This is a genomic window from Streptomyces sp. NPDC052107 (assembly GCF_040680215.1).
Taxonomy (GTDB): Bacteria; Actinomycetota; Actinomycetes; order Streptomycetales; family Streptomycetaceae; genus Streptomyces.
In genome coordinates this window covers 56336-113573 of sequence record NZ_JBFAWG010000002.1, presented here as the reverse complement: position 1 = coordinate 113573, position 57238 = coordinate 56336, and the positions used below count along the sequence as shown (strand labels likewise).

At 71.5% G+C, this 57238-nt stretch carries 52 protein-coding genes and 1 pseudogene (2 of these 53 cut by a window edge); 28 read left to right on the top strand and 25 right to left on the bottom strand.

Annotated elements, in window-relative coordinates; all coding sequences use genetic code 11:
• The 5 genes from AB0M27_RS02400 to AB0M27_RS02380 form a co-directional block, all read right to left on the bottom strand.
• On the bottom strand, positions 1-551 hold the beginning of the coding sequence (locus tag AB0M27_RS02400; RefSeq protein WP_365717067.1) for a citrate:proton symporter. 835 nt of this gene lie to the left of the window's left edge; only the first 551 of its 1386 coding nucleotides appear in the window; it begins with the start codon at positions 549-551; the stop codon falls past the left edge of the window.
• Positions 552-677: 126 nt separating this feature from the next.
• Positions 678-2909 (bottom strand): molybdopterin oxidoreductase family protein, encoded by a 2232-nt coding sequence (locus AB0M27_RS02395; RefSeq protein WP_365717065.1) that lies wholly within the window; start codon positions 2907-2909, stop codon positions 678-680.
• A 116-nt stretch (positions 2910-3025) separates the two neighbouring features.
• Entirely contained in the window at positions 3026-3679 is a 654-nt protein-coding gene (locus AB0M27_RS02390) for a TetR/AcrR family transcriptional regulator (protein WP_365717063.1), read from the bottom strand.
• A 64-nt stretch (positions 3680-3743) separates the two neighbouring features.
• The gene (locus AB0M27_RS02385) at positions 3744-4301 is read right to left on the bottom strand and encodes a hypothetical protein (protein WP_365717061.1); all 558 of its coding nucleotides are present in this window, start codon (positions 4299-4301) and stop codon (positions 3744-3746) included.
• 133 nt (positions 4302-4434) lie between these two features.
• On the bottom strand, positions 4435-5637 hold the full coding sequence (locus AB0M27_RS02380) for a PP2C family protein-serine/threonine phosphatase (protein WP_365717059.1): 1203 nt from the start codon (positions 5635-5637) through the stop codon (positions 4435-4437).
• 208 nt (positions 5638-5845) lie between these two features.
• Between AB0M27_RS02380 and hmgA the strand changes: the two genes are divergently transcribed.
• The 3 genes from hmgA to AB0M27_RS02365 are packed head-to-tail and all read left to right on the top strand — an operon-like array spanning position 5846 to position 9167.
• A complete protein-coding gene (gene hmgA / locus AB0M27_RS02375; RefSeq protein WP_365717057.1) occupies positions 5846-7192 on the top strand; it encodes a homogentisate 1,2-dioxygenase in 1347 nt (448 codons plus the stop codon).
• A 45-nt stretch (positions 7193-7237) separates the two neighbouring features.
• Positions 7238-7987 carry a GntR family transcriptional regulator gene (locus AB0M27_RS02370; RefSeq protein ID WP_365717055.1) on the top strand — a complete coding sequence of 250 codons (750 nt, stop codon included), beginning with the start codon at positions 7238-7240 and terminating at the stop codon, positions 7985-7987.
• A gap of 25 nt (positions 7988-8012) precedes the next feature.
• Positions 8013-9167, top strand: a complete 1155-nt coding sequence (locus AB0M27_RS02365) for a type ISP restriction/modification enzyme (protein ID WP_365717053.1) — start codon at positions 8013-8015, stop codon at positions 9165-9167.
• Here AB0M27_RS02365 and AB0M27_RS02360 read toward each other — a convergent pair.
• Positions 9164-9691, bottom strand: coding sequence for an aminoglycoside adenylyltransferase (locus AB0M27_RS02360; protein WP_365717051.1), 528 nt, complete (start codon positions 9689-9691; stop codon positions 9164-9166). The genes AB0M27_RS02365 and AB0M27_RS02360 overlap by 4 nt on opposite strands.
• Entirely contained in the window at positions 9688-10410 is a 723-nt protein-coding gene (locus tag AB0M27_RS02355) for a TetR/AcrR family transcriptional regulator (protein ID WP_365717049.1), read from the bottom strand. The genes AB0M27_RS02360 and AB0M27_RS02355 overlap by 4 nt, the downstream gene beginning before the upstream one ends.
• Before the next feature lie 63 nt (positions 10411-10473).
• Here AB0M27_RS02355 and AB0M27_RS02350 point away from each other — a divergent pair, with 63 nt between their 5' ends.
• From AB0M27_RS02350 to AB0M27_RS02340, 3 genes are read left to right on the top strand one after another with little or no spacing between them, the layout of a single operon-like run.
• On the top strand, positions 10474-11430 hold the full coding sequence (locus AB0M27_RS02350; RefSeq protein WP_365717047.1) for an ATP-binding cassette domain-containing protein: 957 nt from the start codon (positions 10474-10476) through the stop codon (positions 11428-11430).
• Entirely contained in the window at positions 11427-12215 is a 789-nt protein-coding gene (locus AB0M27_RS02345; RefSeq protein WP_365717045.1) for an ABC transporter permease, read from the top strand. The genes AB0M27_RS02350 and AB0M27_RS02345 overlap by 4 nt, the downstream gene beginning before the upstream one ends.
• A gap of 54 nt (positions 12216-12269) precedes the next feature.
• A complete protein-coding gene (locus AB0M27_RS02340; RefSeq protein WP_365717043.1) occupies positions 12270-13478 on the top strand; it encodes a CaiB/BaiF CoA-transferase family protein in 1209 nt (402 codons plus the stop codon).
• A 13-nt stretch (positions 13479-13491) separates the two neighbouring features.
• Here AB0M27_RS02340 and AB0M27_RS02335 read toward each other — a convergent pair whose 3' ends face one another.
• From AB0M27_RS02335 to AB0M27_RS02325, 3 genes are all read right to left on the bottom strand, one after another.
• Entirely contained in the window at positions 13492-13767 is a 276-nt protein-coding gene (locus AB0M27_RS02335) for a hypothetical protein (RefSeq protein ID WP_351804031.1), read from the bottom strand.
• 126 nt (positions 13768-13893) lie between these two features.
• On the bottom strand, positions 13894-14706 hold the full coding sequence (locus AB0M27_RS02330; protein WP_365717041.1) for an anti-sigma factor: 813 nt from the start codon (positions 14704-14706) through the stop codon (positions 13894-13896).
• Entirely contained in the window at positions 14703-15245 is a 543-nt protein-coding gene (locus AB0M27_RS02325; protein ID WP_365717039.1) for a sigma-70 family RNA polymerase sigma factor, read from the bottom strand. Before AB0M27_RS02325 ends, AB0M27_RS02330 begins: the two co-directional genes overlap by 4 nt.
• 210 nt (positions 15246-15455) lie before the next feature.
• Between AB0M27_RS02325 and AB0M27_RS02320 the strand changes: the two genes are divergently transcribed.
• From AB0M27_RS02320 to AB0M27_RS02305, 4 genes are all read left to right on the top strand, one after another.
• Positions 15456-17015 carry a DUF4331 domain-containing protein gene (locus AB0M27_RS02320; protein WP_365717037.1) on the top strand — a complete coding sequence of 520 codons (1560 nt, stop codon included), beginning with the start codon at positions 15456-15458 and terminating at the stop codon, positions 17013-17015.
• Between the two features lie 91 nt (positions 17016-17106).
• On the top strand, positions 17107-18930 hold the full coding sequence (locus AB0M27_RS02315) for a hypothetical protein (RefSeq protein WP_365717035.1): 1824 nt from the start codon (positions 17107-17109) through the stop codon (positions 18928-18930).
• Positions 18927-20441, top strand: coding sequence for a nickel transporter (locus tag AB0M27_RS02310; protein WP_365717033.1), 1515 nt, complete (start codon positions 18927-18929; stop codon positions 20439-20441). Before AB0M27_RS02315 ends, AB0M27_RS02310 begins: the two co-directional genes overlap by 4 nt.
• A gap of 61 nt (positions 20442-20502) precedes the next feature.
• On the top strand, positions 20503-22137 hold the full coding sequence (locus AB0M27_RS02305) for a serine/threonine-protein kinase (protein WP_365717031.1): 1635 nt from the start codon (positions 20503-20505) through the stop codon (positions 22135-22137).
• 18 nt (positions 22138-22155) lie between these two features.
• On the opposite strand, the gene AB0M27_RS02300 is transcribed toward AB0M27_RS02305, so the two are convergent.
• Entirely contained in the window at positions 22156-22950 is a 795-nt protein-coding gene (locus AB0M27_RS02300; protein WP_365717029.1) for an SGNH/GDSL hydrolase family protein, read from the bottom strand.
• A 277-nt stretch (positions 22951-23227) separates the two neighbouring features.
• Here AB0M27_RS02300 and AB0M27_RS02295 point away from each other — a divergent pair, with 277 nt between their 5' ends.
• From AB0M27_RS02295 to AB0M27_RS02275, 5 genes are all read left to right on the top strand, one after another.
• A complete protein-coding gene (locus AB0M27_RS02295) occupies positions 23228-23626 on the top strand; it encodes a hypothetical protein (RefSeq protein WP_365717027.1) in 399 nt (132 codons plus the stop codon).
• Positions 23627-23994: 368 nt separating this feature from the next.
• Positions 23995-24816, top strand: coding sequence for a glycosyltransferase family 2 protein (locus AB0M27_RS02290; RefSeq protein ID WP_365717025.1), 822 nt, complete (start codon positions 23995-23997; stop codon positions 24814-24816).
• Positions 24813-25802: a glycosyltransferase family 2 protein gene (locus AB0M27_RS02285; RefSeq protein ID WP_365717023.1), complete on the top strand. Its 990-nt coding sequence runs from the start codon at positions 24813-24815 to the stop codon at positions 25800-25802. The genes AB0M27_RS02290 and AB0M27_RS02285 overlap by 4 nt, the downstream gene beginning before the upstream one ends.
• Entirely contained in the window at positions 25795-26595 is an 801-nt protein-coding gene (locus AB0M27_RS02280) for a polysaccharide deacetylase family protein (RefSeq protein WP_365717021.1), read from the top strand. Before AB0M27_RS02285 ends, AB0M27_RS02280 begins: the two co-directional genes overlap by 8 nt.
• Positions 26588-30439 carry a polysaccharide biosynthesis C-terminal domain-containing protein gene (locus AB0M27_RS02275; protein WP_365717019.1) on the top strand — a complete coding sequence of 1284 codons (3852 nt, stop codon included), beginning with the start codon at positions 26588-26590 and terminating at the stop codon, positions 30437-30439. Before AB0M27_RS02280 ends, AB0M27_RS02275 begins: the two co-directional genes overlap by 8 nt.
• A gap of 25 nt (positions 30440-30464) precedes the next feature.
• Here the strand turns inward: AB0M27_RS02275 and AB0M27_RS02270 are convergent, their stop codons facing one another.
• Positions 30465-31883, bottom strand: coding sequence for a xylan 1,4-beta-xylosidase (locus tag AB0M27_RS02270; protein ID WP_365717017.1), 1419 nt, complete (start codon positions 31881-31883; stop codon positions 30465-30467).
• Positions 31884-32013: 130 nt separating this feature from the next.
• On the opposite strand from AB0M27_RS02270, the gene AB0M27_RS02265 reads away from it, so the two are divergent.
• Together AB0M27_RS02265 and AB0M27_RS02260 are read left to right on the top strand one after the other, a co-directional pair.
• The gene (locus tag AB0M27_RS02265) at positions 32014-33123 is read left to right on the top strand and encodes a DUF5925 domain-containing protein (RefSeq protein ID WP_365717015.1); all 1110 of its coding nucleotides are present in this window, start codon (positions 32014-32016) and stop codon (positions 33121-33123) included.
• Between the two features lie 15 nt (positions 33124-33138).
• On the top strand, positions 33139-33909 hold the full coding sequence (locus AB0M27_RS02260) for a DUF72 domain-containing protein (RefSeq protein WP_365717013.1): 771 nt from the start codon (positions 33139-33141) through the stop codon (positions 33907-33909).
• A 31-nt stretch (positions 33910-33940) separates the two neighbouring features.
• On the opposite strand, the gene AB0M27_RS02255 is transcribed toward AB0M27_RS02260, so the two are convergent.
• On the bottom strand, positions 33941-34312 hold the full coding sequence (locus tag AB0M27_RS02255) for a GntR family transcriptional regulator (protein WP_365717011.1): 372 nt from the start codon (positions 34310-34312) through the stop codon (positions 33941-33943).
• Between the two features lie 71 nt (positions 34313-34383).
• Between AB0M27_RS02255 and AB0M27_RS02250 the strand changes: the two genes are divergently transcribed.
• Positions 34384-35313: a GNAT family N-acetyltransferase gene (locus tag AB0M27_RS02250; RefSeq protein ID WP_365717009.1), complete on the top strand. Its 930-nt coding sequence runs from the start codon at positions 34384-34386 to the stop codon at positions 35311-35313.
• Entirely contained in the window at positions 35294-35794 is a 501-nt protein-coding gene (locus AB0M27_RS02245) for a DUF402 domain-containing protein (RefSeq protein WP_365717006.1), read from the top strand. Before AB0M27_RS02250 ends, AB0M27_RS02245 begins: the two co-directional genes overlap by 20 nt.
• 29 nt (positions 35795-35823) lie before the next feature.
• Here the strand turns inward: AB0M27_RS02245 and AB0M27_RS02240 are convergent, their stop codons facing one another.
• The gene (locus AB0M27_RS02240; RefSeq protein WP_365717004.1) at positions 35824-36447 is read right to left on the bottom strand and encodes a class I SAM-dependent methyltransferase; all 624 of its coding nucleotides are present in this window, start codon (positions 36445-36447) and stop codon (positions 35824-35826) included.
• A gap of 112 nt (positions 36448-36559) precedes the next feature.
• Between AB0M27_RS02240 and AB0M27_RS02235 the strand changes: the two genes are divergently transcribed.
• Complete coding sequence (locus AB0M27_RS02235) at positions 36560-36694, top strand: hypothetical protein (protein ID WP_365717002.1); 135 nt, start codon at positions 36560-36562, stop codon at positions 36692-36694.
• A 16-nt stretch (positions 36695-36710) separates the two neighbouring features.
• On the opposite strand, the gene AB0M27_RS02230 is transcribed toward AB0M27_RS02235, so the two are convergent.
• Both AB0M27_RS02230 and AB0M27_RS02225 read right to left on the bottom strand, forming a co-directional pair.
• The gene (locus AB0M27_RS02230; RefSeq protein WP_365717000.1) at positions 36711-37169 is read right to left on the bottom strand and encodes a GNAT family N-acetyltransferase; all 459 of its coding nucleotides are present in this window, start codon (positions 37167-37169) and stop codon (positions 36711-36713) included.
• Positions 37170-37234: 65 nt separating this feature from the next.
• On the bottom strand, positions 37235-37699 hold the full coding sequence (locus AB0M27_RS02225; protein ID WP_365716998.1) for an SRPBCC family protein: 465 nt from the start codon (positions 37697-37699) through the stop codon (positions 37235-37237).
• Positions 37700-37745: 46 nt separating this feature from the next.
• Between AB0M27_RS02225 and AB0M27_RS02220 the strand changes: the two genes are divergently transcribed.
• The 3 genes and pseudogenes from AB0M27_RS02220 (at position 37746) to AB0M27_RS02210 (ending at position 39438) form a co-directional block, all read left to right on the top strand.
• Positions 37746-38384, top strand: a complete 639-nt coding sequence (locus AB0M27_RS02220; RefSeq protein ID WP_365716996.1) for a TetR/AcrR family transcriptional regulator — start codon at positions 37746-37748, stop codon at positions 38382-38384.
• Positions 38385-38542: 158 nt separating this feature from the next.
• Positions 38543-38710, top strand: a pseudogene (locus AB0M27_RS02215) (LysR family transcriptional regulator); the annotation flags it as partial.
• Between the two features lie 11 nt (positions 38711-38721).
• The gene (locus tag AB0M27_RS02210; RefSeq protein ID WP_365716994.1) at positions 38722-39438 is read left to right on the top strand and encodes a LysR family substrate-binding domain-containing protein; all 717 of its coding nucleotides are present in this window, start codon (positions 38722-38724) and stop codon (positions 39436-39438) included.
• 112 nt (positions 39439-39550) lie between these two features.
• Here the strand turns inward: AB0M27_RS02210 and AB0M27_RS02205 are convergent, their stop codons facing one another.
• The gene (locus AB0M27_RS02205) at positions 39551-41005 is read right to left on the bottom strand and encodes a carboxylesterase family protein (protein WP_365716992.1); all 1455 of its coding nucleotides are present in this window, start codon (positions 41003-41005) and stop codon (positions 39551-39553) included.
• A gap of 116 nt (positions 41006-41121) precedes the next feature.
• Here AB0M27_RS02205 and AB0M27_RS02200 point away from each other — a divergent pair, with 116 nt between their 5' ends.
• The 4 genes from AB0M27_RS02200 to AB0M27_RS02185 all read left to right on the top strand — a co-directional run bounded on the left by AB0M27_RS02200 (position 41122) and on the right by AB0M27_RS02185 (position 46174).
• Positions 41122-42099: an Lrp/AsnC family transcriptional regulator gene (locus AB0M27_RS02200; RefSeq protein WP_365716990.1), complete on the top strand. Its 978-nt coding sequence runs from the start codon at positions 41122-41124 to the stop codon at positions 42097-42099.
• Between the two features lie 414 nt (positions 42100-42513).
• The gene (locus AB0M27_RS02195; protein ID WP_365716988.1) at positions 42514-42945 is read left to right on the top strand and encodes a hypothetical protein; all 432 of its coding nucleotides are present in this window, start codon (positions 42514-42516) and stop codon (positions 42943-42945) included.
• Positions 42946-43135: 190 nt separating this feature from the next.
• Positions 43136-44728 (top strand): FAD-binding oxidoreductase, encoded by a 1593-nt coding sequence (locus tag AB0M27_RS02190; RefSeq protein ID WP_365716986.1) that lies wholly within the window; start codon positions 43136-43138, stop codon positions 44726-44728.
• Positions 44729-45187: 459 nt separating this feature from the next.
• Positions 45188-46174, top strand: a complete 987-nt coding sequence (locus tag AB0M27_RS02185; RefSeq protein ID WP_365716984.1) for a lytic polysaccharide monooxygenase — start codon at positions 45188-45190, stop codon at positions 46172-46174.
• A 50-nt stretch (positions 46175-46224) separates the two neighbouring features.
• On the opposite strand, the gene AB0M27_RS02180 is transcribed toward AB0M27_RS02185, so the two are convergent.
• Positions 46225-47124, bottom strand: a complete 900-nt coding sequence (locus tag AB0M27_RS02180) for an alpha/beta fold hydrolase (protein ID WP_365716982.1) — start codon at positions 47122-47124, stop codon at positions 46225-46227.
• Between the two features lie 167 nt (positions 47125-47291).
• On the bottom strand, positions 47292-47738 hold the full coding sequence (locus tag AB0M27_RS02175) for a MarR family winged helix-turn-helix transcriptional regulator (protein ID WP_365716980.1): 447 nt from the start codon (positions 47736-47738) through the stop codon (positions 47292-47294).
• An 87-nt stretch (positions 47739-47825) separates the two neighbouring features.
• On the opposite strand from AB0M27_RS02175, the gene AB0M27_RS02170 reads away from it, so the two are divergent.
• Positions 47826-48200 carry a cupin domain-containing protein gene (locus tag AB0M27_RS02170; RefSeq protein ID WP_365716979.1) on the top strand — a complete coding sequence of 125 codons (375 nt, stop codon included), beginning with the start codon at positions 47826-47828 and terminating at the stop codon, positions 48198-48200.
• Here the strand turns inward: AB0M27_RS02170 and AB0M27_RS02165 are convergent.
• The 6 genes from AB0M27_RS02165 to AB0M27_RS02140 all read right to left on the bottom strand — a co-directional run.
• Positions 48178-49191 (bottom strand): hypothetical protein, encoded by a 1014-nt coding sequence (locus AB0M27_RS02165; protein WP_365716977.1) that lies wholly within the window; start codon positions 49189-49191, stop codon positions 48178-48180. The two genes, AB0M27_RS02170 and AB0M27_RS02165, sit on opposite strands and share 23 nt — an antisense overlap.
• Positions 49188-52628: a DNA polymerase III subunit alpha gene (locus tag AB0M27_RS02160; RefSeq protein ID WP_365716975.1), complete on the bottom strand. Its 3441-nt coding sequence runs from the start codon at positions 52626-52628 to the stop codon at positions 49188-49190. The genes AB0M27_RS02165 and AB0M27_RS02160 overlap by 4 nt, the downstream gene beginning before the upstream one ends.
• A gap of 294 nt (positions 52629-52922) precedes the next feature.
• On the bottom strand, positions 52923-54005 hold the full coding sequence (locus AB0M27_RS02155; RefSeq protein ID WP_365716973.1) for a S1 family peptidase: 1083 nt from the start codon (positions 54003-54005) through the stop codon (positions 52923-52925).
• A gap of 328 nt (positions 54006-54333) precedes the next feature.
• Positions 54334-55233 (bottom strand): S1 family peptidase, encoded by a 900-nt coding sequence (locus tag AB0M27_RS02150; protein WP_365716971.1) that lies wholly within the window; start codon positions 55231-55233, stop codon positions 54334-54336.
• 223 nt (positions 55234-55456) lie between these two features.
• A complete protein-coding gene (locus AB0M27_RS02145; protein WP_365716969.1) occupies positions 55457-56239 on the bottom strand; it encodes a DUF1684 domain-containing protein in 783 nt (260 codons plus the stop codon).
• A protein-coding gene (locus tag AB0M27_RS02140) for an NtaA/DmoA family FMN-dependent monooxygenase (RefSeq protein ID WP_365716967.1) crosses the window boundary here: on the bottom strand, positions 56236-57238 show its 3' portion. It continues 278 nt past the right edge of the window; only the last 1003 of its 1281 coding nucleotides appear in the window; its start codon lies beyond the right edge, outside the window; its stop codon occupies positions 56236-56238. The genes AB0M27_RS02145 and AB0M27_RS02140 overlap by 4 nt, the downstream gene beginning before the upstream one ends.

Sequence of the window (57238 nt, the reverse complement as noted above, 5' to 3'; positions counted from 1 at the left end):
CCGACGCCCAGGGCCGGGATCATCGGCACGAAGATGTCGCTCGCGTCGACCTTCAGCGCGGTCGCGGCACGGGCGGTCGGGCCGCCCCACGGCAGCGTGTTCATCACGCCGTTGGCCATCGCGGCCACGCCGGTCATCACGACCAGGGACATCTTCAGGCGTTTGTAGAGCGGGTACATCGCCGAGACGGTGATCATGAAGGTGGTGGAGCCGTCGCCGTCCAGGGAGACGATCGCGGCGAGGACCGCCGTTCCGACGACGATACGCAGCGGGTCGGCCTTGCAGAACCTGAGGATGCCCCGCACGATCGGGTCGAAGAGGCCGACGTCGATCATCACACCGAAGTAGACGATCGCGAACATGAGCATCGCCGCGGTGGGGGCGAGGCCGGTGACGCCGTCGATGACGTAGTCGCCGAGCTTGGCGCCCTTGCCCACGAACACGCAGAACAGCGCGGGTATGAGCACGAGCGCCGCGATCGGCGACATCTTCTTCAGCATGATCAGGACCAGGAAGGTCGCGATCATGGCGAAGCCGAGGATGGTCAGCATATGAGTGGATACCTAACGTTCGCCCTTGAACATCCCACCTGGGGGTCGGCGGTGCGATGACGTTAGGTCGTGTCGACTGGCGTTAACAAGATGTTGACGCGTGAGCAATAAGCGCGAAAGTCCAGGTCACAGGCTCGCGGCGAGCTGGACGGGCACGCCGTTGAGGACCGCGTTGCCGGAGAGCGGGTCGAGCAGGGTGCCGTCGAGGAGCTGGTTGACGTTGACTCCGGGTGCGGTCGCGGCGTGGCCGAGGCGGGTGCCGGGGCGGTCGTGGCCCCAGCCGTGCGGCAGGCTCACCACCCCGGGCCGTACGGCGTCGGTGACCTCGGCCGGCGCCACCACCTCTCCCCCGGCGCCCTTCACCCGGACGTCCGCCCCGTCCCGGACGCCGAGCCGGGCCGCGTCCTCGGGGTGGATGTGCAGGGTGCAGCGGTTGGAGCCGCCGGTGAGGGCGGGCACGTTGTGCATCCAGCTGTTGTTGGAACGAAGGTGGCGGCGGCCGACGAGGACGAGGCCTTCGGGGCGCTCACGCAGGGCCTGGTGGAGCCGGGGCAGGTCGGCGGCGATCGGCGCGGGCAACAGCTCCACCTTGCCGCTGCGGGTCTTCAGCGGCTGCGGCAGCCGCGGGCGCAGCGGACCGAGGTCGATGCCGTGCGGGTGGGCGAGCAGCCTGGCCAGGGTCAGCCCGTCGGGCCGTACGCCGAAGCCATCGCCGTACGGGCCGAGGCGGAGCATCATGTCCAGCCGCCGCTCGGGGCCGGTCTCGCCGTTGAGGCCGGCGGCGAGTTCGCGCGGGTCACGGCCGTACACCGGCGAGTGCTTCTCCTGGACGGCCTTGCCGAGGGTCTGGTCGACGACCATCACGTCGACGGCGGCCGGGTCGGCGCCGTGCATGCCGGTGGCCGCGAGGATCAGCCGGGCGAGGATCTCGCTCTCGGCCATGCGGCCGGGCTCCAGCGGGACGGCGGGGCGGGTGTAGCGGACCTGGTTGCGCACGGCGAGGGTGTTGAAGGCGAAGTCGTGGTGCGGGCTCTGCGAGGGCGGGGGCGGGGGCAGTACGACATCGGCGTGGCGGGAGGTCTCGTTCAGGTACGGGTCGACGCTGACCATGAAGTCCAGCGAGTCCAGGGCCTTGTCCAGGCGGTCGCCGTCGGGTGCGGACAGCACCGGGTTGGCGGCCACGACGATCAGGGCGCGGATCGGCTCGCCTTCGTCCGTCGCGGAGTCGATCTCCTCGGCGAGCGCGGAGAGCGGCAACTCGCCCTTGGCCTCGGGGAGTTGCCGTACCCGGGAGTGCCAGCGGCCGAGCGTGAAGCCGCGGCCGGGGCCGGCCGGGCGGGGCGTCCTGTCGGTGGCGGCCTGCGGGAAGAGGGCGCCGCCGGGCCGGTCCAGGTTGCCGGTGAGGATGTTGAGGACGTCCACCAGCCAGCTGGCCAGGGTACCGTGCGGGACGGTGCAGCTGCCGATGCGGGCGTAGACGGCGGCGGTGGGCGCGGCGGCGAGTTCGCGGGCGAGGATGCGGATGGTCCGCGCGTCGACGTCACAGGCCTCGGCCACGGCTTCCGGGGTGAAGTCACCCATCGCTTCCCGGAGTTCGCCGAGGCCCTGGACGTGCGGGGCGAGGTGGGCGAGGTCGACCAGGTCCTCCGCGAAGAGGGTGTGCGCCATCGCCGCGAGCAGCAGGGCGTCGGTGCCGGGGAGGATCGCCAGGTGCCGGTCGGCGAGCTTGGCGGTGCGGGTGCGGCGCGGGTCCACCACGGTGAGGTGTCCGCCGCGGACCTTGAGCGCCTTGAGCTTGCCGGGGAAGTCGGGGGCCGTGCACAGACTGCCGTTGGACTCCAGCGGGTTGGCGCCGATGAGGAGCAGGTGGTCGGTGTGGTCCAGGTCCGGCACGGGGATGGCGTTCGCGTCGCCGAAGAGCAGCCCGCTGGAGACGTGCTTGGGCATCTGGTCGACCGTGGAGGCGGTGAACAGGCTGCGGGTGCGCAGGCCGGCGAGGAGGACCGGCGGGTAGAGGGCGCCGGCCACGGTGTGCACGTTGGGGTTGCCGAGGACCACGCCGACGGAGTCCGGGCCGTGGCCGTCCACGACGGGGCGCAGACCGGCGGCGACCGCGTCGAAGGCCTCCTCCCAGGTGGCCTCGCGCAGTTCGCCGTCCCGGCGGACGAGCGGGGTGCGCAGCCGGTCGGGGGCGGAGTCGACGGCCCCGAAAGAGGCGCCCTTGGGGCAGATGAAGCCCCTGCTGAAGACGTCCTCGCGGTCACCGCGGGCGCCGGTGACACGAGTGCCCTCGATGGTGAGGGTCAGCCCGCAGGTGGCCTCGCACAGGGGGCAGATTCGCAGGGCGGTGCGGGACACGGGTCCTCCCGGGGGTCGGCGGCGGTGCCGGGCGAGCACGGAACGGCTCGGGGCGAGCATACCGACCGGTATGCATGGAGGGGAGGGCTCTTCGCGTGAACGATGAGCCGTGAACGTCAGTCGAGCACGCGCCCCAGATACGCCCGCAGCAGCTCCCGGGTCTCGGTGATGATCGCCTCGTCGCCGTCCGGGTCGGTCCGGAAGGCCAGCTGGACGAGGGTGTCCGCGCTCTCCACGGCGACCAGGAAGACCCGGCGCAGGTCCGCGTCGGGAATGCGGCCGAGGTAGCCGGAGAGCAGGTCGGTGAGGCGGTCGGCGACGCGGGTGTTGGGCTCGGTGTGGCGGGCGCCGACCGGTATCTGGTTGCCGAAGTCGACCAGGGAGAAGCCGGGTGCGGTGCGCTTCATGGCCAGGTACTCGTCGAGGACCGCGTCCATCGCGGCCCGCCAGTCTCCCCGACGCCCGGCTGCTCCCGCGCGGGAGGTACCCCCACCGCCCGCCTTCCTCAGCCGCTCGGTGACCCGCTCGGTGTACTGCTCCAGGTTGCGCTGGGCGAGGGCGTCGGCCATCTGCCGCTTGTTGCCGAAGAACCGGTAGACGGAGCCGATGGGCACACCGGCGCGCAGGGCGACCGCGCGGGTGCTCAGGGCGTCGTAGCCGACCTCGTCGAGGAGTTCGGCGCAGGCGTCGAGGATCCTGGTCAGCCGTTCGGCACTGCGCCGCTGGACCGGCGCGCGGCGGAGCGATGTCGCGTGGGGCACGGACTTCATGATGCCTCTCCGCCGGGGCCGGGTGAACCTCGCCCTCCAGTACGGAGAAGAGTGGCCGGTGCACTCACTTCCCGGCGACCGGGGTCGCCGTGCCGGTCGAGGGCTGGGCCGGCGCCGACTCCGCCTCCGACGCCGTTATGTCGGCGGTGCTCTGCACCGGCTTGCCGTGCACGGCCCACGCGGTGCCGTCGTCGGCGTACAGGCGGGCGGTGACGTGGTGCGTGCCGTGCCGGACGAGACCGTCGGGCAGGTGGTACGCGGGGGAGCGCAGCCGGGTGATCCGGTCGCCGTCGACGAAGAGGTACACGAGCCCGCGCCCGGGGACCGCCGTGGAGCCGGCGCCGGGTGCGGAGCAGCGGAAGTGGTGGAACGTCAGCCGGACGTCCCAGCCGCCGCCGGAGTCGGGGGTGACCTCGACCCCGACCGCCGGCGCGTTCTTCCTGTCGACCTCGCGCAGATGCCGGCCGGTGGAGTCGGTGTCGTCCAGGACCTTGCCGACCGGCGACGGCGAGACCGTGCCGCCGTGGGTGTGCCCGGTCGTGCAGGCCGCCGTGCCGAGCGGCAGCAGGACGGCCGCCGCGAGCGCGGCGAGCGTCCTGCGGGTCCACGACGTCCTCGGCATGCCCCGGAGAGTAGAACAGGCCTCCGGTCTCCCGAATCCGCCTCAAGTCTGGTTCTGTCCGCTCCGCGAGGTCCCCCTGGGGGACTACGCGCGGCCGTGTCCGGACGCACTCGCAGTCAGCGTCGGGGCGGAGTCACCGCGGGTGCCATTCGAAGAGCAGGATGCTCGCGTCGTCCCGCAGCTGGTGGCGCTGGTGGTCGAGGAGGGCGTGGATGAGCAACCGCAGCACCTCGGCGGGGCGTTGCCCGGCGGCGGAGGAGCGGATGATGAAGTCGGTGAACCGGTCGAGGCCGAACTCCACTCCGGCCGCGTCGCGTGCCTCCACGACCCCGTCGGTGTAGAGCGGGACGTGGTCGCCCGGTTCCAGTGTCGTCTCGTGGACCTGCCGGGCTGCCGGAGCGAGTTCGCCGGCCAGGCCGGTCGGCGGCTGCGGGGGGCTGTCCAGCGCGCCGTGGACCACCCGCTCGGAACGGATCAGCAGCGGCGCGGGATGACCGCGGTTGACCCAGCGCAGCACCCCGGTGACCGCGTCGAGCCGGCACAGCACCCCGGTGCAGAAATGGTCGGACAGCCACCGGGCGAGCGCCCGGTCGACGGAACCGACCACGTCGGCCAGGTCGCCACCGCCGCGGCGGGTGTTCCGTGCCGCCGCCATGGCGACCGACGTGGTCAGCCCGGAGGCCAGATCGTGGCCCATGGAGTCGAGGATCATGGTGTGCAGCACGTTCTTGACCACCGAGTGGTCGAAGGCGTCGCCGGCGATGTCGTAGGCCGGTTCCAGGACCGCGGTCGAGACACACCTCCTGCTGCCGATGGTGTGGGGTGGCAGGAAAGCCCGCAGCATCTCGGCGGGCAACCCCATGGTCGCGGTGCGGGTGCGGGCGGCGAGCCAGTCGCTGTAGGCGCGCTTGGAAGTGATCAGCATGGCGAGCAGATGGGCCAGCATCCTGCTGCGGCGCATCCGCACCCCGTCCAGCGAGGCGGTCCGCACCGCCAGCACACCCAGCCGCTCCGCGCCGTCGACCAGAGGCATCCAGACGATCACGCCGTCGTCGGCGTCGACCACCCGCGGGGAGATCGTGCGGTACGCCCAGCCGGCCGACGAGCCGGCCACCGACAGCGGCTCCGAGGTCTCGTCGAGTGCGATGAGCTGCCGTTGTTGCAGGTCGACGAGGTAGATCAGCGCACTGTCCAGGCCGAGAGCCGAAGCGCACCGGTCCGCCAGGGCGGCCAGTTCGAAGGGCAGGGCCGTCTGCGCCTCGATGATCAGCTCTTCCAGCCGACTCTCGTCGACGGCGGCGTCGGAGCCGGCGGGTGCCTGCGGTGGGTCCGACACGGGTTCACCCCTTCCGCGCCCAGTCTCACACCGATACCGCCCCCTCTCACGTCAGGCACGGTCGTGCCGAACAGGGGTCTTTGCGCGTGCGCCCGCTCGCCGGTGGAGTACGGCGGCCCTCTTGCGCCCGCCTCCACCTATTCCTACGGTGATGCATAGGAATCAGGAGCGCGATCAACAGCGCTATCAGGAGCGCAAGGGAGCGATCATGAGCGATGGGGGTACCTCCCGCGCGAGCGTGTTCGAGCGTGGGGGAGCGCGGAAGACCGCCGCGGGACTGTCGTATCTGACCGGATTCGGCAACGAACACGCCTCGGAGGCGGTGCCGGGCGCGCTGCCGGAGGGCCGCAACTCACCGCAGCGGGCGCCGCTCGGGCTGTACGCGGAGCAGCTGAGCGGTACGGCGTTCACCGAACCGCGGGCGCACAACCGCCGCTCCTGGCTCTACCGCATCCGCCCCTCGGCCGCGCACCCGGCGTTCACCCGCACCGACAACGGCGCGATCCGCACGGCCCCCTTCACCGAGAGCGTGCCCGACCCCAACCGGCTGCGCTGGAACCCGCTGCCCGAGCCGCCGATCGGCACCGACTTCCTCGCCGGCCTGTGGACCCTCGGCGGCAACGGCGACGCCACCCAGCGCACCGGCATGGCCGTGCACCTGTACCACGCCAACACCTCGATGGACCGCGTCTTCTCCGACGCCGACGGCGAGCTGCTGATCGTCCCGGAGCGCGGCGGACTGCTCCTGCACACCGAGTTCGGCCGGCTCGCCGTGGAACCGGCACATGTGGCGCTGATTCCCCGTGGGGTGCGCTTCCGTGTGGAACTGATGGACGATTCCGCCCGGGGTTATGTGTGCGAGAACTACGGCGCGCCGTTCCAGCTGCCCGAGCTCGGCCCGATCGGCGCCAACGGCCTCGCGCACGCCCGGGACTTCCGGGCGCCGGTCGCGGCGTACGAGGACCTGAGCGGCCCGGTGGAGGTGGTGAACAAGTTCTGCGGCAACCTCTGGACGGCCACCTACGACCACTCCCCGCTCGACGTGGTCGCCTGGCACGGCACCCATGTGCCGTACGTCTATGACCTGCGCCGTTTCAATGTGATCGGCACGATCTCCTACGACCACCCGGACCCGTCCATCTTCACGGTCCTGACCTCCCCGTCGGACACCCCGGGCCTGGCCGGCGTCGACTTCGTCGTCTTCGCCCCGCGCTGGCTGGTGGGCGAGGACACCTTCCGGCCGCCGTACTTCCACCGGAACGTGATGAGCGAGTACATGGGCCTGATCGAGGGCGCGTACGACGCCAAGGCGGAGGGCTTCGTGCCCGGCGGCGGCTCGCTGCACAACATGATGTCGGCGCACGGCCCGGACCGGGAGACCTTCGACAAGGCCAGCGCGGCCGAGCTGAGGCCGCAGAAGATCGACGACGGCCTGGCGTTCATGTTCGAGACCCGCTGGCCGGTGACCCTCACCCCGCACGCGGCCTGCGCGGACCACCGCCAGCAGCACTACGACGACGTGTGGCAAGGGCTCCAGCGCCATTTCCGGGCCTGACGCCTCTGTTGCGCCTGACGTTCATCGACGGGTACGGATAGCCGAGTGACCTCCTTCGCCCCGGATTCGATCGTCCTGAACCGCAAGCTGCCGCTGTGGTACCAGGTGTCGCAGTCGCTGCGCGCCTCGATACTCGGCCGCTCCCCCGAGGACCCGCTGCGGCTGCCCACGGAGGAGCAGCTGGCGGAGCACTACGGCGTGAGCGTGCTGACCATGCGGCAGGCGCTGAAGGAACTGGAGGACGAGGGACTGATCAGCCGCCACCGGCGGCGCGGCACGTTCATCGAGCCCGACGTCCGGCGGGGCGCACCGGTCCGGCTGCTGGGCTCGGTGGACGCGATCGTGGCCCAGCAGTCCGGGATGACCACCGAGCTGCTGGACCACGGCAGCACACCGGTGCCGGCCGGTCTCACCGAGTACTTCCCGGACCTCGCGGAGGTGGCGACGTACCACCGCCTCCGCAGCGACGAGAAGACCGGCGAGCCCACCAACCACGCCGTCAACCACGTCCGCCCCGAACTCGCCGCGCGCATCGGCCTGGACGACCTGGTCCGCTGGCCGATGACGAAGGTGCTGCGGGATGTGGTCGGGGCGGACATCAGCCGTATCACGGACACGGTGGCGGCGCGGCTCGCGGACCCGGAGACCGCCCGGCTGCTCCAGGTGCCGCTGCTGAGTCCGATCCTGCACTACACGGGGGTCACGTACGACAGCGGCGGGCGGGTGCTGGATGTGGCGGTGATCCAATATCGGGGGGACCGGTTCTCGTTCACGGTCACCTTGGACGCGACCTGATACCGGGTCGGGGACAGGCCGTACCATGCCCTGCGTGACGCACGACGACGCTCCGCTGCTGGCGGACCTCATGCCGTGGTCCGTCGCACCGCTGCGGCCCGGCCGCGCCTGGCCGACGGCACCCGATCCCGGCTCTTTGAAGGCCCGCTGGGAAGCCCTGCTCAAGGCCGAGGGACCGGACCGTGAGGTCCTCTTCGAGCCGACCCGCGCCCGCACGCCGAACTCCGCGGTGGGCCAACTCCCCGGCCAGTCCACCGGTACCGAGCGGCTGGCCCGCGCCGAGGGCCCCTGCGCCGAGCCGGTCCGCGTCCTGGCGGCGCCCTTCGACGAGCAGTGGCTGATCCCGGACCACCGGCTGATCGACACCGCGCGCCCGGAGTTGTGGCGGGTGGCGGACGCCCATCAGGTCTTCACGGTGGAGACGGGGGACGAAGGCGACCCGCTCCTGGCGACCTCGCTGCTGCCGACCCTCCGCACGGGCCGCGTCCGCCCCCTGTACCGCCGCCCCGGCGGCGAGGAACCGAACCTCGCGCCGGGCCTCACGGCCCACCTTGCCGACCGCCTGGGCGAGCCCCCCACTCCGGTCGACGTCCTCTCCTGGATCCTGGCGGCCACCACTTCCGACCTCACCGTCCCGCTCGCCGACGACACCGGCCTCTGGTCGACCGGCGTCGAAATCGGCCGCCGCATGCTGTGGCTCATGCGCCGCGACGGCGAACGCCCCAAACTGCCGGGCGGCCGCCGCCCCTACGTCCGCGCACCCCTGCCGGCCCGGCCCCTCACCCTCCACTACGACCAGGCCGAGGAGACCCTCCACGTCGACGAGGGCCGCATCTCCCCCGTCCCGCCCGAGGCCTGGGACTACGAAATGACTGGGGCCCGCGTCCTGGAGTCCTGGTTCACCACCCGCACGACACCGGCCGAACCAGGCACCCTGGCCGCGATCCGCCCGGCCACTTGGCCGCAGGCCTGGACGTCGGAACTGCTGGAACTGATCACGGTTCTGGCCCTGCTGGCTGAACTGCGGCCGCAGCGAGCCGAGTTGAAGCTGACGACCTCGATCACGGCGACGGACCTCCGGGAGGCCGGCGTCCTTCCGGCACCGGAGGCGTCCCGTCGCCCCGCCTCGGTCCTGGACCATCACGAGGAGGGCCCGGAGGGCCAGTTCGTCCTGATCTAGCGGCGCCTCACGGCGGCCTCCAGCCGTGCGATGTCCTCCACGTCCTTGGCACGACGAGGCCGGGAGGGGTCCCAGACGGGCATCATGCGCTTGATCTCGATCTGGGCGAGGGGACCGACGATCGGCGCCTCGACGGCACCGATGCGACCCGGCTCGGCCGCCAACAGGCCCTCCGGCCAAGGAGTTCCGGTCCAGGGCCCGCCCGCGACGACCACCCGTCCCGCCGTGTCCCGGTCCACCAGGGTGAAGCTGCTGTCCAGCCCGTCCTCGACGAAGTCGAGCCGGAGGCCGGGCGGCGGCCCGGGGACCGGCGTGTGGCCGACTCGGCTCAGCAGGGCGGCGAGGGCCACCGAGTCCTTGGACCAGGCGAACCAGTCGATGTCCCCGTGATCGCGGGTGACCTCACCCAGGAAGAAGTCCATGGCCCAGCCGCAGCGCAGCCGGAGCGGGATGCCGCGGTAGCCCGCAGCCGCCAAGGTCTGCCGCACGAGCGCGAGTTGACGCTCGGCGCGTTCGCGGTTCACCGGTTGCCGCGGCCCGGGTCGAAGCCGTCGAGCACCCTCTCCAACGCCCGCTCGAACACGGCCTCCAGATCGATCGGCCCCGCATCCTCCGCGAACGCCGCCGCCATCCTCGGGTACGCACCGGAGGCGACCTGTCTGCCGAGATAGGCGATCCGCACCGCGTTCTCCTCGTCCTCCGACCACGGCAGCGCCCGCACCCGTTCCGCCGTGTCGAGTTCGTTGCGGACGTACGTCGTCACGACGCCGTTCAGCATCGCGATCAGCTCCAGCTTCGTGCCGTAGGACGCCTCCAGCGGATCCAGGCAGGCCAGGCAGTGCTCCAGATACCGCAGGGCGTGCGGGCTGAAGCCGTAGACCGGGGACATCAGCCGCGCAATCCAGGGATGCCGGTGCATCAGCGACCGTGTCTCGCGGGCCACCCGGAGCACGTCGGCCCGCCAGTCCCCGCTCGGCTCCCGCAGGACGTGTTCCGCGCTGACCGCGTCCATCATCAGCTCGTACAGGTCCTCCTTGCGGGGGACGTAGTTGTACAGCGACATCGTGCCGCAGCCCAGCTCGGCCGCGACCTGGCGCATCGACACCGCGTCGAGCCCCCGCGCGTCGGCGATCCGGACGGCGGCCGCCGCGATGTCGTCGCGGGTGTACGCCGGCTTCGGGCCCCGGCCGGTGCGCTCGGGGCGCGCCCAGATCACTTCGGGGACGGCCCCTCGGACTGACATCGGTCATCACCTCGGCCACCATCCTAGTTACGTACGGCGTACGTAGTGCGGTATGGTCGAGGCATGGCTACTACGTACGCTGTACTTAGTGAAGGTCTGGAGAAGCGCTTCGGCGCTGTGCACGCCCTGCGCGGGCTGGATCTGGCCGTGGCCGACGGCGCGGTCTGCGGGCTGCTCGGGCCGAACGGGGCCGGCAAGACGACGGCCGTACGGCTGCTGACCACGCTGCTGCGGCCGGACGCCGGCTCGGCGCGGGTCGCCGGGCACGACCTCGTCCGGGAGGCGGACGCCGTGCGCCGCCGCATCGCCGTGACCGGGCAGTACGCCTCGGTCGACGGCGACCTCACCGGCCGGGAGAACCTCCGGCTGTTCGCCCGGCTGCACCGGGTGCGCGGGCCGGCCGCACGGGCGGACGAGCTGCTGGAGCGGTTCGGGCTGACCGAGGCCGCCGGCCGCAGGGCCTCGACCTACTCCGGCGGGATGCGGCGCCGGCTGGACCTCGCGGCGAGTCTCGTCCGCCGCCCCGGCCTGCTCTTCCTCGACGAGCCGACCACCGGACTCGACCCGGCCAGCCGCGCCCGTGTGTGGCAGGCGGTGCGCGATCTGAAAGCGGACGGTACGACCGTACTGCTGACCACCCAGTACCTGGAGGAGGCGGACCAACTCGCCGACGACATCGCCCTGGTGGACCGGGGCCGGGTCGCGCACACCGGCTCGCCCGCCGAACTCAAGGCGCTCATCGGATCCTACGCGGAGGCCGTGGTCGCGGACGGCGACGCCCTGCCGAAGGCCGCGGCCGTGCTGGATCGACTCACGGGCCGCGAGCCGGCGTTCGACCGTGAGCGCAGCGCCGTCGGCGCCGTCACCACCGACTCCACCCTGACACTCCCCCGCCTGGTGCGCGAACTCGACGCGGCGGGCGTGCCGTTGCTCGACGTGAGCCTGCGCCCGCCCACCCTCGACGACGTCTTCCTCCGGCTCACCGGAGAGTCGACGGAGACCAAGGAGCTTGCCGCATGAACGCACCCGCGTTGGCGCACGACGGACTGGCGATGACCGGCCGGCAGCTGCGCCGGGTCCGCAACAACCCGGGCCTGGCGATCCTCACCCAGATGATGCCGATCAACATGCTGCTGTTCTTCGGCTATGTGTTTGGCAGCGCGCTGGCCATGCCCGGCCGTGAGTACCGGTCCTTCCTGGTGCCGGGGCTGATGGTCGCGACCGCGGCGGGCGGGCTGATGACCGGCATGTTCCAGGCCGCCACGGACACCCACCGGGGCGTGACGGACCGGTTCCGCACGATGCCGGTGAGCCGGGCCGCCGTACCGCTCGGGCAGGCGGTCGCGGACCTCGTCGTGACCAGTATCGGGACCGTGCCGCTGCTGCTGGTCGGGCTCGCGGTGGGGTGGCGGGTCGAGGGGTCCGCGCTCGATGCGGCCGGTGCGGTGGGGCTGCTGCTGCTCTTCCGGTTCGCCTGCACCTGCGCGGGGATCTTCCTCGGGCTGCTCACCCGCAGCGAGGACGCGGCCGGGCAGCTCGGGGCCTCCTCCTTCGTGCTGCCGCTGCTGTCCAACGCCTACATCCCCACGGACAATCTGCCCGGCTGGCTGCGCGCCCTCGCCGAGTGGAACCCGATCAGCGCGGTGACGACCGCCCTGCGGGACCTGTTCGGCAACGCGACGGTCCCGCCGGACTCCGCCTGGCCGGTGGCCCACCCGGTAGCCGGGTCGCTGGCCTGGATCCTGGTCCTGACCGCGGTGTTCCTGCCCCTCGCCGTACGCCGGTACGCGCACGGGGAGCGCTGACGGGCCGCTGCCGCGCTACTGACAAAACCGCCGGTCACGGGCCATGATCCGGTCATGGAACAGCCCACGGATCAGCAGCCCCTGCCCCTGGCGGGCATCACCGTCGTCGCCGTCGAACAAGCCGTGTCCGCGCCCTTCGCGACCCGGCAGCTCGCCGACCTGGGGGCCCGGGTCATCAAGGTGGAGCGGGTCGACGGCGGCGACTTCGCGCGCGGGTACGACACGGCGGCCCGCGGTCTCGCCTCGCACTTCGTGTGGTGCAACCGCGGCAAGGAGTCCCTCGCGCTGGACCTGAAGGACCCGCGCGGCCTGGAGGCCGTCCGGCGGCTGATCGCGGACGCGGACGTGTTCGTGCAGAACCTCGCCCACGGGGCGGCGGCCCGGCTCGGCCTCGACGCGGCCACCCTGTGTGCGGCGCATCCGCGGCTGATCGCCGTGGACATCTCCGGATACGGCTCCTGCGGTCCGTACGCGGACAAGCGGGCGTACGACATGCTCGTGCAGTGCGAGGCGGGGCTCGTGTCGGTGACCGGGACGCCGGAGCAGCCGGTGAAGGCGGGCGTCCCGGCGGCGGACATCGCGGCGGCCATGTACGCGTTCTCGGGCGTCCTGGCGGCTCTCGTCCGGCGCGGCACGACCGGGCGGGGCGGGCCGGTGGAGGTGTCGATGCTGGAGGCGCTCGCCGAGTGGCTGGGGCATCCGCTGCACCATGCGATGCACGGGGGTGAGCCCCCGGCGCGCACCGGCCTGGCGCACGCCGTCATCGCGCCGTACGACGCCTATTCGACGGCGGACGGCGGGCGCGTGCTGTTGTCGGTGCAGAACGACCGGGAGTGGCGGCGGCTGGCCGAACAGGTCATAGGGCGCCCGGAATTGGGGACAGATCCGACATACGCGACGAACGCCTCACGGGTCGCGAACCGGGAGAAGACGGACGAGCTGGTGGCGCGGGCGCTTGGCGCGCTGGACGCCGAGGAGGCGATGGCCCGGCTGGAGAAGGCCGGCATCGCCTGCGCCCGGCTGCGTGATCTGCATGAACTGGCCGGGCATCCGCAGCTGGCGGCCCGGGAGCGGTGGCGTGAGGTGGGGTCGCCGGTCGGGCCGCTGAAGGCGCTGCTGCCTCCGATCACACTGCCGGGCGGGGACGAGGCGCGGATGGGTGATGTGCCCGCGCTCGGGCAGCACACCGGGGCGCTGCTGCGTGCCGTGGGGATGACGGACGACGAGATCGCAGCGATGCGCCGGGACGGTGTGGCGGCCTGAGCGCGCGACACCCTCAGTGCCGGTGGCCGCCGAAGAGCGAACGGCGCAGTCGGCGCAGCGGGGCGAAGAGCGAGACCCGCCTCACCCGGGCACCCCGGCCCGTACGCTCGTGCGTGGTGTCACGCGACGTCAGCTCGCGCATCAGGGAGGTCGCCTCGACCGTCTCCCGCTGCGGTATGGCGGGACCCGCCAGCACCGACAGATGGCGGTCGAGGCGCGAACTGGTCGCGCTGCTCCCGCAGGTGATCGCAGGGACCCTGGCCCTGCTGCGCACTGTTATCTGCTCCATGTCACTCCCCACCCGTACGAGTCCACCCGGCCCGGGCAGAGTAACCCTATCGCCCCAAGGGGGCACGCGTGTATCGCGTCCACAGGATTCACCTCCCCTGCAAGGGTGTTGACCATCCCTCTTTGACTACTCTCCGAATCCGACCGATTTCAGGGTGAGTTGGACAACTGGCTGGCTGGTGGGCTGCACTGAGCCGCCGTCAGGCTCGACGGTTACGGCGAGTGACGTCGAGGAGGTGTCGAGACCCTTCGCGACCAAGGGCGTGTCGCCCGTGAAGAGCCCGAGGGAGCGCGGTTGCGCGCGGGGGCGCATGAGCCAGAGCTGCCGAACGCGGCCGGCGGGCGGGCTGCCGTACCCGCTGAGGGTGACGACGGCTTCTCCCTCCGAGGCGGAAGCGATCACTCCGATAGCGCCGCCCCGGGCGTCCTTGCTGGTGGTGGCGCGGGCGTCGGGCGCGGCCAGAACGTGGGCGATCTCACGTCCCCGAGCCCGCTCCGCGGCGAGCCGGTCCTGGGTGTGCTGGGCCTGCACCGCGAAGAGCGAGGCGACGACGAGGGCCGCCGCCGCGGTGGCCGTGGCGAGCGGCACGAACAGGGGGCGCGTGCGGGGCGTACGGGTGCGTCCCGGCGGGGGCTGGGTGCCCCAGACGTGCGGCGGCAACTGGGACGTGCGCTCCCGGGTCGGGCCCTGCTCCTGCGGGGTGGTCTGTACGGCGGCCAGGACCCGCTCGCGCAGCGCGGGGGGCGCGTGGGCGGCCGTGGACCAGGCGAGGCGGACCGCGTCCTCGGCCAGCTCCCGTACCTCGGCGGCGCAGCGGTCGCAGCCCCGCAGGTGTTTCTCGAACCGGCGCCGCTCGCCCGGTTCGAGGGCGTCGAGGGCGTAGGGCGCGGCGAGGGAGTGCAGGTCCTCGCGGCGCAGCAGCTTGCCGAGGATGCTCATGCGGCGCCTCCCAGGCACTGGCGGAGCCTGGTGAGCCCGTCGCGCATCCGCGTCTTGACCGTGCCGAGCGGCAGCGAGAGCCGCTCGGCCACCTCACGGTAGGTGTAGCCATCGTAGTAAGCGAGGGTCACGGACTGGCGTTGCAGGTCCGTGAGCCGCCGTAGACAGCGGCGCACCCATTCGCGTTCCAGCCCCGCCTCGACCTCCTCGGCGACCTGGTCGAACGCGGGCTCCCCGACCCGCAGGGCCTCCCGCTGCTCGCGTTCGCCGGCCGCGCGGGCGCTGCGCACCCGGTCGACGGCGCGGCGATGGGCGAGGGTGAGGATCCAGGACAGCGCGCTGCCCCGGCCCGGGTCGTACCGGGCGGCCGAGCGCCATGTCTCCAACAGCACCTCCTGGGCGACCTCCTCGGACTGGGCGGCATCGCGCACCACCCGTCGTACCAGTCCGTACACCGGCCCGGACACCAGTGCGTACAGATCCTCGAACGCCCGCTGGTCGCCGCCCGCGACGAGTACCAGCAGTTCGTCCGCCCGCATGCGGGCCCCCTCTCCGTGGCCACAGCCGGCCCTACCGCGCACTCCACGCATCCGCACGACCGCACACCTCCCGCGGGAGATACGGATCGGCGGGCCGAAAACGCGGGTCGGGACGTGCCCAAAAGTTTTTCCCCGGGGGACCAATCCGATCGGCCGGCCCGCTCCGAAGACCCGTCCGTCAAAGGCAAGTCGGCACTGAGGACGGACGGCATGACACCTCTCTTCTCCAGGGGGCCCTTCTCGAGGAGCGGCACGGGACGCGCGGGCCTGGCCGCGCTCCTCTGTGGTGCGCTGGCGGCCGGAGGGCTCGCGGCCGCCGGCGTCGCCGTGCTGGAACCCGGGGCGGCCTCCGCCTCCTCCCACCGCGAGGCCCCGCTGATCTCGGGGACCCCGCAGTACGACAACACCGACCTGTACGCGTTCGTCAGTCCGGACAAGCCCGACACGACGACCATCGTGACGAACTGGATCCCGTTCGAGGAGCCCGCGGGCGGACCGAACTTCTATACGTTCGCCGACGACGCGCAGTACGACATCCACGTCGACAACAACGGCGACGCGCAGGGCGAGTTGCTGTTCCGCTACACCTTCAAGACCCATACGAAGAACGGCAACACGTTCCTCTACAACACCGGTCCGGTCACCGGCCTGACCGACCCCGACCTCAACGTCACACAGACGTACGACATCGATCTGATCCGGCTGAAGAACCAGCACGTGATGTCGGACACCAAGCTCGCGGACGACGTGCCGGTGGCGCCGTCGAACGTCGGCAAGGCGTCCATGCCGGACTACGGCAAACTGCGTGCGCAGGCCGTGTACAGGACGGCGGGCGGCGCCACGACCTTCGCCGGGCAGGCGGACGACCCGTTCTTCGCGGACCTGCGCGTCTTCGACCTGCTGTACGGCGGCAATCTCAGCGAGGTCGGCCGGGACACCCTGAAGGGCTACAACGTCAACACCATCGCCCTGCAGGTGCCGAACGACCTGATCCGTGAGTCGGCCGGGCAGCCGGTCATCGGTATCTGGTCCACCACGCAACGCCGCAACGCGCAGGGCTATTACAGCCAGGTCTCCCGCCTGGGCAACCCGCTGGTCAACGAGGTCGTCAACCCGCAGAAGGACAAGGACAGGTTCAACGCCTCGCAGCCCTGGTACGACGCTCAGTTCCTGAAGAACGTCACCAACCCCGAACTGCCCAAGCTCATCGAGTCGATCTACAAGATCAAGGCGCCCGGTGAACCGCGCAACGACCTGGTCGACGTCTTCCTGAAAGGCGTGAAGGGCCTCAACCAGCCGCCGAACGTGCGCCCTGCGGAGGAACTGCGCCTGAACACCTCCATCAAGCCGGCCATGCACCCCAAGCGGCTCGGCGTTCTCGACGGCGACAACGCCGGCTTCCCGAACGGCCGCCGGCTCACGGACGACGTGATCGACGAGGCGTTGCAGGTCGTCGAGGGCGAACTGGTCGGCTCGAAGAACGACTTGGGCGACGCGGTGGACAAGAACGACAAGAGCTTCGAGAAGTACTTCCCGTACGTCGCCGAGCCCGCCTCGGGTTCGCGCGGCCGGCTCGCGAAGGGCACGACGGCGGGAACGGACGTTCGGAGCCAGCTGGGCGACGCCCTGCAACCGGCCGGCTCCTCAGGCGGCTCCGGTTCCGGCGACACGGTGCTGATCGCCGCGTCGGCGGCCTCGGGCGCGGCCGGGATCCTGCTCCTCGGCACGGCCGTCGGCTGGTGGCGCCGGCGCATCCGGCGCCCGTACTGACCCGCCCCACCCCAGACCGGCGCGGCCCGTACCTTCCCCTCCCCCACGACGGGCCGCGCCTTCCACACGACCGACGCACGCAGGAGACGGCATGAGCCCGCGCAGACAGGACGACGACATGGACGGGCGGAAGGGCGACGCCGGACACCTCGGTGGCGCAGGGCAGAACAGTGGTACAGGGATGAACGGTGGCGCAGGGCAGAAGGCGAGCAGCGGGCAACCGGACAGCGCAGGGCAGAAGGCGAGGGCCGCCGACGGCAAAGCGCCGGACCCTGCCGACCCGGGCTGCTCCGAGGCCGATCGCGCGGGGGCCGATCGCGCGGGGGCCGGTTCCTGCGAGACCCGGGACGAGGGTCGTCAAGGGCCTCCGCCCAGCCTCGAAGAGGCCCCGGCCAATGGCTCCGGCTCCGTCGACGGCATCGCGCCCGGCTCCGAAAACCCCGCACCCACCGACTCCGACCGGCGCACGGCCGAAGATCCCACGGAGCCGGCCTCCGCCGCCTCCGGCGACCGCGTGGCCCCCGGCTCCGAAGCGCCCGCAGCCCCCGGGGCCGACCAGCGCGTGGCCGCCGTTCGGCGGTTCGGCGCCGCCGGGCGGCGCTGGCGGGCCGCTCAGCTCGTCGGCTGTGCGGCCCTGTTGGCCATGGCGCTGACCGGCGGTGCCATCGCCCTTGGTGCCGATCGGGGGCCCGTCACCGTGCCTGCCGCCTCCACCGCCGTGGATCCCGGTGTGCTCGGCGGCGGTGACCTGGACGCGGGCATCGCGGCGCTTCAGGCGCATCTGCGGACCCAGCCCAAGGACTCAGGCAGCTGGGCCACGCTGGGTCTGGCGTACGTCGAGCAGGCGCGGACCAAGGGGGACCCCTCGCGCTATCCGCAGGCGGACAAGGCACTGGGACGGTCCCTCGCGCTGGCCCCGGACAACGACCAGGCGCTGGCCGGCCGCGCCGCCCTCGCCGCCGCCCGGCACGACTTCGAGGACGCCCTGACCTACGCGGACCGGGCACTGCGGCAGAACCCGTACAGCGAGCGCGCACTGTCCTCCCGCATCGACGCCCTGGTCGAGCTCGGCCGGTACGCCGAGGCCTCGAAGGCCGCCGAGACCGCCGACGCCCGCAAGCCGGGTGTGCCGGTCTTCACTCGGTACGCGTATGTGCGTGAGCTGCGGGGTGCCGTGGCGACCGCACGCCGGGTCCTCCGGCAGGCCCTGGCGGGCGCCGCCTCCTCGGGCGACGTCGCGTACGTGTCCGCCCAGCTCGGCCAACTCGCCTGGAACCAGGGCGACTACAGCACGGCCCTCACCTACTACGCCCGCGCCCTCGCCGCCGACGACACCTACCTCCCGGCGCTGGAGGGCCGGGCGCGGGCGCAGGCGGCGAGCGGGGACCGCGCGGCGGCGATCAAGGGGATGGAGACCGTGGTGGCCCGGTATCCGCTGCCCGGTCCGCTCGTCGAACTGGGCGAGCTGTACGAGGCGCGGGGCGCGGCCGGCGACCGGGCCAGGGCGCGACGGCAGTACGCCCTCGTGGACGCGTGGATCGCGTTGGCCCGGGCCAACGGGGTCAACGCCGACCTCGACACCGCGCTGGCCGCCGCCGACCACGGCGACAAGGCGGCCGCCCTGCGCGCGGCCCGCGCCGAATGGGCCCGCCGGCACACCGTGCACACCGCGGAGGCGCTGGCCTGGGCGCTGCACGTGAACGGCCGGGACACCGAGGCCCTGCCGTACGCCCGCCGGGCCACCGCCACCGGTTACCGCAACGCCGCCTTCCTCTACCACCGCGGCACGATCGAGCTGGCCACGGGCCACCGCACGGCCGGCCGCGCCTCCCTCACCTCGGCCCTCCGCCTGAACCCCGGCTTCTCCCCGCTCGGCGCGGCCGAGGCCCGCAAAGCCCTGGAGGCCACGCAGTGAAGCTCCGCCTGCCCTTCCTGCTCCTCGCCGGGTGCGCGCTCGCGCTGCTGCCGGCCGGCCCGGCGAGCGCGCACCCGCTCGGGAACTTCACCGTCAACCGCTACGACGGCCTGGTCGCCACCCCCGGGCAGCTCCGCGTCGACCACGTGGAGGACCTCGCCGAGATCCCGGCGACCCAGGCCGGGCCCGACCTCAAGCGGCTGGGCATGGGCGAGTGGGCCCGGCAGCGGTGTGCGCGGGCCGCCGAGGACAGCAGGCTGACGGTCGACGGCCGTACGGTCACGCTGACCACCGTCGGCGCCACGGCGCGGCTGCGCCCCGGTCAGGCCGGGCTGCACACCCTCCGCGTGGAGTGCCGGCTGACCGCCCCGCTCCCCCGCGGCGCCACCGTGGCCCTCGGCTTCCACAGCGCGGACGCCACCGGCGGACCCGGCTGGCGGGAGATCACCGCGCGCGGCGACCGTATGACGCTGACCGCGACGGACGTGCCGAAGACGTCCGTCTCGCACGAACTGACCACGTATCCGAAGGACTTGCTGTCCTCACCGGCCGACACCACCGCCGCCTCCGTGCGCCTGCGCCCCGGCGGCCCGGCCCTCGCCGAGGAGCGGCAGACGGAGCCGGGGGCCGCCGCCATCCTGCCGCGGGGCGCCGACCGCTGGACCCGCGCGCTGGACGACCTCGTGGCCCGCCACGACCTCACCGTCGGCTTCGCCGCGCTCGCGCTGCTCGTCTCGGTCGTCCTGGGCGCGATGCACGCGCTCGCGCCGGGCCACGGCAAGACCCTGATGGCCGCGGCAGCGGCGGCCCGTGGGGGCCGGGCGAAACTTCGGGACGTGCTGCCGCTGGCCGCCTCGGTCACCGTGACCCACACCCTCGGCGTGGTCGCCCTGGGCCTGCTCGTCACGGCAGGATCCGCCGCCACACCCTCGGTGATCGCCTGGCTGGGCATCGCGGGCGGGGCACTGGTCCTGACGGCCGGTGCGGGCCTCGTACGGAGGGTGTGGTCCGCCCGCCACCATCCCGCCCCGCACCATGGGGAGCACACCCATGGGGAGCACACCCATGGGGGACACGCCCACAGCCACAGCCACTCCAGTCACACCCACAGCCACTCCACTCACACCCACACCCATGGAGGCCACACCCACACCCACCCCACCGCGCCCACCCTCCGCGGCACCCTCCTGCTCGGCTTTGCCGGTGGGCTGGTGCCCAGCCCCTCCGCCGTGGTGGTCCTCGTCGGTGCCACCGCGCTCGGAAAGGCCTGGTTCGGGCTACTGCTCGTCGTGGCCTACGGCGCCGGGCTGGCGCTGACGCTCACCGCGGCCGGGTTCGCCGTGGTGCGGCTGGGTTCGGGGGTGAGCCGGGTGCTGGAGCGGCGTCCGCGCTGGACCGCCCACCCGCTGGCCGCGCTGGTGCGCCGCTCGGTGCCGCTCGCGTCCGCGCTGGTCGTCATGGCTCTGGGCGCCGGATTGGTGCTCAAGGGGGCCGCATCCGCGCTCGGCTGAGCTAACTTGGGGTGAAATCACGCGACGGGGAGAAATCACACAACTTGCCTTGGGGGCGCCCGTGTCCGAAGAGCCGGGCCGCGAACGTGTGATCGCGGGCCGCTACCGTCTGCTGTCCCCGCTCGGCGAGGGCGGCATGGGCACCGTGTGGCGCGCCCGGGACGAGGTGCTGCACCGCGAGGTGGCCGTCAAGGAGGTGCGGGCCCCGGCCGGGCTGCCGGCCTCCGACGTGGAGCGGATGTACGCGCGTCTGGAGCGGGAGGCGTGGGCGGCGGCCCGGGTCGCCAACCGCAACGTGGTCACGGTGTACGACGTGGCGATGGAGGGCGGCCGCCCGTGGATCGTGATGGAGCTGGTGCGCGGGCTGTCGCTCGCCGACCAGTTGGAGGCGGAGGGTCCGCTGGCGCCGCAGCGGGCGGCGCACATCGGTGCCGAGGTGCTGTCCGCGCTGCGCGCCGCGCATGCCGCCGGGGTGCTGCACCGGGACGTGAAGCCGGCCAACGTACTGCTGGCCAACGACGGCCGGGTGGTGCTGACGGACTTCGGGATCGCATCGGTCGAGGGCAGCTCCGCGCTGACCATGACCGGCGAGGTGATCGGCTCGCCCGAATTCCTGGCTCCGGAGCGGGCCTTGGGACGCACGCCGGGGCCGGAGTCGGACCTGTGGTCGCTGGGGGTGCTGCTGTACGCGGCGGTGGAGGGCGTCTCGCCGTTCCGGTACGACACCCCGATCAGCACCCTGCGTGCCGTGGTGGACGAGGAGTTGCCGCCGCCGCACCGGGCCGGCCCGCTGGCCCCGGTCATCGAGGGGCTGCTGCGCAAGGACCCCGCCGAGCGGCTGGTCGCCGAGCGGGCGGAACACGACCTGCGGATCGTCGCGGCTGGGGGTGCCCCCTCTGGGGGAGGCACGCCCCGGGCGGCCACGATGCCGGTGCCGCCGTACACCGCCCCGACGGTCGCGGCCCCGCACCGACAGCCCTCCCCCACCCCGCCACTGCCCCTGCCCGGCACCACGGCGCCCATGACGTCCACGGCGTCCGACGGGCCGCAGCGCAACCGGCGGGCGGGCGCGGTGCTGGTGGTGGGCCTGCTTCTGGTCGCGCTGGCGCTGGCGGGGCTGACGTACGCGCTGCTGAACCGTGACAACGGCGGTGGCAAGGGGAACGCGGGGAGCGAGACCCGGACGAGCGGCGGTGTGCGGACGCCGACCGCACACGGCACCACGCAGTCGGGCACGACAGCGCCGCCGTCGGCGAGCAGCAGCGCGTCGGCGAGCACACAGCCGGCGCAGTCCGTGCAGGTCACCGTGGCCGGCGCGAACACGACGTACTCCGGGAGCTGTCCGCCGCCGGCCGCGCAGACGCCCTCTTTCACGGCGACGTTCACGGTGGGACGGCTGCCCGCGCAGGTGGAGTACCAGTGGGTGACGACACGCGGATCGGTGTCCGACCCGGGGTGGCACACGCTGTCGTTCCCGGAGGGCGGCGGGAAGACCCGGCAGGTGCGGGTGACCCTGACGGTGCACCAGGGCGGCGGGACGACCGAGGACCGGATCAGTGTGAAGGTGCGCGCTCCCGTGCAGACCGCGTCGAACGCGGTCCCGTTCTCGGTGGGCTGTACGACGGCCACGGCGACGGAGACCCCGTCGGGCGGGGCCTCCGCTTCGGCGTCGGGCTCACCGGAGAGTTCACCCTGAGGGGCGAGCCCGTCCGGGTCACGCGTTGTTCGTGAACACCGGCAGATAGCCGCCGGAATGGCCGGACGCGGTGGGGTGGTACGACTCGCCGATGTCGAGCCAGTTGACGCTGTGCAGCCAGGAGTCGCCGGAGCAGATCTCGTGGGTGGAGAACGCGGAGCGGACATCGCCGAAGACGAAGCCGTGGGCCTGGGCGCGCTTCTGGATGGCGGCGTCCATGTAGTCGGCCGCGCCGTTGATGGCGGACCGCTTGGTGTCGGAGAGCCCGAGGCAGGTCTGGCCGAACAGGTAGAAGCGGGGGTAGCTGAGCACGACCACCCGGGCGTTGGGTGCCTTGGCGCTGATCGCGTTGTAGACGGCGTCGAGCTTGCCGGGGAGGGTGGAGTCGACGTACGCCTCGGCGGTGGCGATCCTGGACAGGCACGCGCTGTCGGACTGGATCACACAGGTCGTCATGACGTCTGAGAATCCGGCATCGTTGCCGCCGATGGTGATGGACACCAGTGAGGTGGAGGAGTTCAGGGAGCCGAGCTGGCCCGCCATCACGTCGTCCGTCGTGGCGCCCGAGCAGGCGTTGAAGGCGAACGAGGACGGGCTGTGGGCGGCGTTCCACAGGTATGGGTATGCCTTGGTGCTGCGGTCGCAGGAGCCGCTGGAGCTGATGTAGCTGCCCGCGCCGACTCCGGAGGAGTAGGAGTCGCCGAGTGCCACGTAGCCCCCGGTGGCGGCGTTCGCGTGGCCGGCACCCGTGAGACCGAGGCCGGCGGCGAGGAGGAGCGAAGTAACGAATCCGGTAAGTCGGGAACGTCTCATGGAACCTCCTTTAGCAGGATCTCTGCCACAACCGTCGTAGCAACTACGCGTGTTGACGGGAAGTGTCCATGCCAAGACTTTTAGGGTCTCAACGGGATCAACGCGAAACGTTCACCGCTCATCTAGTGCGCGTGCATGCGCGGGCTGTTGACGCCGCGTCAGTGACCGGCAAAGGGGGGAATGAATGTTTAAAGACGGATCGTCCGTCTTGACGCCCTCCCCGGGGCTGGGCCACATTGAAGCCCGACATCAGGCGCGTCGGGGGGCAAAGTCGCCAATGCAGACCATACGCATCAAGACATCTTCATTGCCGCTGCTCGCGGGGGCCACGACCGCCGTGGCGCTGACCGGCGCGCTGCTCGCTCTCATCGATTCCGCTTCTCCGCTGCGCGGCCCGTGCACCCTGCTCTTCCTGCTCGCGGCGCCGGCCGTGGCACTCGCCGCGGCACTGCGCGGGCTGGATCCCTTCGGCCGCGCGCTCTGCGCGCTTGCGGGCTCGGTCGTCGTCAACATGCTGATTACCCAAGGCATGCTCGCGGTCCACCGCTGGTCGGTCCGCGGCGGGGTGGTGGCGGTGACCGCGCTGAGCCTGCTGGTCCTGCTCCCGGTCCTGATCCGGGAACGAATTTCCGGAAAACGCACACAAGACCGAGCAACACCGGCCAAAGTTGTGTAACGGTCAAACCAACAAAACCGTGAGACAGCCCCCAGGGGTTGCCTTTAGGGTTCAATCGTCAATACCGTCGTACATCTCACCCGCACCGGCACGTCGGCACACGGCACCAGGGGAGGGCTCAGGGGCCGCGACGTCCACCGGCGCGGGGCGCGGTAGGGGGGTGCCGTGCTCGGTGACCGCAACTGTGACCGAGTCGTGCCGCGCGACCGGCCGCCGTTCTTCTCCGGCAGACCGGCCAGATTTGCCAGCTCATCGGCGTGCGCGGAGATCAGTTCACCGCGCCGAAGATGAGAACCCCCCTTTCGAACCGGACACAGAGCCGGGCCGCCCGGGGGTGGGCGGTCCACCGGACGAGAGGGAAAAGACCCATGAGTTCCGTCCTGCGCCCGCCGAGTTCGGGGCAAGATCCTTTAATCGCCGAGCACTACCGGCCGATCTCCTCTCACCTGGCGATCACTCCGCCGGTGAGCGTGGTCATTCCCGCCATGAACGAGGCGGAGAACCTGCCCTACGTCTTCAAGACGCTTCCGGACTGGATCCACGAAGTCGTGCTGGTCGACGGCAATTCCACGGACGACACCGTCGAAGTGGCCCGGTCCCTGTGGCCGGACGTCAAGGTCGTCGAACAGCTCGGCAAGGGCAAGGGGGATGCCCTGATCACCGGGTTCGAGGCCTGCAGCGGCGACATCATCGTGATGGTCGACGCGGACGGCTCGGCCGACGGCGGCGAGATCGTGAGCTACGTCTCCGCCCTGGTCTCCGGCGCCGACTTCGCCAAGGGCTCGCGCTTCGCCAACGGGGGCGGCACCGACGACATGACCTTCATCCGTAAGCTCGGCAACTGGGCGCTGTGCACCGTCGTCAACCGCAAGTTCGGCGCCCGCTACACCGATCTCTGCTACGGCTACAACGCGTTCTGGCGGCACTGCCTGGACAAGATCGACCTCGACTGCACCGGCTTCGAGGTCGAGACGCTGATGAACATCAGAGTGGTCAAGGCCGGCCTGAAGGTCCAGGAGATCCCGAGCCACGAGTACCTCCGCATCCACGGCACCAGCAATCTGCGCGCCGTGCGCGACGGGTTCCGGGTGCTCAAGGTCATCCTCAGGGAACGCTCCAACCGGCGCGAGCTGCGCCGCCAGGAACACCACTCGCCGATGCTCGACACGGTCCGGGGAGAAGTGTCTTGAGAGATCCCGGCATCTCCGTCGTGATCTGCGTGTACACCGAGGACCGCTGGGAGGACATCCTCGCGGCGGTCTCCTCCGTGCGCGCGCAGTCGTACCCGGCGCTTCGGACGCTCCTGGTGGTGGACCACAACCCGGCCCTGAAGGACCGGCTGGAGCGCGAGTACAAGGAGACCCCCGGCGTCCGGGTGCTGGCCAACGCGGGCCCGCGCGGCCTGTCCGCCGGCCGCAACACCGGTATCGCCGCCTCCCACGGCGAGGTCATCGCCTTCCTGGACGACGACGCCGTGGCCGAACGCGACTGGCTGCGCCGCTTCGCCGAGGGCTACGCCGACCCACGTGTGATGGCGGTCGGCGGCCGCACGGTGCCCATCTGGGCCTCGGGCCGGCGGCCGGCCTGGTTCCCGGAGGAGTTCGACTGGGTGGTGGGCTGCACCTACAAGGGGCTGCCGCCGGGCCGGGTCCGGGTGCGCAACGTGCTCGGCGGAAACGCCTCCTTCCGGCGTACGGCCTTTGAGGCGGCGGGCGGCTTCGCGACCGGCATCGGCCGCGACGGCGACCGCCGCCCGCTGGGCTGCGAGGAGACGGAGTTGTGCATCCGCCTCACCCGGGCCCGTCCCGACGCCGTCCTGCTCATCGACGACCGCGCGGTGATCCACCACCGGGTGCCCGAACCCCGCGAGCACTTCGCCTACTTCCGCACCCGCACCTACGCCGAGGGGCTGTCCAAGGCGCTGGTCGCGAAGAGCGTCGGCGCGGACATGGGCCTGGAGTCCGAACGCCGGTACACCACCAGGGTGCTGCCCGCGGGGGTCGCTCGTGGCCTGCGGGACGCACTGCTGGCCCGGCCGGGCGGCGCCGGACGCGCGGGCGCGATCCTCGCCGGGGTGCTGAGCGCCGCCGGCGGCTACGCGCTCGGCAGCCTGCGGGCGCGGCGGGACGGTGCGACGTTCTCGGTGGCGTCGATCGAAGGGGGCCCAGGTGAGTGACACTCCCGTACCGATCCTCATGTACCACTCGGTCGCCACCGCACCCAACGACGCCACCCGTGCCCTGTCGGTCGCGCCGGAGGCGTTCGCGGAGCAGATGGCGCTCATGGCCGACCTGGGCCTGACCCCGGTCACCACCGCCGAGCTCGGGGCACGCTGGCGCTCCGGCCGCCCGCTGCCGGCCCGGCCGGTGCTGATCACCTTCGACGACGGCTACGAGGGCGTGCACCGGCACGCCTTGCCCGTCCTCGCCAAGCACGGCTTCCCGGCCACCCTGTTCGTCTCCACCGGCTGGATCAGGGGCGCATACGACACCGGGGGCGGCCTCGACACCATGCTCGACTGGCGGCAGGTGCGCGAACTGGCCGACGCCGGCGTCGAGATCGGCGGGCACAGCCACACCCACCCGCAACTCGACCAGCTCGACGACGGCGCGCTGCGCGCGGAACTGACCCGCTGCACGGAGATCGTCACCGACGAACTCGGCGCGCGGCCGGTGTCCTTCGCCTACCCCTACGGTCACTCCGACCGCACGGTCCGCCGGGCCGTGCGCGAGCACGGGTACGGCCAGGCCCTCGCCGTCGGCAACGGCCTCGCCCGCCGCCGCCAGGGGCCGTACGCGCTCCAGCGGGTCACGGTCCGGCGCTCCACCGGCGTGGAGGAGTTCGAGCGGCTGCTCCACGGCCGGGCCGTCGCCCGCACCTTCTCGAGGGACCGCGCCCTCACCAAGGGCTACGCCCTCGTCCGCAGAGCCCGTCAGGTCCGCCGGAAGGCCATCCGTTCCCGTGTCTGACACGACCACCACGACCGAGTCCACGACGACCGGCGCCGAGACGTCCCAGAAGTCCGGGCGCCGCCTCAGGCTGCCCGGAACCGGCCGGTCCTCCGCCGGCAGCCCGCTGTTCCGCAACGCCTATGCGCTGATGCTCAACACCGGCATCTCCGCCGTCCTCGGACTCGGCTTCTGGCTGGCCGCGGCACGCTACTACTCCGAGTCGGCGGTCGGGCAGGGCTCGGCCGCCATCGCCGCGATGAAGTTCCTCGCCGGCCTGACCGCGGTGACCCTGACCGGTGCCCTGGCCCGCTTCATCCCGGTCGCCGGGAACCGCACCGGAAGGCTCGTCTTCCGTACCTACGCGGGCAGTTCGCTGCTGGTGGCACTCGCGGCGGGGGTCTTCCTGCTGACCCTGGACACCTGGGGGCCGTCGTACCGCTTCCTGCACGGGACGGTCAACGGGCTCGGGTTCATCGCGGCCGTCATCGCCTGGAACGTGCTCACCCTGCAGGACGGGGTGCTGACCGGGCTGCGCAGCGCGACCTGGGTGCCGGTCGGCAACACCGTGTTCTCGGCGGTGAAGCTGGCCCTGCTCGTCGCGTTCGCCGTCGCCATCCCCACCACCGGTGTCTTCGTGTCCTGGGTGGCCGCGATCGCCACCTCGGTGGTGCCGCTGGGCTGGCTGGTGTTCCGGCGGCTGGCGCCCCGGCACGTCAAAGCGACCGAGGGACGCGCCGAGCCGCCGACGCTGAAGCAGGTCGGCAGGTTCCTGGCCGGGGACTACACCGGCTCGCTGTTCTCGCTCGCCGTGATCTACCTGGTGCCGGTGATCGTCGCCGCGCAGGTCAGCTCCGCCGAGAACGCCTACTTCTACATCGCCACCACCATCGGCGGCACGACCGACCTGCTCGCCATCAACATGGGCGCGTCCCTCACGGTCGAGGGCTCGCACGACCCGGGGCGGCTGGCCGCCAACACCCGGGCCGCGCTGAAGCGGATGGCCCGGATCATGCTGCCGATCGCGTCCCTGTGGATCATCGGCGCGCCCTGGATCCTCGGCGTGTTCGGCACGGGCTACGCGCACGCGGCGACCCCGCTGCTGCGCTGGCTCGCGGTCGGCTCGGTGCTGCGGGTCGTGATCGAGACGTACTTCGCGGTGCTGCGCGCGCGCAGCCGCACCGCCGGACTCGCCTGGCTGCAGGGCCTGCTGTGCGCGCTGACCCTCGGCCTGACCCTGCTGCTCCTGCCCCGGATGGGGCTGACCGGCGCGGGTCTCGCCGAGGCCGCCAGCCTCGCGGTGATCGCCGCGATCGCCGCGCCGAGGCTCTGGAGGACGATCCGTACCGCCGCCGACGCCGTGCCCGACACGGCGGCACCCGACGGGGACCTCGCCGATCTGGGCGCCCGTGAGGCCCGCGAGATCCCGGCCGCCTCCCGGGCGCGCCGGCGCAGCCCGGCCTGGGCGCTGGACTCCGACACGCTCGCCCTCGGCATCCACGTCGACTTCGACCACGTGGAACGCCGTCCGGACGTCCGCCCGGGCCCCGGCACCCCGCCCGCCGGTACGCCGGTGCCCTTGCCCGCGCGTCCGGTGGGACTCCCGGTGGAGGAGCGGGAGCCCGGCAGCGAGGCCTCACTGGGCCCGGCCGAGGCCGAACTGCTGCGGGAGGCGGAGGCGGCGGAGGTCGACGCGCCGTTCACCGACGAGGAACTGGACGCGTCCGTCGGCAGACTCGACTCCATGGTGGAGATCGACGCGCCTCTCGCGCAGGAGCCGGCGGACCCCGCCGTACCGGACGAGCCCATGCCCGAGGAACCGCCGGGCCCCCTGTCGCTCCGGCAGCGGCTGCTGCCCACCCGCACCGGTGTGGTCCTCGGCTGTCTGCTGATCGCCGCGCTGCTGCTGTACTGGGTGCCCGCGCTCCGGCTCGGCGAGGCCGACCTCGACCGGATGGGCGGGCTCGGGCTGGTCTCGGTGCTGCCGCTGCCGACGCTGGTCGGAGCGGCCCTCCTGGTGATCGTCTTCGCCGCGCTGCTCTGGCTGCGCCGTGAGCACCGGGCGCTGCTGCTGCTCACGCTGCTGGCGACCGTCGTGTCGCTGCACGCGCTGCCCGCGGTGATCGAGACCGAGCCGCGCTTCCCGACGGCCTGGCAGCACCTCGGGTTCATCGACTACATCGACCGCACCGGGTCCGCCGTACCGGACCTGGACGCCCGCTGGAGCTGGCCGGGCTTCTTCGCGGTGGCCGCGTTCGTGGGCCGGGCCTGCGGGGTCACCGACTTCACCGAGGTGATCCGCTGGTGGCCGACGGCGATCCAGCTCGCCTATCTGGCCCCGATGTGCCTTCTCACCCGGTCCCTGCGGGCGGGCTGGCGGGCGAAGTGGACCGGCGTCTGGCTGTTCGTGCTGTGCGGCTGGGTCGGCCAGGACTACTTCTCGCCGCAGGGCTTCACCTACCTGCTGTACCTGATGTTCGTGGCGATCCTGCTGGTCTGGTTCCGCCCGCCGCGCGTGATCTGGACGAAGTTCCGCCCGGGCGAGGCCGAGGTGGAACCGGCCGACCGCCGCCAACGAGCCGTTCTGCTGCTGGTGCTGATCGGCCTGTACGCGGCGAGCGTGCCCGCGCACCAGCTCACCCCGTTCGTCATGCTCGGCGCGCTCGCCGCCCTGGTCCTGCTCGGCCGCTCCGAACTGCGCGGGCTGCCGTTGCTGTTCGCGGTGCTGGTGGCGGTGTGGGTGGGCTTCATGGCCGAGCCGTACTGGTCGGGACACTTCAACGACCTGTTCGGCGGGGTCGGCGGCGTCGGCAGCAATGTGTCGACCTCCGTCTCCGGCCGGATCCAGGGCGGCAGTTCGACCCACAAGCTGGTGCTGTACACCCGGGTGCTGCTGGCCGGCTCCGTGCTGGCCTTCGCCTGCTGGGGCTGGTGGCGCCGGCGCTTCCACCGCTACCGCGAACGCTCGCTGCTGGTGCTCACCTTCGTGCCGTTCCTCGGCTTCGGCATGCAGTCGTACGGCGGTGAGATGGCGCTGCGCGTCTTCATGTTCGCGGTGCCCGGCGCGGCCCTGCTCGGCGCCCTCGCCCTCTTCCCGCGCACCGGCGTCACCGCGAAGGAGCGCGAGAAGGACCGGGTGAGCCTCGCCCCGCTGGCCGCGCTGCTGGCCGGACTGCTGCTGATGGGCGGCTTCCTGGTGGCCCGCTGGGGCAACGAGCCGTTCGAGCGCACCCGGCCCGGCGAGGTCACGGTCATGAACTGGGTGTACGCCCACGACAAGCCGACACTGCGGCTGCTGTGGCTGACCCAGGACACGGTCAACGACGTGACCCCGGCCATGCCCTGGGGTGCGAAGGACATGGAGCGGGTGAACTACGTGCCCACTCTGGCCCCGACCGACCCGGTGCTGGTGTCCGGCCTGGTCAAGGCGCTCAAGGACGCCGGCCCGAACTCGTATCTGATGATCAACCGCAGTCAGGTGACCTATCTGCAGCTGGACGCGGGCTACTCCGCGACCTGGGAGCCCCGGCTGATCGAGAACCTGGACAACCGGCAGGAGCTGACGAAGGTCCTGGTCAACGACGACGTCACCATGTTCGCGCTGCGCAAGCAGCCGCCCGGCGCGGTGCCGAAGCCGCATCCGGGGCCGATCGGGCCGCAGGTGACCTGGACCCCGTGGTCGGTGGTCGGCGCGCTGGCCGCCGTCGTGCTGATCCTGCTGCTGGCCGGCCGGGAGGTGGTACGGGTCGCGGTCCGGCCCGGGGTTCGTCAACTACGCCTGCTACAGGGGGCGTTCTGGTTCGCGCTGCCGCTGCTGGCAGTAGTGCTGGCCTCGCTGGTGCAGCGGTTCCTGACCATGAAGTGACGCATGAGGTGACGGGTGGGGTGGCTCAGCGGTCGAGCCACTTCACCTCGTACGGCCGCATGTCGAACCGCCTGCCGTCGATCTGGGCGCTGATCGTCCGGTTCTGCGTGTTGACCACGAGGACCGTCTTCGCGCCGGCCAGGACCCGGACGTTGGGCACGTCGTCCGTCGCGACCTGGACCGTCTCGTACCGGGTGCCGGGCGGGTACGCCTTGGCGAACCGGGACACGAGGTCGTACATGGGCAGGGCCCTGCCCCCGTCGGCGCCGTCGGTGGGCGTCCACAGACAGCCGGCGCAGCCGGTGCCCGTCCTCTCCTCCGGGTTCCAGTAGAAGCCGGACTCGGCGCCGCCCTTGACCATGGCGATCATCCCGGTGGCCTGTACGGCGACACGGTGCGGCTCGGACCAGCCCTTGCGGTCGTCGTTGCCGTCGCCGGGCTCCACGTAGTATTCGGCCCACCACAGCGGCAGGCCGTGGGTCTGCCGGCGCACCCAGGCGCTGACCGCCGTCAGCTTGTCGGTGGCCGCGAACTCGTTGGGCAGCATGCCGTCGTCGCGGGTGTAGCTGGAGCCGTCGACCACGGTGAAGTCGGCGCCCACCTTGTGCGTGTTCCAGTAGGAGAAGGCGTCGAGCACCCGCTGGTCCATGGCGCCCCAGGGCCCCTGCAGCGCGGTGGAGGCGTCCTTGTCCCGCGGGTCGACGCTGTCCATCACCAGGTAGGGCCCGCCGACCATGATGTCCTTGTCGACCTTCTTCAGCGCCTGGTACACGAGGTTGTACATCTTCGTGTACCCCTCGTAGTCCCAGCGGGACTTGGCGTCGTTCCAGAAGCCCTTGAACTCGTTCCAGACGATGAAGTGCTTCACGTCCGGGTAGCGCCGGGCCACGGTGGCGGCGAGGTCGGCGAAGTCCTGGTAGTGGTCGGGGGTGGGCGCCGTCTCCAGGGCGGCCTGGCTCCAGTCCGTGTTGCCGACCCCGGCCTTGCCGCCCTTCATCCAGTCCGGGGAGCAGCACAGGGTGATCACCGGGGTGCCGCCGGAGGCGCGCATGAAGTCGACACGGCGGTCGAGGGCGCCGAAGTCGTAGTGCCCCTCGACCGGTTCGGGATTGTCGGCGCCCCAGCCCATGATGTGCTGGTTCTGCGCCAGCCCGGCGTCCTGGCCGAGCAGTTGCCTCACCCGCGCGGTCGCCGCGCCGGCTCCCTCGTCGGCGCTGTACTGGGTGTGCGTGAACCCCCAGCCGACGTACGGCTCCGGCTTCGCGCCGGGACTGGCGGGGGTGCCGTGCACCTTGTCGCCGTCACGTGTGGTGCCGGCCGTACCGGGCCCGCCTGACAGCGTGCTGAACAGGGTCACCGCAAGGGCCAGCGCGGCGACGCCCACACCGAGCAGGGCGGTGAGCCGCCACCGCCGAGCATCCGAATCCCACCCATGACGTCCCATCGGGGACAACGGTAACGGCGGAAGCAGCGCCTCCGGCAGGTCTTGGGAACACCCGGAACAGTCTTGGAACACCCGGAACAAGGGGAGGAAATGCCGTGCGCGGAGCGCATCCGTGGCGGATCATGGCCGCATGTCTGCGAACCCACACGACGCTCTGCCGATCCGGCTCCACGTCGACGACTCCGACTCGCCTGCCGACGTCGTCGACGCGCTGTTCCTCGGCCGCTTCGCGACGGGCGAGCAGCCGTTCTCGCACGCGGCGAACATCGACCGCGTCCGCTCCGGCGCGACCATGGTGCCCGACGGCGCCCGGGTGCTGCGCGTCGCCCGGGACGACGACCGCAGCGCCACCCTCGCCGAGGGCGACGGCTGGACGCTGCTGGTGTCCCGCTGGAGCCGCGGCGCGGACGTCACGGTGACCGCGACCAGCGCCGAACTGGCCAAGAAGATTCTCGACCGGGCCACGGACGGCGCCGCCGACGAGCCCGAGCCCCAGCCCGAGAACGTCACGATGGGCTTCTGGTACGTCTCGCCCAGACGCGGCCCGCACCGCACCACCCGGCAGATCTCCGCGGGCACCTGGGACGAGGTCCGGCCCAACTACACGGCACCCGTGGCGGAGGCCATGGACCGCCTGATGAAGACGACACCGGAGGACATCGCGGGCCGCCTGCTCCTCCTCCACGGCCCTCCGGGCACCGGCAAGACCTCCGCCCTGCGTACCCTGGCCCGCTCCTGGCGCGACTGGTGCCAGGTGGACTGCGTCCTGGACCCCGAGCGCCTCTTCTCCGACGTCGGCTATCTGATGGACATCGCGATCGGCGAGGAGGACGGCGCCGGCAAGGGCCGCTGGCGGCTGCTGCTGCTGGAGGACTGCGACGAACTGATCCGCGGCGAGGCCAAGCACACCGCGGGCCAGGCCCTGTCCCGGCTGCTGAACCTCACCGACGGCCTGCTCGGCCAGGGCCGCAACGTCCTGGTCGGCGTCACCACCAACGAGGACCTGGAGCGCCTGCACCCGGCCGTGGTCCGCCCCGGCCGCTGCCTGGCCCGTATCGAGGTGGGCAAGCTGACCCATGGGGAGGCGGTGAACTGGCTCGGCAGCGAGGCCGACGGCCGGGAGGACGCCGTCGGGCGGGACGGGGCGACGCTGGCGGAGCTGTTCGCGCTGCGCCGGGGCACGGCACCGACCTCGGTGCCGGGGGCGCGGGACGGCGCGGACGCGGGCCTGTACCTGTAGTGCTTTGATGGTGCTGTGACCTTGTTCGTCGGCACCTCCGGGTGGCAGTACAAGGACTGGCGGGACCTCGTCTATCCGGCCGGGGTCCCGGCGCGGATGTGGCTGGAGGAGTACACGCGCCTGTTCGCGACGGTGGAGATCAACAACGCGTTCTACCGTCTCCCCTCCCGCGAGAACTTCGAGGCGTGGCGGGACCGAATCCCGGAGGACTTCGTGGTCGCGGTCAAGGCCAGCCGCTATCTGACCCACATCAAGCGCCTGAAGGACCCCGAGGAACCGGTCCACCGCCTGATGAGCCACGCGGCGGGCCTCGGCGACCGCCTGGGCCCGGTCCTCCTCCAGCTCCCCCCGACCCTGCGCGCCGACCCCGCGCTCCTGGACGCCTGCCTGGCCTGCTTCCCGTCCGGTACGCGGGTCGCTGTGGAACCTCGCCACGACTCCTGGTGGACACGGGAGGTGCGGGACGTCCTGTCGGCCCGGGGCGCGGCCCTGTGCTGGGCGGACGTCCTGGCCCGCCCGGTCACCCCGCTGTGGCGCACCACCGACTGGGGCTACGTCCGCTTCCACCAGGGCCGCGCCCAGCCCTGGCCGCGCTATGGCAAGCGGTCCCTGGAGACGTGGGTCGACCGCGTCGCGACGACCTGGGAGCAGGGGGAGGACGTGTACGCGTACTTCAACAACGACCCGGGCGGTGCGGCCGTATGGGACGCGGTGACGTTCGGAAGAGCGGCGGACAGGGCGGGCTTGCGGGTGACGCGCATCCCGGAGCCGGCAAGACTCCGCTGACATCTCCCGAGGGGGAGGTGCCGAACTCTTCTCAGCCCTCTCCGTAAGCCGCCCGCAGGGCGTCCCGCACGGCGGCCGACGCCGCGTCCTCGGTAAGCCCGAGCCGCCGGGCACGCTCGGCGTACGTCTGAGCGGCCAAGGAAGCCTCACGTTCCGCGGCCGAGCCGGCGGCAGCCACGAACGTGCCGTTGCGCCCCCGCGTCTCGATCACCCCGTCGCCCTCCAGCGCCCGGTACGCCTTGGCCACCGTGTTCACCGCGAGGCCCAGGGACTCGGCGAGCCCCCGCACGGTCGGCAGCCGGTACCCCACCGGCAGCGCCCCGGACCGCGCCTGCTCGGAAATCTGCGCCCGTACCTGCTCGTACGGGGGCGCGCTGTCGTCGATGCGGATCTTCAGGCTCACGGGGCGATTGTCCCGCACCCGCCGGAAAATGAGAGGCATCCCCGGCGCTTAACCCCTTACGGTGCATCCCCATGACTGTGATCGTGCGCGATCTCCGCCCCGACGTCCCGGCCGACACCGAGGGCTTCGTCCGGGTCCGCCATCTCGCCCTTCCGTACATCCTGTTCACCTCGGACTCGATCCGCCACGACGCCCTCCACATGCCGCCCGAAGCGCGCTACCGCCCGCTGGTCGCGGAGGAGGACGGCGAGGTGATCGGCACCGCCCAGGTCCACCTCGCCCACGACAGCGCCGAGCCGGGCCAGGGCCTGGTGAACATCTACGTCCGGCCGGACCGGACCGGTCGCGGCGCCGGCGGGCTCCTGCTGCGGACGGCCGAGGAGTACCTCACCGCCCAGGGAGCGACCAGGCTGCTCAGCTGGGTCCTCGACGAGCCGGCCAGCCGCGCCTTCGCGGAACGCCACGGTTATCGGGGCAGCCGGTCCGCCCACTTCCTGCGCCTCGATCTGGCGGGCGCCTCCCTCCCGCCCGTCCCGGAGACCCCGCCGGGCGTCGAGCTGCGTACGGCCGCGGACTTCGCGGACGACCCGCGCCCGCTGTTCGAGCTGGACGCGGAGACGATGCTGGACGAACCGGGGGACGTCGACCACGAGTTGACCGACTACGAGGCCTGGGCCGAGCAGTACTGGAAGCATCCGCTGCTGGACCGCGACCTGACGGTGGCCGCGTGTGTCGAGGGCCGGCCGGTCGCCTTCAGCGTGGCCTACACCGACGGCGGCACTCGCTACGTCTCCGCGATGACCGGCACCGCCCAGTCCCATCGCGGGCGTGGCCTGGCCAAGCTCGCCAAGATCCACTCCCTGCACCGGGCCCGGGCGGCCGGCATCACCGAGGCCTTCACGGGCAACGACACCGGCAACGGCCCCATGATCGCGATCAACAAGTGGCTCGGATACGAGATCTGCGCCACGGAGGTGCGCTATGTCCGCGAACTCGGCTGAACCGACGGCCCGGCTGGACGTCGTCCTGGTCAAGGCGGGCCGGACGAAGATCCGTTACCCGGCCGATCTGCTCGATGACGACGGCACCCGTATCGCCGTACGCGCGCCCTGGGCGGGCTCCGGCGTCCGCGACTTCGGCTTCGTGCGCTTCGAGGCGGGCGACGTCTTCACCGAGTACTACTGGCGGAACCGCTGGTACTCGGTGAAGGAGGTGCGCGCCGCCGACGGCACCGTGAAGGGCTGGTACTGCGACATCACCAGGCCGGCGGTCCGTACCGGCGGTGAACTGGTCGTGGAGGACCTCGACCTGGACCTGTGGCGCTCCGCCGACGGCGGGGACGTACGGCGGCTGGACGAGGACGAGTTCGCGGAGAGCGGCCTGACGGAGACGGACCCCGGGGCCGCGTCCGCCGCCGTGGCCGCACTCGACGCACTGGAGACACTGGCCCGCACCGGCGACTTCGACCGGTTGCTGACCTGACACCCCCGGTCAGGAAGGGGCCCCCTCCCTCACACTCCCGCCACCACCGCGTACCGCTCGTCCTCCACCGTCTTCCCCCACAACAGCGAGTCGTCGGACAGCCGCTCCACGCGCACGTCCGGGCTCAGCGGTGCCAGCAGTGCGGTGAGGCGGTCGGCGGGGATGCCTGTGGGGTGCAGGGTGCCCCAGACGCCCTCGACCAGCACGAAACGGCCTCCGGGGCGCAGGAGGTCCCGCCAGTGCCGCAGCACCCGGCCGGGCTCCGGCAGGGTCCACAGGACGTGCCGTACGAGCACGACGTCGAAGCGCTGCTCCCCCACCGGTGGAGCCGCCGCCTCCCCGCGCAGGACCGCCGCGTCGCGCCCGGCGAGCTTGGCGCGGGCCCGCTCGACCATGGCCGGGGACGAGTCGACGCCCGTCACCCGGTGTCCCTGTTCGGCCGCGAGGAGCGACAAACTGCCGGTGCCGCAGCCGAGGTCGAGGACGTCGGCGGAGTGCTCGGGCAGCCAGGAACGGAGCCGGTCCGCCCAGGCCGCGCGGGTCTCGGGGTCGCGCAGGCCGTGGTCCGGCTCGTCGTCGAAGACGCCCGCCGCGGCGTCCCAGTCTACTTCCGGGGTACCCGCCGCAACTGTGTCGTCATTCACGTTCGTCATGCCCAAAGAGTGACAGTCGCCACTGACAACCCGGCTCCGATGAGGAACTCTCGCCAAAAGCGTCTACCGCCGTGACAACACGGAAACTCGGTGGGCACTGAAGGAGGCAGCCATGCGCCGCGTGACCGTGCACAAGCCCCTGAAGAAGACGGACGGCCGCCGAATCCGCGAAGAGGCCGAGGAACACCCCGCGAAACGTCCCGAGGTGCGCAAGGACATCGCACGCACCTGGTGGCCCGACGGTTGACCCCGCCAGGGCCGTTTCAATCCAGCCGCTTGCGGTAGTGGATCCGGTCGTAGGGCCCGTCGACACGGCGTTCCACGATCTCGTATCCGTACTTCGGATAGATCTCCTGGTTCTCCCACATCAACGCGTTCGTGTAGAGCCTGATCTCGCCGAGGCCCAGCTCACGCGCGCGTGCGTCGACGAAACGCAGCAGCCGCCGCCCGACGCCCGTGCCGTGGGCGTCGGGGTGGACGGCGATGCTGTCCAGGAAGAGATGGTCGGCGAACGCCTCGATCACGACCAGCCCGTCGACGGGCGCTCCGGTGACGAACACCTTCCCGGCGGCCACGTTCGCGGCGTGGTCCTCCTCCATGGGCTGCGGCACCACACCGATGCGCTCGATGTAGGGGTGGTAGGCCGCGTCCGTCACGGCCTTGACGGCCGGCACGTCCTCGGCGTCGGCCGGCCGCACACGCTCCGGGTTCTCCTCGATCATGGACGCACGCTATCCATCCGAGCGCGGTACGGGCATCCCTCGGGCAGCAGCAGCGGCCCGCGCCGTCAGGAGCCGGCGGTGGACAGGTGGCGAGCCAACTCGGTGGCCAGGCGCCGCATGACCGTGCGGTTGGCACGCCGCATGGTGGTCCGTACGACGGGGGCCAGCAGCCGGTCGGCCAGCGGGGCGCGCACCCAGGTGTACGTGAACGAGACGCGGCTCCCGCCGGCGGGCACAGGGGCGATGACGTAGGTGCCGTGGGCCCGGCGCCGGCCGGCCGCGCTGACGTTGTGTTCGACGATGCGCAGCGGCGCCTCGGCCTCGACGACCTCGATGGTGACGTTGGTTCGCACGCCACCCAGCGCGGCGGTGACCTTGGCGCACGATCCGACACCCCGGCGGGGGCCGCTGTAGCGCCAGTCGGACAGGTAGTGGTCGGTGAATCGCTCGTGGTGAGCCATGACATCGAGGAAGTCGTAGACCTGCTCGGGCGTCTGCGGTACGTCGATCGACACGGTGACCGGCTTCATGTACCACACGGTACATGTGCCATGTACCGATTGGTACACTCGCGTCGTGGTGAATACGGGCAACTCGCATCCCGAGGGCGCGGTCAGGCAGGGCGAGGCCGGGCAGGGTGAAGACGGGCAGGGCGCGGACCAGGACCGGCGCGCACAACTGGTGGACGCGGCCGTCGACCACGTCGCGGCGCACGGCATCGCGGACCTGAGCCTGCGCCGCCTCGGCGCCGCGATCGGCGTCAGTCACCGCATGCTGATCCACTACTTCGGCTCCAAGGAACAGCTGCTCGTCGAGATCGTCCGGACGTCGGAGCGGCGCCAGCGCGAGCTGCTGTCCCGGCTCCACCTGGAGCCCGGTCTCTCGCCCGCCGATGTGGCGCGGCTGCTGTGGCGGCAGTTGACGGACCCTCGGCTGGCCGGTCAGGAGCGGCTCTTCTTCGAGATCTGCGGGCACGCGCTGCGGGGCCGTCCCGAGGCCGCCCCCGTCCTCGAAGGGCTCGTGACGGACTGGCTGGAGCCGCTCGTGGCCGCCGAGACCGGCGCGGGGGCGGACCCCACCACGGCCCGGAGCCGCGCCAGGCTGGGGCTCGCCACCGTCCGCGGTCTGCTGCTCGACCTGCTCGCCACCGGTGACCGCGCCGGCGTCGACGCGGCGATGGAGGAGTTCCTGCGGCTGTACTACGGCCCGGAGTGACGAGGTCACCACGACCGGGCAGCCTGGGAGCCAGCATCAGGAGCCGGCGTCGGTGCGTGAGACGAGCTCGGCGATGTGTGCCCACATCTGCGGTGGGTTGGAGTGCATCGGGAAGTGGGCGCAGTGCGTGATCTCGGCGAGTTCGACGCCGCCTTGAGATCCGGCAGGCCCGGTACTTCGTCGCGGTCGCCGAAGAACTCCACTTCGGACGTGCGGCGCGGCGGCTGCAGAGGTCCCAGCCGCCGCTGTCCCAGGCGATCAAGCAACTCGAACAGCAGCTCGGCTGTGAACTGCTGCACCGCAACCAGCGGTCGGTCGCCCTGACCCCGCCGGAGCCGTGTTCCCGGACCACTGCCGCACGCTGATCCGCCAGGCCGAGGAGGCGGCGGTCGCTGCCCGGCAGGCTGCCACCGGGCGCGGCGGACGACTGAGCCTGGGCGCCGTCGCCTCTGCCTTCTCCTGGCCCCTGCCGCTCGTGCTGGAGCGGTTCCACGAGGCCGTGCCGGACGTCGAGATCCGCACCCAGGAGATCGACACCCACGAGGCCGCGGCCGGGCTCCTCGACCGCTCGCTCGACCGGGCGATCGTGCGCCAGACCGCCCCGGTGCGCGGCACCACGGCGACCTCGCTCTTCGCCGACCGGTTCGTCACGGCCCTTCCGGTCCACCACCCAGCCGCCGATGCCACCGGCCCGCTGGACCTGGCCGACCTCGCGGGGAGCCCGTGGGTGTGGCTGCACCGCCACATCTCCCCCGACTACCACGACGCCATGGCGACCATGTGCCGGACCGCCGGCTTCAGCCCCGTCCCGGCCCACTGGGCACGATCGGTGACCTCGCAGATCGCCATGGTCGAGTGTGGCCTCGGCGTCACCGTCGTACCCGCTGCGGCGTCAGCACCACGCCCCGCCGTCCGCTTCAGACCGCTCCGTCACGCGACGGCCACCATCGAACTCACCGCCATGACAAGATCCAGCCCTGGTGCGCCGGCCGGGCGCCTCACCGCCATCGCAGCCCGACTGACCACGGCACAGGCACCGCCGCCGCACGACTGACTCCGGATGGCGGGCCGGTCCAAGGGGTGGATGGCGGCCGGCAGGGTGAGGAAATCGGCCCAGTGAGGCATGGTCGGCTTGCGGAAGACGTTCTTCACGACGGTCTCGTCGCTCAGCCGAAGTGGCGGATGCGGGCGGCGGTTGCGGGGGCGTAGGGCAGCCAGTCCCTGGCCGTTCCGGCGGTGACGAACTCGGCGAGGGCGGTCGCGAATTCGTGGCCCAGGGCACGCTGGGTGTCGCCGGCTCCGACGAGGATGGGGCTGTCGGGGTAGGCGTCGAAGGTGTCGAAGAGGAAGGGCAGTTCGGCGCAGTGGGTGGCGCCCAGGGCGTGGGCGTCGTCGGTGGGGGCGTAGTCGAACTGGTAGACGTAGGTGGTGTTGCCGCCGGCCGCGTGATGGTCGGCGACCTCCAGCGAGCCGTCGCGGAAGAGTCCGTCGGTCTGCACCGCGGTGAAGATCTGCGCCGGTGTCGCCTGCGGGAGCCGGGCGGCGTGCTGCAGGTAGACGTCCTGGGCTGCCTGCCGGCCGACCTGGGAGGTGAGCACATCCAGGGCGGCGGTAGTGGTGAGGTTCTGGATGCGGGGGTCGAAGGCGAAGAACGCCGTCGCCTCGTCGCGGGTGGTGCCGATCAGCAGCGCCTTGCCCTCCAAGGTGCCGTCGGCAAGGGCCTGTTGCCGGGTGCGGGGCATGCCGGGTGCACCGAGGACCGGGTACATCGGCGGGGCGGCGTTGCCCGGAGCCGCGAGCTGTACGGAGAGCCGGCCGTAGGCGTCCAGCAACTGCTCGGCCGGCAGCGCGCGCAGGGCCTTTGCGGGGTCGGCGCCGGCTGGGATGCCCAGCAGGCGCAGATAGGAGTCTGCGTTCTCGGCGGCCTGGTGCGCATCCTGCGGGTTCAGGCCGAAGGGGCCGCTCTGCAGCAGCACCCGGGTGATGGATCCGTTCGTCTCGGGGTCGAGCGCGAGCGACAGGGCCGAGTACGCTCCGGCGGACTGCCCGCCGACGGTCACCGTGCGCGGGTCGCCGCCGAAGGAGGCGATGTTGTTCTGCACCCAGCGCAGAACGGCGCCCTGGTCCTGGGGGCCGAGGTTGGCCGCGCCGATCTGGGGCAGGTAGAGGTAACCCAGCGGTCCCACCCGGTAGTTGGCAGTGACGACCACGATGTCGCCCAGGGCGGCGAGGCGGCCGCCGTCGTACCAGTCCCAGCCGCCGGCGCCGCTGGTGAAGCCACCGCCGTGCCACCAGACCAGGACCGGTCGGGCCGTGCCGTCCTCCAGCGCCCGGCGTGGGGTGAAGACGTTGACGGTCAGGCTGCCGTCCTCGTTCCAGTCCGGCACGCGTCGCCCCTGCACCCGCTCCAGCCGGGAGGCCGCCTGCGGAACGGACGGGCCGGCCTGCGCCGCTTCTCGCACGTCCGTCCAGCCCGGGTGCGCCTGCGGCGGCGCGAACCGCAGCTCGCCGACCGGCGACGCAGCGTACGGGATTCCCCGGAAGGAGATCGCCTCGCCCTCCGCGACTCCCCTGACCTTGCCCCGGTCGGTGTCCACGACCGTGTGCTCGATACCGGTCATCGTGCTCACCTGCTTCCTCTCGTCTCGGTTGCTCTGAGACGTTTCTAGGCCGGAACCAGAATCTGAGCCAGAAATGGCCATCTGAATCGAGGAAGAAGGACATAAGGTCTCGGGTCATGGAGAAAGTGCGCCATCAACTGAATGAAACGGATAGTCGGATCGCCGCCGCGATGCTGGCCGCCCCGCGCGCCTCCTGGCGCACGGTCGGCCGCGTCCTGGGCATCTCGGAGCGCACGGTCGTACGCCGTGCTGCACCGCTGTTCGGCGACGGCACGCTGCGGACCACGGCCGTACGCAACCCCGTGCACTTCCCCGAGCTGATTCCGCTGGCCCTGCGCATCCGCTGCCGGCCCAACCGGATCAGCGCCATCGCCGCCACCCTCGCCCGCCGCCCCGACACCATCTGGGTCGACGTCCTCGGCGGCGGCGACGAGATCTGCACCATCCTGCACCTGGACGGGCCGGACGCCCGCAACAACCTGCTGCTGCGCGACCTGCCCGCCACCCCCGCGGTCCAGTCCTGGACCGCGCACGTCCTGCTACGGGTCTTCCCGGCCGCCTTCGACTGGAGCGGCGGCCTGCTGACGGAGACCGAACTGACCAGCCTGCGGCCGGACATGCCCGCGGCACCCGCCCGCCCCGTCCTCCAGCCCATCGACCACCAGCTGATCACCGCACTGATCGGCGACGGGCGAGCCTCCTACACCGACCTCGCGCGCCGCGTCGACACCACCGCCCTCACCGCCCGCCGCCGGGTAGAGGCGCTGGTGGGCGGCCAGGTGCTCAGGCTCGCCACCGAAGTCGATCTCGCCCGGCTGGGCGTCCGCGCCGAGGCACTTCTGTGGATGACGGTCGCACCCGGCGGCCTGGAAGAGACGGGCCAACAGCTCAGCCGCCACCCGCAAGTCCGCTTCGCCTCCGCCACCACTGGCCGGGCCAACCTCCTCGTGGCCGTCGCCGCAGCCGATCTCGACGCGCTCTACCGTTTCCTGAGCGACACCATCGGCGCCCTCGAACACATCACCACCCTCGAGGTCACCCCCATCCTGACCGGGGTCAAGAGGACCGGCCTGGTCCGCCCAGGCAGCCTCTGAGCCGATCACCGGTTCCGGCCGGCTCCAGGACGGAGGGGGCTCCGCTGCCGACTGCGGGTCCGTAGTGGCTCGGCACCCGACCCCGACTCGTAAGCGAGGAACCGATCACGACGACCGACTTCGACCGCGACCGCCCCGGCCCGGACATCGACGCGCTCGTCGCGCGTCTTGCCTCCGGGGAACGGACCTGGGCCCGCACCACCCTGGCCGAGCGGCGTCGCCTGCTGGGCGAGGTGTGCACGGCCGCCTGGGCCGTAGCCGGCGATTGGGTGCGCACCGCCACCCAAATCAAGCAGCTGGACGACGCGTCACCGCTGGTCGGCGAGGAGTGGATGAGCGGACCCTACGCCCTGATCACCTACGCCCAGGCGCTCCGGGAGACTCTGCGGCGCCTGGAGGAGGGGGGCCGACGTCGTGGCCGGCCGCCGTATCGGCCCGGCCCCGGGCGGTCGGCTCGCCGTCCAGGTGTTTCCGCACAACGCCTTCGACAGACTGCTGCTGAACGGCTTCCGTGCCGAGGTCTGGACGACACCGGTCACCACCGAGCGGGACCTGCGGACCAGGGCCGGCCTCGGGCAGCGCACGCCGCAGCACACCCGGGGCGTGGCCCTGGTCCTCGGCGCCGGGAACATCTTCTGCATCCCGCCGCTGGACGTGCTCTATCGGCTCTACGCCGAGAACCGCACCGCGGTGCTCGAGCTGAACCCGAACACCGACGCGCCGACCGATGTCTACCGGACGATCTTCAAGGCCATGCTCGGCTCTCGGTTTGAGAACCACGCGGGTCCACCCATCCTCTGGACGTTTGGAAAGCCGTCAGCCCCTTTGCCAAGTACCGCATGGTGAAGGCGCTGACTGCACGTTCGTAGACAACGGCCCTGGGTCGTCTGTGCTGTTTGGCGGTGCGTCTCTCCCCCTTTCGTGTAGTGGGTTTGGCGAGTGGACAGCCGACGGGGATGGCACCGGTCGACGCTCAACGAACTGGCCGATGGGATCGCAGGAGGAGCCTGCGACCGCTGCGTGAGGGTAGGTCACTGTGATCGACAGGCGGGACGTGCTGCGGGCGGGTGTGTTGGGAACCGCCTCCGGGGCGCTGGGGCTTCAGGTACCGGAAAGTGCGGCTGCGGTAGCTGAGGCAGCAGAACGAGTCGGCCGTCGGGACTGGGAGCGGTTGGCCGATGCGCTGTCCCCTCGGTCCACCCTCTACCGGCCGCCCGGCTCCGTATACCCGTCGCTGGCCTTGCCGTTCAACCACAGGTACGCCGGAATTCGGCCTGCCGGCATCGTTGCCTGCGCGACTACCAGGGACGTGCGTGAGGCGATCCGCTGGGCTCGCGCGGTAGGGCTGCCCGCCGTACCACGCTCCGGGCTGGGACACAACTACGCCGGGTATTCGACCACCACGGGCCTGCTGCTGAATATGGCCCGCATGAGGAGCATCGTCTCCACCCCGATGCCGGGCGGTGCCCGCCCTCGGGTCTACGGGCCGATGAAGGTCGTGCACGACGCCGGTACCGTCACCGTAGGGGCCGGGGTCACCAACGGCGACCTGCATCCGCTGTTGGAGGACCACGACATGTTCGTGCCGACCGGTCGTTGCCCCAGCGTCGGGGTCGCGGGGCTGGTGCTGGGCGGCGGTATCGGCTTCAGCGACAAGATGTTCGGCCTGACCTGCGACCGGCTCGTTGCCACGACCGTCGTGCTCGCCGACGGACGGGCGGTCAAGGCCAGCAAGGACTCGCACCCCGACCTGTTCTGGGCCTGCCGCGGCGGAGCCGGCAACAACTTCGGTGTCAACACCTCGTTCACCTTCCAGTACGAGCAGTTCGAGGGCACCGTGGGGGTCTACCGGCTCCGTTGGAGCCTGGACTCCGTACTGCCGGTGATCGCCGCCGCGCAGCGCATCGCCCAGGACACCGTGGACGACAAGCGGTTCCATCTGCGACTGGGCATCGGGACCAGCGGGACGACCAGGACACAGATCCATGCGAATGCCAACGTCAACGCCATTGGCCAGTACTACGGCACTGTCCAGGAACTGCGTGCCGTCCTCGCCCCGCTACTCAAGATCGGCACGGCTGAGGAACGCGCCCGCAACAGCGCGTCCGTCCGTCAGGTCACCCCCGGTGAGGCGAGCGTACTGCTGAGCGCCACCACACCAGTCGAACGCTTCGCCGCCAAATCGGCGATCCTGCACTCCCGCACACTCCTGACCGATCAGCAGGTCAGCGTGGCAGCCGAGCGCCTACTGGACTGGCCTGGCAGCGGCAACGCGGACGGAGCCGGGTTCGCAATGTTCGCCCTCGGTGGTGAGATCAACCAGGTACCACCGGACGCGACCGCGTTCGTACACCGAAACGGCCTCTTCGTCTTCGCCGCCGAGACCTCGTGGGCAGACTACGACCACCCCGGCGTCGCCGAAGCCAACCTCCACTGGCTCAAGCAGTTCTACAACGACATCTTCTCGGAGAACTCGCCCGAACACGCATACCAGAACTTCCCCGACCCAACACTGAAGAACTGGCGGCAGGCCTACTACGGCACGAATTACCCCCGCCTGGTCGACGTGAAGCGGAAATACGACCCGACCGGCTTCTTCGACTACCCGCAAGCGATCGGCACAAGTTGAGCCCAGACGGCGAGGTTTCCTATCGGATGAGGTTGTCGGCTTACACCGTGTCCTATGTGGTGTGGCGGACTGGAACGCGCCGGCACGTGGCATGTATCAGCCTGGCGTCGCCGGAAGTCCCCTGCCCTCGGGGCGTGGAGCATGCCTGATCAGACTGAGTCCGCTGTGCTCGACCTCGTCGATGCTGCTCACATGGTCGATTTCCTGGGCTGTCGCGACACCGCGGAGATTCACGGACAGCAGCACTGCTTGGGCACAGGTGGGCCACCGGGTCCCTCCTCCTCTTCCTGAGCCCCCGGTTAGTCCGGCCTTAACGGCGCCATAAGGATCTCCTCCGTCCGCCTCCGGCAGGCGATTTCTCGGTTTCTTGGGGCTAGCTTCGGATCACCCCCCACGGGTTCCACCCGGGTTCCCCCGGGTTCCGCCCCCACCGAAGGACCGTCTTCCCAGGAGTTCCGCATGCCCGCTCGTGCCCGTCGTACGGCCGCAGCCGTCGCCGTGCTCGGTCTGCCGCCCCTCGCCCTGACCGCGCTCGCCGCCGCTCCGGCGTCCGCGCACGGTTCGATGGGCGACCCGGTCAGCCGTGTCTCGCAGTGCTACGCGGAGGGCCCGGAGAGTCCGAAGTCGGCCGCGTGCAAGGCCGCCGTGGCGGCCGGCGGCACGCAGGCGCTGTACGACTGGAACGGCATCCGGATCGGCGATGCCGCGGGACAGCACCAGAAGCTGATCCCGGACGGCAAGCTGTGCAGCGCGAACAACGAGGAGTTCAAGGGCCTCGACCTGGCCCGCGCCGACTGGCCGGCGACGAGCGTGCACAGCGGGTCGTACACCTTCAAGTACCGGGTGACGGCGCCGCACAAGGGCACCTTCAAGGTCTATCTCACCAAGCCCGGTTACGACCCCGCCAAGCCGCCGGCCTGGTCCGGGCTGGACCTGGAGCACCCGGTGGCGACGGTCACGGACCCAGTCGCCGCGGGCGGTTTCTACACGTTCTCCGGCACGCTTCCCGAGCGGTCCGGCCGGCAGCTGCTGTACGCGATCTGGCAGCGCTCGGACAGCCCGGAGGCGTTCTACTCCTGCTCGGACGTGGACTTCGGCGGCGCCGGCGGGGGGAGCACGGGCGGCGGCCCCGCTCCGACGGCATCCGTGCCCTCCGACCAGCAGATGGCGGCCGGTGCCGACAAGTCGACGATGCGGCATCACGGTCACGGCGGCGACACCGCGAGCACGCCGGCCCAGCAGCCCTCGCGGCAGCCCTCTCAGCAGCCCTCGACCGCGCCCAACACCCCTGAGGAGGCGGGTACTTCGCGCGATCTCGCGGAGACCGGCGCCTCCTCCGGAACCGGCTACGTCGCGATCGGCGGCGCGGCGGCGCTGGCGCTCGGTTCGGCGGCGCTGTTCCTGTCGGTGCGGCGGCGCGCGGCGGGTGGCAGCCACCGCCGCTGAGGTTCCGGGGCCTGTCCGGCGGCTCAGGTCGGACAGGCCCCGGCGGCGCGTCAGCTGAAGACCGACGCGCAGGTGGTGGCGGTGGCGTGGGGCGGGTCGAGCGCGTTGGCCACCTCGTGGAAGGCGATGCGGTCGATCAGGCCGATGGCGACGTGCTCGGAGAGGTCGAGCGGGCACAGGTCCTGGAGCAGGACGTTGTGGACGTCGGAGCCGCTCAGGTACTGGCTCTGCCAAGGGGTGGCCACCTCGTCGTACTTGGTGGCGATGACCGTGTAGTGCACTCCGGGGACCGTGTCGCCGCCCGCGTTGAGCCTGGTGAGGAAGTCGGAGCCGGGGATCTGGTCGCCGAGGCCGGGGGTGGTGGCCTTGATCAGGTCCGAGGCGCCGGGGAAGTACGGCAGCAGGTTGGTGAGGCCGCTCAGCGTGGCGCCGTGGTTGTCGGGGGCCAGGCCGACGAGGGCGTTCACCTTGCCGGCTCCGCCGAGGAACTTCAGGTAGTAGCGGGGCATCATGCCGCCCTGGGAGTGACCGACCAGGTCGGCCTTGGCGGCTCCGGTCGCGGCGAGCACCTTGTCCACGAAGGCCGACAGCTGCTCGGCCGACTTGTCGATGGGACCGAGGCCGTAGAAGAGGGGGACGCCGGTCAGCTGGCCGTAGTCGAGGGAGTAGACGCAGTATCCGCGGTCCTTCAGGTAGGGGGCGAGGGAGAGCCAGTTGTCGACCGAGTTGCCCAGGGTGCCGTGGACCAGGACGACCGGTCGGGGATGGGCGGCGGAGGGCTTGCAGGAGAAGTCGTTCCAACCTCCCCCACTCTCGGCTTCGCTCGAGCGGGGGGACGCCCAGCTGGGGGCGGTGTCGGCGGCAGCGGCCGTTGCGGCGGGAACGGTGGCGACGGCGGCGGTGAGGAGCAGCGCGGCCAGGGGTCTGAGCACTCGCTTCCAGGGCAGCATCGTGTGATCTCCTTGCGGCTCAAGGGAGGTGGGGGCCTTACCCTGTGATCCGGATCACGAGGATGCTGTTCACTCGTCAAGTTACGGGCGAGTAGCACACGTGTGAAGTTACGCGTCAGTAAAAACTTCCAGCGATAACCAGAGTGGCGCCGAACACTGACGGACCGTCACCAGGCTGGCTTGATCGGACCATAGGGAGCGATCCGCGCCAAACGCTCCCCCAACACGCGCACTTCACCCTCGCCCAGCAGTTCGGCCCATCCCCCCACGACCTCGGCCGCCGCCTCCTCCGCCGCCCGGGTGCAGGCCCAGCCGCGCCCGGTCAGCACGACCAGCCGGGCCCGCGCGTCCTGCGGATGCGGCCGCCGCTCCGCGTACCCCTTCCGCACGATCTCGTCCACCAGCTGGCTCGCGGCCTGCTTGGTCACCCCGAGGTGCGCCGCGAGGTCGGTGACGGTGGCCCCGTCCGGGGCGAGCCGCGCGAAGGCGAAACCGTGCGCCGGCCGCAGATCGGTGAACCCGCGTGCCACGACCCCGTCATGGATGCGTTGCGTGAGGTCGCCGGCGACGGCGAGCAGGGCGGCGGACAGGGCGATGGCTTCGGAGTTCTGCACGGAGGCATTGAAACACCGTTGACAAGTTGGTCAAGTAGCTTGACCATATAGTCAAGCCACTTGACCAGTTGAACGGAGATCACCGGTATGCCCGTCGTCCGCTCTTCCGAGGCCACGACCCATGAGATCCACGGCGCCCGCTTCGTCTCGTACGCCAGTCCGCTCACCGGCAGCAGGGAACTGTGCGCGTGGCGCGGGGAGATCCCCGCGGGCATCAAGGCGCCCGCCCACACCGTCAGCCGCGAGGAGATCTTCCATCTGCTCGTGGGCGAGCTGCTGATCACCCTCGACGGCCGCACCGAGCGCATCAGCGCGGGCGACACGGTCATCGTCAACCCCGGTACGACCCTCGGAGTGGAGAACCCGACCGATCACACCGCGCTCTCCTGGGTCACCACCTCCGTCGGCCTGGAGGCGGAGCTGGCCGACGGCACACGCGTCACGCCGCCCTGGGCCAATTGACAGACGTGGAGCCGCCGCCACGCCCCAGCGCCCCCGGCATCACCGCCTTGGGCCCGAACTTCGCCCGCGCGCGGTCCGCGACCTCCTCGATGCGGCGGACCTTCTCGTCCACGGGGTCGAAGGTGAGCTGGTGGGAGGCCTGCTCGGCGGGGGCCAGGCCCTCGGCGCGCAGGGCGAGCGCGCGAACCCGGGCGCGCTGCAGCCCGAGCGCCTCGTACATGCCGTAGGCCGCCCTGGTGAGGGCCGCCGAGTGCGCGGTCGGCTCCTTCAAAGTGCGGCTGCGGGTGGTCGAAGAGCGGTCGGCGTAGCGCACGGTGAGGGTCAGGGTGCGGCAGACCTTCTGCACCGCGCGCAGCCGGGCGCCCAGCTCCTCGGCGGCGGACAGCAGCGCCCTGCGATGCCGGCCGGGGTCCAGTTCGTCGAGGTCGAAGGCGCGTTCCGTGACCAGCGACCGTGAGACGGCGTTCGGCACGACCCGCCCCCGGTCGATGCCGCTCGCCTTCTCCCGCAGCTCGCGGCCGGCCTTCGCGCCGATCAGCCGCTGGAGCGTGGACAGCGGCGCACCGGCGACCAGGCCCAGGGTGTCCAGGCCGTACTCGCTCAGGGTGCGGGCGGTCGCCGCGCCGACGCCGGGCAGCGCCGACACCGGCCGTTCCGCGAGAAACTCCGCGATGCCGTCCGGATCCTCGGGCACGACACACGTCACCCCGGGCCGGGCGTCGCGCAGCGCCACACGCGCCAGCATCGGTCCGGGACCGGCGCCGATCACACAGTCGACGCCGTACAACGCGAGGGCCCGCACCCGAATCACCGAGGCCAGCTCCACCACGCTGCGCCCGAAGTACCGCTCGGCACCGCGCAGATCGGCCAGCACCCCGTCCGGCGGCAGCGCCTCCACGACCGGGGTGAAGTCCTCCAGCAACCCCAGCAGCCCCGGCAGGGCCGCCTCGTACATCGGCGGCAGCTGGAAACGTACGCAGAGGATGGTCATCCCGCACTCCCCGGACTCTGGTGCCACAACTTCCGTATCGCCGAAGGCCCTTGTGCGGCCTCCTGCCCCGCGGGCCGCAGATCGGCCCACGGATGCATCTCGTATCCGGTCGGCAGCTGGATCCGCCGCCCGCCGGTCGGATCGCCGCCCGCTCCCTCGGCCACGGGCTCCGCGAGCCGCGCCGCCACCTCGTCGAGACCGCCCTCGGCACGCAGTTCCACCAGCTCGGCGAGGTTCCAGGCGGCGGACCCCACCACGCTCAGACTGCGCGGACCACGCCGCTGCACCACTCCGCGCACCAGCAGCAGCCACGAGTGGAAGACGGTGTGGGCACACGCATCGTGCGAGTCGTCGAAGAACGCCAGGTCGACCAGCCCCGTGCCGTCGTCCAGCGTGGAGAAGATGACCCGCTTGCCGGAGCGGATCGGCGGGGTCTGGGTGGCCGCCTTGGCACCCGCGACCAGCACGGTCTCGCCGTGTCGCGCCTCGCGCAGCCGGCGCGCGGAGACCACGCCCAGCTCCTTGAGGAACTCCCGGTGGTCGTCCATCAGATTGCGCGAGGCGTCCATGGACAGCACACCCAGCTCGGCGCTGAGCCGTTCCGCCGACGTCAGGTCCGGCAGCCCCGCCGGCGCGGTCTTCCGCCCGCCCGCCAACGGCAGTTGACCGCCACCACCGCCCCGGGCACCCCGGTGCAGCTCGGTCAGGTGCAGTTGCAGATCCCGCCGGTTGGCGCCGAAGGCGTCCAACGCCCCCACCTGGGCGAGCCGCTGTGCCAGCGGCCGGCTCGGCCGCGCCCGCTCCCAGAAGTCCACCAGGGAGGAGTACGGCTGCCCGTCCGCGATCCTTTTCGCCTCGGCCTCGCTGATGCCGTGCACATCGGAGAGGGCGAGCCGCAGCCCCCATCCCCCCGATTCAGACACCAGTTCGATCCGATGAGCGACCCCGGACACGTTCACGTCCAACGGCAGGATCGGCACCCCGCGCCGCCGCGCGTCCGCCAGCAGCAGCCGCTTCGGATACATCCCGGGGTCGTGCGTGAGCAGCCCGGCGTAGAAGGCGGCCGGGTGATGGGCCTTCAGCCAGGCCGACTGGTAGGTCGGTACGGCGAAGGCGACGGCGTGCGCCTTGCAGAACCCGTACGACCCGAAGGCCTCCACGATCTCCCAGGTCCGACGAATCGTTTCCGTGCTGTACCCCCGAGCCGCCGCCTGCTGTGCGAACCACACCTTGATCCGCGCCTGCGACTCCGGGTCGGACAGCCCCCGCCGCACCCGGTCGGCCTCGCCCCGCCCGCACCCGGTCATGATGGCGACGATGTCGATGACCTGCTCGTGGAAGACGACGACGCCGTACGTCCCGCGCAACGGCTCTTCCAGATCCGGGTGCGGATAGCGCACCGGCGCGCGCCCGTGCCGCGCCTCGATGAAGGGCCGCACCATGTCGGCGGCGACGGGTCCGGGCCGGAACAGCGAAATATCGACGACCAGATCATGAAAGGTACTCGGCTGCAACCGCCCCACCAGATCCCGCTGCCCCGGCGACTCGATCTGGAAGCATCCCAGCGTCTCGGTGGACCGGATCAACCGGTACGTCTCCGGATCCCCGGCCGGCAGCGCGTCCAGGTCGACCCGCTCGCCCGTCACCCGCTCCACCTCGGCGACCGCGTGCGCCATGGCCGACTGCATCCGCACGCCCAGCACATCGAGCTTGAGCAGCCCGAGGTCCTCCACGTCCTCCTTGTCGAACTGCGACATCGGCAGCCCCTCACCGCTGGTGGGCACCACCGGCGTACGGGCGAGAAGCGAGGCGTCGGACAGCAGCACCCCGCACGGATGCATGGCGACGCCGCGCGGCAGGGCATCGAGTGCCTCGACGAGCTCCCACAGCCTGCCGTACCGCGCCCCTTCCCGCTGAAGCTCCCTCGCGAGCCGCTTCAGCTCGGGCAGCTCCTCCAGCGCGGCGCGCGCGTCCCGGGCCCGGATGTGCGGAAAGGACTTGGCCATCCGATCGATCTCACCCGGATCCATGGACAGGGCGGCACCCACATCCCGGATGGCATGGCGCACCCGATAGGTCTCCGGCATGGAAACGGTCGCCACCCGCTCCTCGCCGAACCGGTCGATGATCGCCCGGTAGACCTCCAGCCGCCGAGCGGACTCCACATCGATGTCGATATCGGGCAGCACCACACGTTCCTTGGAGAGGAAGCGCTCCATCAGCAACCCGTGCTCGATCGGATCGGCGTGCGCGATACCCAGCAGATGATTGACGAGGGAGCCCGCCCCGGAACCACGAGCGGCCACCCGGATCCCCATCTTCCTTACGTCGTCAACGACCTGAGCGACCGTCAAAAAATAAGAAGCAAAGCCATGATGGGCGATGATGTCCAGCTCATGGTGCACGCGCTCCCAGTACGCGCGCCGGCCGCCGTACCCGAACCGCACCATCCCGGCCGCCGCCCGCGAGGCAAGGGCCCGCTGGGCGGTGCGCCGCCCGGCACCCACCAGATGCGCCTCGGGAAAGTGAACGGTCCCGATGCCGAGATCCCCCTCGGGGTCCACCCGGCACTCGGCGGCCGTGGCCAGGGTCTGCTCCAGCAGCCGACGGGCGGTGTCCCGCCGATACCCGGCAGCCTCCACGACCCGCTCGGCGACCTGCAGCATGGCCTGCGCGTCCTTCAGCCAGGCCTCACCGGAGTCCAGCTCCCCGCGCGGGTCGATCGGAACCAGCCGCCGTGCGGCGTCCAGCACATCGGCGACGGGCCCCGCCCCCGGATCGGCATACCGGACGGCGTTGCCGAGCACCGGCCGGACCCCCTGCTCGGCAGCGAACCCGACGGTACGGGCGGCCAGCCGCAGCGAGCCGGGCCCCGTACCCCCACGGCCGTGCCAGACGGCCTCCAGACGCAGCGCGTCGCCGTAGACCTCGCGCCAGGGGCCGAGCAGCCGTGCGGCCCGGTCGGGACGCCCCGCGGCAAGGGCGCGACCCACGTCCGACTCCGGACCGAGCAGCACGGTCAGGCCGTCGCCGTGATTGTCCGGCCAGGGCAGCAGGGGCACACCCGCTCCCGCGTGCGCCGCCGTGACGATCCGGCACAGGTCGGCCCACCCCCGGGCGCCGTCCCGGGCAAGAAAGATCACACGAGGAGCCGACTCGTCCACGAAGGCCCCACCACGCGCCGGCACCTTCCGCTTCCCCATTCGGGGCACGGCCTCGGCCGCACCCACCGCCAGATCCACCCCGAAGACCGGCCGCACCCCCACACCGGCGCAGGCCTTGGCGAAGCGCACCGCCCCCGCGACGGTGTCCCGATCGGCGAGAGCGAGCACATCCATCCCCCGCTCCGAGGCGCGCTCCGCCAGCCGCTCCGGATGGGATGCCCCGTACCTCAGGGAGAACCCGGAGACGGTGTGCAGATGCGCGAAGCCCGGCACGCGCACCTCCCGCACTCGTGAGCCCCGAACAGCTCTCGAACATCAGTTCCCTACTTCCACCCCCACCATACCCCTCATTCTCGAACGCGTGTACGACATCCGCTCGACCATCTCCCACCTGCGCAAACACCGCCCACCAGGACCGTTGGGGGCATGACACAGACAGCCACAGCTCACCCGTACGGCGGCGCATCCGCGCACGGCGGGAAGGGGCCGCCGCAGGCATACGACGGAGTCCCGCCCCCACGCACCCGAGGGACGGGACTCCACGAAACGCACGCACACCCAAAGGCGTCAGCCGATCTGCGCCCCCGTGGCGGACAGCGCAGCGGTCACCGGCTGGAAGAACGTCTCCCCACCGGAGGTGCAGTCACCACTGCCCCCGGAGGTCAGCCCGATGGCATTGCTCCCCGAGAACAGCGACCCACCACTGTCACCCGGCTCGGCGCACACATCGGTCTGGATGAGACCGCTGACGGTCCCCTCCTGATAGTTCACCGTGGCGTTCAGCCCGGTGACCGTACCGTCGTGCACATGGGTCGTCGACCCACTGCGCGTCACCTTCATGCCCACCGTCGCCTCGGCGGCGCCGGTGATCTTCCGAGTGGACCCGTCGTACAGGTCGACCTCGCTCGGATGGTCCACCTGCGCCGTGTACTTCACGAGCCCGAAGTCGGTCCCCGGGAAGTGGGACTCCGCGTTCTGCCCGATCTCCTGGCCGCTGGAGTCCGACCAGGTGGAGATCGCCTCGGTGCAGTGCCCGGCGGTCAGGAAGTACGGCTGCCCGTCCTTGACCACGTTGAACCCGAGCGAGCAGCGCCCACCGGACCCGCTGATCGCGTCGCCACCGGCGATGAAGGGCTTGAACTCCCCCTTCGACCTCCTCAGCTCCGCCTTGCCGCCCAGCCCGTCGACCACCTTGCTCAGCTTGGCCCACTCCGTGCCGGAGACCGACTTGTCGGCGGTGACGACGACCTTGTTGCTCACCGGGTCGGTCGCCCAGGACGTCCCCGGTATGGTCGCGTCCTTCTTCAATGTGGTCCGCGCGCCGTCGAGCGCGGCCAGCGAGTTGGTGACGAGTCTCGCCTTGGCTCCAGCCGCCTCGACGTCGTTCGCCGCACCCTGGTCGAGCACGTTGACGACGAGACTCCTGGCCCGGGCGTCGTAGTAGCTCCCGGCGGCATCGGAGCCGAGGCTCTTCAGCAGCGTCGAGGCGAGGTTTCCGGCCGCCGGAGCAGACAGAACCTTCGGCTCCGGAGCCGACTTCGCGGGCTCGCTGGCGTTCGCATTCTGCAAGGTGACACCCGCGGCGACCAGTGCGGCGATTCCCGCACCGGCCACGGCGACCCGCCGCCTGGGTATGCGTCGGTGCTTCAACTCACGTCCTCCTGTGGGGGGATGGCCAGCCAGGTCGTGGGGGACCTGACGGACCGGAAGGCTGGTTGACGAGCGCCCACTCTTCCGAACGACACAGGGAGCACACAAGGTTGACTTCAGGACGCGCGTAGAGAGGGCTTGCCCACCCCTCTCTACGTGACCGTGGATAGTCACGCCAGGTAAATTCGCACAGCAAACACGACGCACACGTAACCCACACCGAACGGTGACGACACCGCCTGACCGAAACCAAACACCCCGCACCGACAAGAAGCCCCCGCACACCACACGGCATGCGGGGGCTCCGAGGAAGCCGCAGTCGGACTCGCTACGGCAGCGTGACCCCGTAGTAGCTCAACGCCTCGGTCACCGGCTGGAAGAACGTGGTACCGCCGGAGGTGCAGTCACCACTGCCCCCGGAGGTCAGACCGTAGGCCACGGTCCCCGCGTACAGCGGACCACCGCTGTCGCCGCCCTCGGCGCACACCGTGGTCTGGATCAGCCCGTAGACGATGTCACCGCCGCCGTAGTTGACGGTCGCGTTCAGCGCGGTGACCCGGCCACTGTGCGTACCGGTGGTGGAACCACGCCGGTACACGGTCGTGCCCACGGACGGCGTGGCCGCGCTCGTGATGGACTGGCTGCCCACGGAACTCGGGTGCGAGATCGCGGAGTTGGTGTACCGCACCAGGGCGAAGTCGTTGCCCGGGAAGCTGTAGCCGACGTTGGTGCCGAGCACCGTGGTGTGGCTGGAGTTGCTGTACCAGGTGGAGGCCACCTCGCCGCAGTGACCGGCGGTGAGGAAGTAGTACGTGCTGCCGCTGTGCACGTTGAAGCCGAGCGAGCAGCGGTACTGGCCGCCGTAGATGGCGTCGCCGCCGGTGATCAGCTTGTTGAACTTGCCGGGGGTGTGCTTGATGGTGAGCGCGCCCGCGTCGGTGCCGGCCTGCCGCTTGATCTTGGCGATCTCGGCCTTGGACACCGTGCTGTCGACGGTGACGACGACGCGGTTGGTCTTGCTGTCCACCGCCCAGGCCGTACCGGGTATGTCGGCCTTGAGTACGGCGGAGTTGGCCTTGCCGAGCTGGGCGGCGCTGAACGTGTGGGCGTCGCTCGCGTTCGCCGTGGGGGCGGCGAAGGCGGCCGCGGCCAGGAAGCCGGTGGCCACGGCGATCAGCCGGGGCCGTCTAGCGGTGCCGCTGCCGGAAGTGGTGCGCTTGATCCTCACTTTTCGTTCCCTCCCAAGGGAAGTCGGGGGCCCGCGTGGGGTCGGGGCCCGTGAGGCGCAGCCAGGAGGGGTGGCCGGGTTCCGCACACGCATGCCCCCTGACCAGCGCTGAGGGGGAGTATTCGGTCGAACGACCGGTCGACACAAGAGTGCCTTTCGGCCGTTGGCTTTTAAACCACCTTTGCCCAGTGCTCCCCTGAAGTCCGATCAGCGCACGCCGATGTCAGCTCACCGCACGCTCCCCCGCCTCGATCGCCACGTCGAGTGTGTTGCCGGGCGGCGGGAACGGGCAGATGAAGTGGTCGGCGAAGGCGCACGGCGGGAGTTGGGCGCGGTTGAAGTCGACGGTCGTACGCCCCTCGGCGTCCGGCGGGGCCGGGTGCAGGAAGCGGAACCGGAAGCTGGTGTCGCCGCTGGTGGCGTCGGCGAACACCGCCCACAGCAGTCCGTCGCCCTGCTGTGCGACCCGCAGCGTCAGCTCCCGCCCGTCCAGGGTGAAGACGAGCTCACCGGCGAGGGCGAGCCCCCGCTCGCACCCGTCCGCGTTGCCGACCCGCACGGTGCGGGTGTCGTCGTACGGCGTGAACCGCCCCGGCACCGACCAGCGGGCGTCGTACGGGGCGGCCTCGATGCCCTCGAAGGCGCGACGGGCCGCGGACCCGGGGTCGTACACCCGCACCCCCCACACACCCTCGCGCACCAGCACGACCAGCCGCTTCTCCCCCAGCGCGACGCGCGCCTTCACCGCCGGCCCGCGGTCGGCGGCGAGCCGGACCTCACCCGCGAACGGCCGCCCGTCCACGCTCAGGCCGTCGGCCTCGACGGCGGTGAGCACCACGCCCTCCCCATCGGCCACCCAGGTCCCGGGAATGTCCGGAAGTCGTCGGTCCGGATGGTCCTCGACCCAGTGCGTGGCGGTCAGCGCGAGCGGACCGTAGGGCGCGGAGACCTTCTCGACCCGCTGCTCGTGCCACTGCTTCCACGCATCGGCTGCGTCCGTCGTCATGCCGTTCTTCCTTTCCTCTGCGATGAGACTTCCCGTGCCGGGTGATCCAGCCCGAGATGGGAGCGAAGGGTGGCGCCCTGGTATTCCGTGCGGAACACGCCACGTTCCTCAAGCAGCGGCACCACCCGGTCCACGAACTCCTCCAGCCCGTCGGCCGCGAGCAGGAAACCGTCGGCCGATCCCTCGCGGACATGGGCGTCGAGATCGGCGGCGACCGAGTCGGGCGTGCCGACGAAGGACTGCCCACCGCCCGCCTCGATCACGGTCTCCCGGCTGGAGAGTCCCTTCGCCTCCGCCAGCGCCCGCCATCTCCCGACGCGTGCCAGGGTTTCGCCGTCCCCGCTCCGAGGGGCGATCCGGGGCAGCGGGCCGTCGGGGTCGTGGCCGGCGAGGTCCACGCCCCAGAGCCGCTCCAGCACGTACCGCGCGTACTGCGGGGTGACCCGTCGTCGTCGGATTCCGGCGGCCCGCTCCTGCGCCTCGGCGGCGGTGTCCCCGAGGACGACGGTGACGGCGGGCATGATCTTCAGGTCCTGCGGCGCGCGGCCGTACGCCGCGAGCCGCCGTCGGACATCGGCACGGCGGGCGCGGGCCGTCTCCGGTGAGCCGTGCCGGGTGAGGAGCACATCGGCCGTGGCCGCGGCCAGCTCCCGTGCCTCCTCGGACTCGTCGCCCTGGATCACCACGGGCCGCCCCTGCGGTGAACGCGGCAGCCCGAACTCGCCGGCGAGGTCGAAGTGCCGGCCCCGGTGTGTGAACGGCCGGGGCGTCCCGTCGGGTGTCCAGGAGTCCCACAGCAGCTTCGCCACGGTGACGAACTCGGCGGTCCTCGTCAAGCGGGGGGCGTGCTCCGGGTGGACGCCGGGGCGGAAGTTCTCGGCGGCGTCCGGCGTGGCCGCCACCCGCCAGGCCGCCCGGCCCCCGCTCAGGTGGTCCAACGTGCCGATTCTGCGGGCGAGTTCGTACGGCTCGCCGAAGGCGGTGTCCGCCGTGGCGGCG

Coding starts and splice junctions, on each gene's coding strand:
- AB0M27_RS02325 (WP_365717039.1), bottom strand. CDS start 15,245: ATGCGGGCGGACGAACTGCTGGTACTCGTCGCGGGCGGCGACCAGCGG.
- AB0M27_RS02170 (WP_365716979.1), top strand. CDS start 47,826: ATGCCCGTCGTCCGCTCTTCCGAGGCCACGACCCATGAGATCCACGGC.
- AB0M27_RS02315 (WP_365717035.1), top strand. CDS start 17,107: ATGAGCCCGCGCAGACAGGACGACGACATGGACGGGCGGAAGGGCGAC.
- AB0M27_RS02165 (WP_365716977.1), bottom strand. CDS start 49,191: ATGACCATCCTCTGCGTACGTTTCCAGCTGCCGCCGATGTACGAGGCG.
- AB0M27_RS02180 (WP_365716982.1), bottom strand. CDS start 47,124: ATGCTGCCCTGGAAGCGAGTGCTCAGACCCCTGGCCGCGCTGCTCCTC.
- AB0M27_RS02350 (WP_365717047.1), top strand. CDS start 10,474: ATGGCTACTACGTACGCTGTACTTAGTGAAGGTCTGGAGAAGCGCTTC.
- AB0M27_RS02205 (WP_365716992.1), bottom strand. CDS start 41,005: ATGACCGGTATCGAGCACACGGTCGTGGACACCGACCGGGGCAAGGTC.
- AB0M27_RS02250 (WP_365717009.1), top strand. CDS start 34,384: ATGACTGTGATCGTGCGCGATCTCCGCCCCGACGTCCCGGCCGACACC.
- AB0M27_RS02390 (WP_365717063.1), bottom strand. CDS start 3,679: ATGAAGTCCGTGCCCCACGCGACATCGCTCCGCCGCGCGCCGGTCCAG.
- AB0M27_RS02320 (WP_365717037.1), top strand. CDS start 15,456: ATGACACCTCTCTTCTCCAGGGGGCCCTTCTCGAGGAGCGGCACGGGA.
- AB0M27_RS02245 (WP_365717006.1), top strand. CDS start 35,294: ATGTCCGCGAACTCGGCTGAACCGACGGCCCGGCTGGACGTCGTCCTG.
- AB0M27_RS02365 (WP_365717053.1), top strand. CDS start 8,013: ATGCCCTGCGTGACGCACGACGACGCTCCGCTGCTGGCGGACCTCATG.
- AB0M27_RS02335 (WP_351804031.1), bottom strand. CDS start 13,767: ATGGAGCAGATAACAGTGCGCAGCAGGGCCAGGGTCCCTGCGATCACC.
- AB0M27_RS02145 (WP_365716969.1), bottom strand. CDS start 56,239: ATGACGACGGACGCAGCCGATGCGTGGAAGCAGTGGCACGAGCAGCGG.
- AB0M27_RS02330 (WP_365717041.1), bottom strand. CDS start 14,706: ATGAGCATCCTCGGCAAGCTGCTGCGCCGCGAGGACCTGCACTCCCTC.
- AB0M27_RS02300 (WP_365717029.1), bottom strand. CDS start 22,950: ATGAGACGTTCCCGACTTACCGGATTCGTTACTTCGCTCCTCCTCGCC.
- AB0M27_RS02270 (WP_365717017.1), bottom strand. CDS start 31,883: ATGGGACGTCATGGGTGGGATTCGGATGCTCGGCGGTGGCGGCTCACC.
- AB0M27_RS02265 (WP_365717015.1), top strand. CDS start 32,014: ATGTCTGCGAACCCACACGACGCTCTGCCGATCCGGCTCCACGTCGAC.
- hmgA (WP_365717057.1), top strand. CDS start 5,846: ATGAGCGATGGGGGTACCTCCCGCGCGAGCGTGTTCGAGCGTGGGGGA.
- AB0M27_RS02340 (WP_365717043.1), top strand. CDS start 12,270: ATGGAACAGCCCACGGATCAGCAGCCCCTGCCCCTGGCGGGCATCACC.
- AB0M27_RS02345 (WP_365717045.1), top strand. CDS start 11,427: ATGAACGCACCCGCGTTGGCGCACGACGGACTGGCGATGACCGGCCGG.
- AB0M27_RS02200 (WP_365716990.1), top strand. CDS start 41,122: ATGGAGAAAGTGCGCCATCAACTGAATGAAACGGATAGTCGGATCGCC.
- AB0M27_RS02235 (WP_365717002.1), top strand. CDS start 36,560: ATGCGCCGCGTGACCGTGCACAAGCCCCTGAAGAAGACGGACGGCCGC.
- AB0M27_RS02230 (WP_365717000.1), bottom strand. CDS start 37,169: ATGATCGAGGAGAACCCGGAGCGTGTGCGGCCGGCCGACGCCGAGGAC.
- AB0M27_RS02240 (WP_365717004.1), bottom strand. CDS start 36,447: ATGACGAACGTGAATGACGACACAGTTGCGGCGGGTACCCCGGAAGTA.
- AB0M27_RS02385 (WP_365717061.1), bottom strand. CDS start 4,301: ATGCCGAGGACGTCGTGGACCCGCAGGACGCTCGCCGCGCTCGCGGCG.
- AB0M27_RS02185 (WP_365716984.1), top strand. CDS start 45,188: ATGCCCGCTCGTGCCCGTCGTACGGCCGCAGCCGTCGCCGTGCTCGGT.
- AB0M27_RS02295 (WP_365717027.1), top strand. CDS start 23,228: ATGCAGACCATACGCATCAAGACATCTTCATTGCCGCTGCTCGCGGGG.
- AB0M27_RS02290 (WP_365717025.1), top strand. CDS start 23,995: ATGAGTTCCGTCCTGCGCCCGCCGAGTTCGGGGCAAGATCCTTTAATC.
- AB0M27_RS02225 (WP_365716998.1), bottom strand. CDS start 37,699: ATGAAGCCGGTCACCGTGTCGATCGACGTACCGCAGACGCCCGAGCAG.
- AB0M27_RS02355 (WP_365717049.1), bottom strand. CDS start 10,410: ATGTCAGTCCGAGGGGCCGTCCCCGAAGTGATCTGGGCGCGCCCCGAG.